Origin of the sequence: Pseudomonas kielensis (assembly GCF_014236655.1) — a bacterium.
GTDB classification, from domain to species: Bacteria; Pseudomonadota; Gammaproteobacteria; order Pseudomonadales; family Pseudomonadaceae; genus Aquipseudomonas; species Aquipseudomonas kielensis.
In genome coordinates, this window is sequence record NZ_JACMYG010000023.1 from 1 (window position 1) to 55257 (window position 55257).

A 55257-nucleotide genomic window follows, 5' to 3' on the forward strand; every position below is an offset into this window, starting at 1 on the left:
GGTCGATATCGAGCCGGACCGGGTGTACATCTTCACCCCCGACGGCCATGCCATCGACCTGCCCAAGGGCGCGACGCCGCTGGATTTTGCCTATCGCGTGCACACCGAGATCGGCCACAACTGCCGTGGCGCAAAGATCAACGGGCGCATCGTACCGCTCAACTACAGCCTGCAGACCGGTGAACAGGTCGAGATCATCACCAGCAAGCACGGCACCCCGAGCCGCGACTGGCTGAACCCGAACCTGGGCTACATCACCACCTCGCGGGCCCGGGCCAAGATTGTCCACTGGTTCAAGTTGCAGGCCCGCGACCAGAACGTCGCAGCGGGCAGGACCTTGCTCGAGCGCGAGCTCAGTCGCCTTGGCTTGCCCCAGGTGGATTTCGAGAAGCTGGCCGACAAGGCCAACATGAAAACCGCCGAGGACATGTTCGCAGCCTTGGGCGCGGGCGATCTGCGCCTGGCCCAACTGGTCAACCTGGCGCAGCAACTGGTGGAGCCGGAACGCGGCAACGAACAGTTGGAACTGATCCCGCGCAAGGCCACCGGCTACAAGCCTGGCAAGCGCGGCGACATTCAGATCCAGGGCGTGGGCAACCTGATGACGCAGATGGCCGGCTGCTGCCAGCCATTGCCGGGCGACGCGATCGTCGGTTACATCACCCAGGGCCGCGGTGTCAGCATTCACCGCCAGGACTGTGCTTCGGTGCTGCAACTGGGTGGGCGCGAACCCGAGCGGATCATCCAGGTCAGCTGGGGCCCGGTGCCGGTGCTGACCTATCCGGTGGACATCATCATCCGTGCCTACGACCGATCCGGTCTGCTGCGTGACGTCTCGCAAGTGCTGCTCAACGAGCGGATCAACGTGCTGGCGGTCAACACCCGCTCGAACAAAGAGGACAACACGGCGTTGATGTCCCTGACCATCGAGATTCCGGGGTTGGACGCTTTGGGGCGGCTGCTGGGGCGGATTTCCCAGTTGCCGAACATCATTGAGACCCGGCGTAACCGCACCCCGTGAAACGGTGGGCGCGAGCCTGCTGGCGATGACGATTTACCAGATACACCGTCATCGCCAGCAGGCTCGCTCCCCCAGGGTCCAGTAGAGTTTGATCAATGTATTCACTTGAAGACCTGCTCCACCTCATGGCCCGTCTGCGCGACCCGCAGTACGGCTGTCCGTGGGATATCAAGCAAACCTACGCCAGCATCGTCCCGCACACCCTGGAGGAGGCCTACGAAGTGGCTGACGCCATCGAGCGCGGCGACTTTGATCACTTGCAGGGTGAGTTGGGCGACTTGCTGTTCCAGGTGGTGTACTACAGCCAGTTGGCCCGGGAGGAGGGGCGTTTCGAATTCGCCGGCGTCATCGACAGCATCACCCGCAAGCTGATTCGCCGGCATCCCCACGTGTTCCCCACCGGCGAGCTGTACGCGCCGCTGGATGTCCCGCGTCTTGACGAGGAACAGGTCAAGCAGCGCTGGGAGCAGATCAAGGCCGAAGAACGGGCCGAGCAGTCTCAGGCGCCCGAGCAGTTGTCCTTGCTCGATGATGTGCCCAGTGCTCTGCCGGCATTGTCCCGTTCGGCCAAGTTGCAAAAACGTGCCGGGCAGGTGGGGTTCGATTGGCCGCACGCGTTGCCCGTGCTCGACAAGGTGCGTGAAGAACTCGATGAAGTGCTTGAGGCCATGGCCGATAACGACAAGGCGGCGATCAGTGACGAGATCGGCGACCTGTTGTTTTCCGTGGTCAATCTGGCGCGGCACCTCAAGGTCGACCCGGAAACCGCGCTGCGCGGGGCCAATGCCAAGTTTGAGCGACGTTTCCGATTTATCGAACAGGCATTGCGCGACACCCACCGACCCATGGAAAATTGCACCCTCGAAGAGTTGGACGCCTTGTGGGGCGAAGCCAAACGTCAGGAAAAGAATTTGCCCAGCTGCGGTTGAGCAGTTGCCTAAGTGAGTAAGCACATGAGCATTTCCCTTCGCGACCAGTTGCTCAAAGCAGGGCTGGTCAACCAAAAGCAGGCCAAGCAGGTCGGCAAAGAAAAACAGAAGCAACAACGCCTGGCCCACAAAGGCCAGATCGAGCTCGACGACAGCCAGCAGCGCCTGGCGCAGGAAGCCATGGCCGAGAAGGTCAAGCGCGACCAGGAGCTCAACCGCCAGCAGCAGGAGAAGGCCGAGCAGAAGGCCCGCGCCGCGCAGATCAAGCAACTGATCGAAGTCTCGCGCCTGCCCAAGCTCAACACCGAGGACTACTACAACTTCGTTGACGACAAGAAGGTTAAGCGCCTGTCGGTCAACACCCTGATGCGCAACAAGCTCAGCAGCGGTTCCCTGGCCATCGTGCACCACGCCGGCGGCTACGAAGTAATCCCGCGTGAGGCGGCACTGAAGATCCAGGAGCGCGATCCGCAGCGCATCGTGCAGATGAACGTGCAGACCGAAGAGGTCAATGCCGAGGACGATCCATACGCGGCCTATCAGATTCCTGATGATCTGATGTGGTAATACGTTGACCGCGTCACCCACGACAAACCCCGCTCATGGCGGGGTTTGTCGTTTTCGAGACTGAGATTACGCGCGACGCACTTCGCGTTGCTGTTCCTGTGTTTCCAGTTCCAGACGATAGCTGTGGGCGTCGCTTTCAGAGTGAAACATCCCCTCCAGCAAGTCTTGTTGATGCACATCCCAGATGCGGATACCGGCGGCTACGCCTTCGTGGGACATGTGTGAGTCGTCGCGTTCTGTCACTTTAACGGTCATCGGCTAGCTCCAATCCTGATTGATCTGCAGCAAGGCGTGTGCAGGCCTTTGTTATAGGGTTTGATAGCTTGCTAAGTAAATCGGCAGAATCGGTAACGGTCTGTTGCAGGAATTGAGAAAATCCTGCAGCCCGTGCAGGGCGTGACATTCAGTCGCAGGCGGGAAAGTTTCATGACAGAAGTTTCATGAGCGAAGTGTCGCCTGGCACAGAGATCCCATGCTGTCAGGCACGGGGTTTTTCTTTATGGGCTTCTTAACGTGAGCATTGATTTATTAAGGCGCCAAGATAAACTGCGCCTTATGAATATTCTTGAAAGTAAGCACCACGTCATGCTCAGCGAGCTTGCGCATGCTGCGCCTGAACAAAGGGACAGCGTAAAACTGTGCTTTGAGCTGCTGTCGGCGGCGACCGCCATCAACCGAGCCTGTGCTGTCAGGCTGGCCCGGCACAGCCTTTCGGAAGGGCGTTTCGTCATCTTGTTGACCCTCAAACAAGCCGGGGGGCGCTTGTCTCCGTTGGAGTTGGCGACTCGGTTGTCGATCACCACTGGAACAGTCACCGGACTGCTCGACGGTTTGCAGCGCGATGGTTTTATCAAGCGCAAGCCGGATCCGGTGGACCGCCGCAAGCTGATCATCCTGCTCACGGCCCCAGGCCGGGAAGTGGTGGATGAGGCGTTTACCGCACACACCGAATGGATCACTGCAATCGTCCAGGGCTTGAGCCAGGAACTGCGCGACACATTGTCTGAAGCGATTCACGCTATTTCGGCAAGCCAGGCTTTGGCTGCCGAAGGGCAGGCTCAAGGATCGTAATCGTTCCTGAAGTCACTCGGTCGATACCCATCTTCCCCGTCAATGCGAAAGGAGCAACACATGTCACTCAAGGAAAAACTGCGAGCCGCCAAGGCGCAAATGGCGCTACAACTGCCAGCCCAGGTCTCACACGTGTTCGCGGCATCGTTGCAGGGGTTGATCGATAAGCAACTGGCTGACAAAGCGCTCACCGTCAATGACAAGGCGCCTTTGGCGGTGCTCAAGGACAGTGACGGGCAGGCCGTGGATCTGCGCCAGTTGCTGGATGCCGGGCCGTTGGTGCTGGTGTTCTATCGAGGGCTGTGGTGTCCCTTCTGCAATCTGGCGCTGAACGCCTATCAACAGATTGCAGGTGATCTGGCCGAGCGCGGAGCGACGCTGGTTGCCGTGTCTGCCCAGACGCCGGAGTATTCCCTGAAGACGCGCGAAGCCTTGGGCATCAAGTACCTGTTGCTGAGCGATCATGAGAATCAGTTGGCCCGCCAATACGGAATCGTATTCACACTGGAAGATGAGCTTGCCCAGGTGTACCGATCATTGGGTGCCGACCTGCAGGACTTCAATGGATCCAGCGCGCTCACGCTGCCCATGGCCAGTGCATTTGTCATCACACAGGATGGCTTGATCAGCCACGCGTTCATCAACGTCGACTATTCCGAGCGCGTAGAACCGCTGGCGTTGCTGGATGCCGTATCGAGCCACAGTGGTGCGTAAAGCGGATCGCCTGTTTCAGCTCGTCAATCTGATTCGTGTTCATCAACCCATTTCAGCGGATCGGTTGGCGAGCCGCATTGGCGTATCCGTTCGTTCAATCTATCGCTACATCGACGACCTCTCTCTCAGTGGTATTCCAATCTATGGAACCGCTGGCGTCGGTTATGCCCTGGATGCCGACTATGAGATGCCCGCGCTGACCTTGACCCGGCTTGAGTTGAACGCACTGATGCTGGGCGTGGAAATGCTGACAGCCAGCGCCGATAACGATCTGGGGGCAGCGGCCAGGACGCTCTTGAGCAAAGTCTCTGCAACTATCGTGCATCACCAGATCGAGCCCGGCCTGGCGAAAGTCAGGGCGCTGGGCGCTGTACCACCTGCAACGCGCCGACATCTCGCAACCTTGCGCAAGGCCATTGAGGGTACGCAGGCGTTGTCGATGACGTACACCCGACTGGATGGAGTGGTATCTCACCGAGTGGTATTTGCGCTCGGCCTGTTCTATTGGGGAGGAAAATGGACGGTTGGCTGTTGGTGTTGTGCTCGGGAGGGTTACCGAGATTTTCGGGTTGATCGCATAACGGCTCTTGCCGCTTCCCAGCAGCCCTTGCCTGACAAGGCTGCCTTTGATTTGCAGGCGTACATGAGGCATCAGGCCAATCAGTGGAAGTTGCTCACGGCAACTGACACGACGCTGTCAGTATGAGGTGCTGATAATCATGGCTCCCTTACATATAGAAGAGCCTATCGATGCTGCCCTTATCTCATGTGCTAGAGCTGGCGATTTTCAAAGTGAAACCGCAGTACGTTGCCCAAGTGCCACGGCTTCGCGCCGCGCTTCGCGAAACATTGAAGAGTTTTCCAGGCTTGATCGAGTACCGTGCCTACTGCCCCATGGGTGATGATCGGGTCTTCGCGGACCTGGCAACCTGGAGCAGTCTTGAACACGCGCAAAAAGTGGCGCTGGCTTTTAGTGGTGGTGATCCGCGGTTTTGCGAGTACATGGAGGCCATTGAAGAGCTCTCGTTCATGAGCCACCTGGCTCCGGAGGCGAACTGACCCTCTAACGTCCTTCGCTGGACTGCTTCCCGGCCGTGACCATTGCATGGGCATGGTTGCATCAGTAATGCGATGAGCAAGAACAATCGACTTGGGTTCAAGTAGGAGAGTTCTTGCTTGGGGCTTTTATGGGGAGGGGCGAGAAATGATGAGGTGGATGGGCGCAGGACAACCCTGCGCGATCCGTGGGGCCCCGTGATTGAGAGGCCATTTTTTGAACGTAAAAAAAGCCCCGCTTTCGCGAGGCTTTTGGGTGTTTCCAGGCTTAGCTGCCCTTGACCGGTTTGCCGTTGACGGTGCCGTCCAGGAGCATGATGTTGTACTCCTTGCCGTCGGTTTCGACCTGTTGCAGGCGAACCAGCAGGTAGTCCCAGTCCTTGGCGAACCACATCACGGTGATGCGTTTGCTTTGTGTCGGGTCGCGTACGCGCTCCACCTTGATCGCGTCGATCTGGCCGGCCTTGGTGTCGACTTTCTCGGAGCCCAGGACGCGGAAGTCGTAGGTATCGACTTCGCCGTCATCGACCACCTGGTAGCTCATGCTCTTCTTGCCGGCGGCAACATCGTGCTGCAGGGCGAGCTGGTAGGTGGATTTGTCGACCATGCCGCGGTTGAGCGGGATCTTGACCGGGTCACCGCGATCGGTGCCGGTGACCATCTTGGTGGTCCAGTCGAAATCCAGGTCAGCCTTCTTGGCCTTGCCCAGGCCGCCACGCTCGAAGTGATACGACTGCGGCAGCAGGGTGTCCTTGTCGAGTGTCAGGGTGCTTTCTTCGGTCAGGCTGGCAATCATCATGGAGGCCTTGAAGCTGAGCTTCCAGGCGCCATTGGCTTGTTTGGCCAGGCTGCGTTCGGCGGTGCCGCTCATCGGCAGCTGTTTCCAGTCGGCGGTGTAGCTGGCGGAGAACGGTTGAAGGTCTGCAGCCTGCGCGAGTGGCAGGGCGAACAGAGCGCAAGCGAAGAGCAGGGCGCGACGCATAATATCTCCTAGTTACGAATCAAGTGACCGCTGGCCTCGAGCAACTGGCCATCCAGTAAAGCACCTTCTTCGCCAAGGCTCAGGCGGCCCTCGGCAAACCAGCGAACAGCCATCGGATAAATCTGGTGCTCGCGCACATGTACGCGTTGCGCCAGACTTTGCGGCGAATCATGCAACTCTACCGGTATTACTGCCTGTACGACCAGTGGGCCGCCGTCGAGTTCCTCGGTAACGAAGTGCACGCTGCATCCGTGTTCAGTGTCGCCGGCCTCCAGCGCTCGCTGATGAGTATGTAACCCTTTGTATTTGGGTAGCAGCGAAGGGTGGATATTGAGCAGGCGGCCCTGATAGTGGCGCACGAAATCCGCGCTGAGAATGCGCATGAAACCGGCCAGTACCACCAGCTTGGGTTGGAATGCATCGATCAGTTCGATCAAGGCGGCATCGAAGGCCTCGCGGCCTTCGAACGCCTTGTGATCCAGGGTGCGGGTGTCGATACCCGCGTCCCTGGCGCGCTGAAGGCCGTAGGCATCGGCGCGGTTCGAGATCACGGCGCGGATGCGGACAGGGTTGTCCGCATGCTGTGCGTCGTCGATCAAGGCCTGCAAGTTACTGCCGGTGCCGGACAACAGCACCACCACATCACAGGTCTTGGACATCAATGAGCCTTGAGGTTCTTCAGTTCAACCTGGGCCGCGCCTTCGGCAGCGGTGGAGATCTGACCGATGACCCAAGGCTGCTCGCCGGCTTCACGCAGCACGTTCAGCGCGGTTTCAACGTGCTCTTGAGCGACGCAGATGACCATGCCCACGCCGCAGTTCAGCACGCGGTGCATTTCGTTTTCGTCGACGTTGCCTTGCTCTTGCAGCCAGTCGAACACGGCAGGACGGGTCCAGCTCGCAACGTCAACCACGGCTTGAGCGCCTTTAGGCAGAACGCGTGGGATGTTGTCCAGCAGGCCACCACCGGTGATGTGGGCCATGGCTTTTACGGCGCCGGTGTCCTTGATCAGCTTGAGCAGCGGCTTGACGTAGATGCGGGTCGGGGCCATCAGCAGGTCGGTCAGCGGCTTGCCGTCGAGCTCGATGTTCTCGATATCGGCACCGGAGACTTCGATGATCTTGCGGATCAGCGAGTAGCCGTTGGAGTGCGGGCCGGACGAAGGCAGGGCGAGCAGGGCGTCGCCGGCGGCCACTTTCGAGCCGTCGATGATCTCGGCTTTCTCGACCACGCCGACGCAGAAGCCAGCCAGGTCGTAGTCTTCGCCTTCGTACATGCCAGGCATTTCAGCGGTTTCGCCGCCGACCAGGGAGCAGCCGGACAGTTCGCAGCCAGCGCCGATGCCAGTGACCACCTGGGTGGCGGTTTCGACGTTGAGCTTGCCGGTGGCGTAGTAGTCCAGGAAGAACAGCGGTTCGGCGCCGCATACCACCAGGTCGTTAACGCACATGGCCACCAGGTCGATGCCGATGCTGTCGTGCTTGTTCAGGTTCAGTGCCAGGCGCAGTTTGGTGCCAACACCGTCGGTGCCGGAAACCAGTACAGGCTGCTTGTAGCCGGCCGGGATTTCGCAGAGGGCGCCGAAACCGCCCAGGCCGCCCATGACTTCCGGGCGCGCAGTGCGCTTGGCGACGCTCTTGATGCGTTCGACCAATGCTTCACCGGCGTCGATGTCTACACCGGCGTCCTTGTAGCTCAGGGAGGGTTGCTTGCTCATGATCCAGGCCTTTAGGGGGGATTCAGGGGTAACGACCGAGTCTGGCGGGAAGGCTGAAAGCGTCCTGGCGGGAGTGCCGCGCAAAACATTTCAGAGCTCCCGGCCATTGCCGGTCTGCGAAGGCGCGCGATTTTATCAGGCTTGAGGGGCAGCGGCCATCCTCGGGCCGACGGGCAGGGGCATATCGGCAAAAAAAAGCAAAAAATGCCGGCGCTGGTGACCTCGCGCGTCGCTGTATAAGGTAGAGCCGTTTACCGTCTATGGTTATGACGGAGTCAAAACTTCCAGTGATCGCGTGAATATTTTGCCGGGGCGTGTGGTCACAGTCCTGTTCAAGTTGATTCATGCGGTGTGTTCCAGCCGCTCTCTGTCGTCGGGAATCTTCCATGCGTCTGTGTAAATTGCTGTTTGCCGGTGTGTTGTCAGTGCTCAGCCTGGCCAGTCAGGCCCAAACCGTCAAAGGTCTCTATCAGGTGCGCGAGCCGGTCAGTAACCAGACCCCGCAAGAGCGCGACCAGGCCACCCAGCGCGCGCTCGATACCCTGGTGTTGCGCCTGACCGGAGATCCCAAGGCCCTGCAAAGCCCCGGCCTGGCCGCCCTGCGCAAGGATCCGCAACAAATCATCAGTCAGTACGGCTACGATGCCGGGCCGCCGGAAAGCCTGCAGGTCGAATTCGACCCGGCGAGCACCGATCGCGCGTTGCGCCAGGCCGGGTTGGCTTTGTGGGGCGCCAATCGGCCATCGATCCTGGGGTGGTGGCTCAACGACTCCACCGAAGGTTCGAACCTGGTGGGCGACGGCCAGTCCAGTGCCGAGCCCTTGCGCCGTGCGGCCCAGCATCGTGGGTTACCCTTGCGCCTGCCACTGGCCGACCTGAGCGAGCAACTGGTCGCCACCGCGCCCAATCTGGAAGGTAACGATTCCACCCCGTTGCGCAGTGCCTCCGAGCGATACGGCGCCGATGGCCTGCTGGCGGTGCATGCGCGTGAAGAGGGCGGTTCATGGCAGGCCAAGTGGCATCTGTGGCTGGGAGACCAGCATGAGCAGGGCAGCGTGCAGGGGGCGGACAGTGCGGCGGTCGCCGACGCGGTGTTGCTGGCCGTGAGTGAGCGCCTGGCGCCGCGCTTTGCTTCCAAGCCGGGGGCGTCCGGCGAGCAGTTGCTTGAGGTGCAGGGCATGAACCTTGAGCGTTATGCCGCGCTGGGGCGCTTGCTGGAGCCCTTTGGTGCTCGCTTGCAGCGGGTGGTGGGTGACCGGATCGTGTATCGGGTCAATGGCAGCAGCGAGCAACTGCGTGCCCAGTTGAGCCTGGCCAAGTTGCAAGAGGTGCCCGTAACGGCGCCCGCGCCACTGCCGCCAGGCGCCGAGGGCACGCCTGCGGCAGTGACGGCGGCACCCAAGGCGCAATTGAGTTTTCGCTGGTAGTTTTTCTTTTCCTATATAGAAGCAGGAGTGGTACATGGCCGATTCGCGGCGTTGGGTTTGGCTGGGTGGGGTCGTCCTGCTGTGTCTGTTCATTTATCTGTTGCACCCGATCCTCACGCCGTTCCTGGTGGCGCTGGGGTTGGCGTACCTGTTCGATCCGATGGTCGACCGTCTGGAAAAGTACGGGCTCTCGCGGACCTGGGGCGTGGTGGCGGTGTTTGCCGTGTTCACCTTGATCGTCATGGCCTTGTTGCTGGTGCTGGTGCCGATGCTCGCCAAGCAGTTGTTTCGCCTGTACGAACTGGCCCCGCAGATGCTCGACTGGCTGCAGCACACCGCAATGCCGTGGGTGCAGGCCAAGTTGGGGCTGGCGGACGGCTTCTGGAAGTTCGACAAGGTCAAGGCCGCCATCAGTGAGCACATGGGGCAGACCACCGACATCGTCGGGGTGGTGCTGAGCCAGGCCACGGCGTCCAGCCTGGCGCTGATCGGGTTGCTGGCCAACCTGGTGTTGATCCCGGTGGTGAGCTTTTACCTGCTGCGCGATTGGGACGTGATGATGGCCAAGATCCGCAGCCTGCTGCCCCGTGACCGTGAGGCGCGGCTGGTGTCGTTGGCCGGCGAATGCCATGAGGTACTGGGCGCGTTTGTGCGCGGGCAGTTGTTGGTGATGCTGGCGTTGGGGGTGATCTATGCGGCGGGCCTGATGCTGATCGGCCTGGAGCTGGGGCTGTTGATCGGCCTGATTGCCGGTCTGGCGGCCATCGTGCCCTACATGGGCTTTGTGATCGGGATCGGCGCGGCGTTGATTGCCGGATTGTTCCAGTTTGGTGGCGACCTGTACCCGATGATCGGCATTGTCGCGGTATTCATGGTCGGCCAGGCCTTGGAAGGCATGGTGTTGACGCCATTGCTGGTGGGTGACCGGATTGGCCTGCACCCGGTGGCGGTGATCTTCGCGATCCTGGCCGGTGGCGAGTTGTTCGGCTTTACCGGGATCCTGCTGGCGTTGCCGGTGGCCGCGGTGATCATGGTGCTGGTGCGTCATGTGCAAGATTTGTACAAGGATTCGGGAATGTACAGTGGGGAACAGGGGCCCGAGGCGTGAGCGTGTCTGGCCCGATACTGGCAAGTTAACGCAAACCTTTGATTTTGCTTATGGTCTGCCGCATTGTGCGGCTGGCTTCACGGGTATAAACTTTGCAAACTTTACACAGAGGCCACTAACGGTTCCTTTGGAACTGTTCAGTCAGCATGAAACCGATTCAGCTGCCCCTAGGTGTGCGTCTGCGTGATGACGCCACCTTTATCAATTACTACCCTGGCGCCAACGCCGCTGCACTCGGCTATGTCGAACGCCTGTGCGAAGCCGACGCCGGCTGGACCGAAAGCCTGATCTATCTGTGGGGCAAGGACGGGGTAGGGCGCACGCACCTGTTGCAGGCGGCGTGCCTGCGTTTCGAGCAGTTGGGCGAGCCGGCGGTGTACCTGCCATTGGCCGAGTTGCTGGACCGAGGTATCGAGATCCTCGACAACCTTGAGCAGTACGAGCTGGTATGCCTGGATGACCTGCAGGCGGTCGCCGGGCGGGCGGACTGGGAAGAGGCGCTGTTCCATCTGTTCAATCGGCTGCGCGACAGTGGCCGGCGTTTGCTGATCGCGGCGTCGACTTCGCCGCGGGAGCTGCCGGTCAAGCTGGCCGACCTCAAATCCCGTTTGACCCTGGCGTTGATTTTCCAGATGCGTCCGTTGTCCGATGAGGACAAATTACGCGCCCTGCAACTGCGTGCCTCGCGCCGCGGTCTGCACCTGACCGACGAAGTCGGGCATTTTATCCTGACTCGCGGTACCCGCAGCATGAGTGCTCTGTTCGAGCTGCTTGAGCGCCTCGACCAGGCGTCCCTGCAGGCTCAGCGCAAGCTGACCATTCCCTTCCTCAAAGAAACCCTGGGCTGGTAAAACCGCGGCCTGTAGCGCGTTTCGGCAAATTTCAGGCGTCAGAAAACCCGCAGGCGAACGGCGTTCGACAGGCGTGCAGATTTAAATTGGGCTTAAGCGCTTAGATGGCCGGGCGAAACCGCAAAGTCACATTTAAATCGATTGAATTTGCAAATGAGGATGATAGAAGGCATAGTCTCGGCTTCTTTACACACATCAGCCACGGTCGTGCCCATGCTAAAGCGCTTCGCACCCCTCGTGCCTCTCGCACTCGTCACCCTGTTGTTTGGTTGCGCTGCACACTCCCCAGTGTCCCAGCAAGAGCCCCAGCAGCAGGTCAAGAACTCTGTTACCGCACAGTCTTCCGCTGTTTACCAGGAAGAACTGGCAACCGAAAAAGAGCTGGCCGCGTTTGCGGGCCGCAAGCCTTACCAGATGCCGGTTCTGGCCGACAGCATCCTCGAACGTGGCATGTCCCTGATCGGTACCCGTTACCGTTTTGGCGGTACCTCTGAAGCCGGTTTCGATTGCAGCGGTTTCATCGGCTACCTGTTTCGCGAAGAAGCCGGCATGAACCTGCCACGCTCCACCCGTGAAATGATCAACGTCGATGCGCCACTGGTTTCCCGTAGCAAGCTGGAGCCAGGCGACTTGCTGTTCTTCGCCACCAATGGTCGTCGCGGACGTGTCAGCCACGCCGGGATCTACCTGGGTGACAACCAGTTCATCCACTCCAGCAGCAGCCGCAGCGGCGGTGTCCGGGTCGATAGCCTGGGCGACAGCTACTGGAGCAAGACCTTCATCGAAGCCAAGCGCGCCCTCGCCATGGCCCCGACCACGGTCACTGCCCGCAAGTAAGCGGGCAGGCTGGCAACGGCGCTCCAGGCGAGCGCCCGCCAGCGAAAAAACTTCCTCCCCGGCAATACCCCTTCTTTTTGTAGTGCAAACTTAAAGTCTTACTTGAAGTTTGGCGCGTAGCAGCTAGAATCCTGATCTATTGTTGATCAACTAACCGCGTAAGCCCTGCTTACGCGGTTTTGTTTTCAGCCTCTCGGCAATGACAGCCGTAGCCAGATCAGGATGTTCGGTAATGACGATGTCGGCCCGCCTTGCACTCATGTTCTGCGTCGCACTGCTCAGTGCCTGCGCCAGCCGTACGCCGCCACCGGCCAAGGTGGTCCGCGCACCGATTTTTGCCCCGACCCAGAATTTCTCCCCGGCTGCCGAAGATGTGCTGTTTCGCGCCCTGGGCCTGGTGGGCACCCCCTATCGCTGGGGCGGCAATACTCCGGATTCGGGATTTGATTGCAGTGGCTTGATTGGCTATGTCTACCGGGATGCGGCGGGTATTTCCCTGCCGCGCACCACCGGTGAAATGATCGGCATGCAGGCCCCCAGCGTCGGCAAAGAGGCCCTGCAGACGGGCGATGTGATCTTCTTTGCCACCAACGGCGGCTCTCGGGTCAGTCACGCCGGCATCTACGTCGGCGAAGGGCGCTTCGTGCATGCGCCGGCCACCGGTGGTACGGTCAAGCTCGACAGCTTGTCCAAAGCCTATTGGCAAAAAGCCTACCTGAGCGCCAAGCGCGTACTGCAACCCGAGCACCTGGCGCGCAATCCCTAGTTCACAACGGGTTGGCAGAGGTGGTGATGACCGCGCGTACGCTGAATCTCGACGATGCCCTTTACCAGTACCTGCTCGACGTCTCGCTGCGCGAAACGCCGCTGCAACGTCGTCTGCGTGACGAGACCCAGGCGCTGCCCATGGCGCGTTGGCAGGTAGCCCCGGAGCAGGGCCAGTTCCTGGCGTTGCTCATCAAGCTCACCGGCGCGCGCCGGGTCATTGAAGTGGGGACGTTCACCGGTTACAGCGCCCTGTGCATGGCCGCGGCCCTGCCGGATGATGGCCAACTGATCTGCTGCGACATCATCGGTGACTACAACGCCACGGCGCGCCGCTACTGGCAGGAAGCTGGCCTCGGCGAGCGCATCGAGCTGCGCCTGGCGCCGGCGTTGCAGACCCTGGCGCAGATAGAGCAGCAGGGGCAGGGTGGCAGTTTTGACCTGATATTCATCGATGCCGACAAGGCCAACTATCCGGCCTACCTGGAAAGCGCCCTGCGCCTGTTACGCAGTGGCGGTCTGGCGGTGTTCGACAACACCCTGTGGAGTGGCCGGGTCCTGGAGCTCCAGCCCGAGAGCGCCGACACCCGCGCCATCCAGGCACTCAACCTGGCCTTGAAGGATGATCCGCGAGTCGACCTGTCGTTATTGCCCCTGGGCGATGGCCTGACGCTGTGCCGCAAACGCTAGGCGCTGAGCTTACTGACGCCTGGACACCCGCCACACCTTGTTGCCCACGTCATCGGCCACCAGCAAGCTACCCTGCCGATCGATCACCACCCCCACCGGCCGGCCCATGGCCTCTTCGTCCTGATTGAGGAAACCACTCAGCACATCCATCGGCTGCCCGCTCGGTTTGCCGCCACTGAAGGGCACGAAGATCACCTTATAGCCGCTGTGGGGGTTGCGGTTCCACGAGCCGTGCTGGCCGATAAACGCGCCTTCGGTGAACGGCGCTGGCAGCGTGCTGCCTTGGGCGAAGGTCAGTCCCAGGGATGCCGTGTGTGGACCCACCGCGTAGTCCGGGGCGATGGCCTGGGCCACCCGATCCGGATCTTGCGGGCTGACGCGAGCATCGACGTGCTGGCCGAAGTAGCTGAAGGGCCAGCCATAAAAACCGCCGTCCTTGACCGACGTGATGTAGTCCGGCACCAGGTCGCTGCCGATCTCGTCTCGCTCGTTGACCGCCGTCCACAGCTTGCCCGAACTCGGCTCCCAGGCCATGCCATTGGGGTTGCGCAGGCCCGAGGCGAAAATCCGCTGATTGCCGGTAGCGCGATCCACCTCCCAGATGGCGGCGCGGCCCTGTTCCTGTTCCAGGCCGTTCTCCCCGACATTGCTGTTGGAGCCCACCGTGACATACAACTTGCTGCCGTCCTGGCTGGCGATGACGTTTTTGGTCCAGTGGTGATTCAGGGTGCCAGCGGGCAGGTCGATCACTTTCATCGGTTTGCTGGTGATCGAGGTTTGCCCCTCGACGTAGGTGAAGCGCAGCAGGCGATCGGTGTCGGCGACGTACAGGTCGTTGCCCACCAGGGTCATGCCAAATGGCGAATTGAGGTTTTCGATAAAACTGCTGCGGGTCTCAGCCACGCCATCGTGGTTGCCGTCGCGCAGCAGGGTGATGCGGTTGGCGCTTGGCACCGCGGCCCCAGCGCGGTCCATGACCTTGCCCATGACCCAGCCACGGATGCCTTTGCTGTCTTCAGGCTTGGGAGGTGCATTGGTTTCTGCGACCAGCACATCGCCGTTGGGCAGCACATAGAGCCAGCGCGGATGATCCAGCCCTTCGGCAAAGGCAGCCACCTGGGTGCCCGGCGCGGCGATCGGCTTGGCACCATTGGCCCAGCCGACTGCGGGGGCGATGTTGACCGTGGGGATCAAGGTTTTGTTTGGTTCAGGCAGCTTGGGCGAGGGCCCGGTGCCATCCTCGACCCTGAGGTTCGAGGTTTCTCCGCAGGCGACCAGGCTTGCGGCCAGGGCGATGACACCGACGAGGCGGGACTTGGACATGCGGCTCTCCGTTTGAATGCACCACTTAATGCATAGAGGAGCCAGCACGACCTTAGGTTCAATCCATCAGGTGCGCGCTTCCTTGAGCAGCACCGCGACACCGGGGTGGTAGTGCCCGGCTTCGTTGCGCAACTTGCGGTAGGCGTAGGGGAAATACCAGGCCACGGCGCAGCAGTGCTGCTTTTGCAGATCGTCGATCAGGTCCTGTAACTCTTCCGGCGTGGCGCTTTGCTGTGGTTTGTGGGGCGCCACGAACAGGCAGCCAAGTTTCAGCTCGTTGGAGTAGGCGATGGGTTTGGCTGCCGCCGTAATGTCGAGCAGCGCCTGGCTGAGGTTGAGGGCGTTGAGGCGCGGCCAGCGCTGGCTCGCTTGCAGGTAGGCGCGCTGTTGCGCGTTGGCAAGCAATAGGTCGGCACGGCCACTGCGATCGCCTTCCTCCACCTGCTTGGGGGTTGGGGTGTGTTGCAGGGTCACCATTTCCGCCATCCAGGCGGCTGCCGAGAGCAGGCTCAGGTTGGCACGCTCATCGAACCAGTAGGGGCTTTCACCGTCGCCGCGCACGGCGTTGAAGCGGTCGATGCAGGTAAACCAGCGTTCCAGTACCGGGCGCAGGAATTCCAGCTTCGGGTTACTGATGATCATGCCTTGCATGTTGCTCACCCTTATTATTGTCGTATTGGTGTATGGCTATTTGATATCACTGCTTTCGACCTCGCACAAGACAGGCAGGGGTTTATCGCGCCGGGCGGTTTTCTCTGTGCCGATAAACCCGGCTTTAATTGACGCTCCACCCCCAACGCACTAACCTTCGCGACTTGTTTCAGGTGCTCGGTGACCCCAGGGTCGATCGAGTGAAACAGGGAAGCCGGTGAGCGCGCGTTCTATGACAGAACGGGCGACGATCCCGGCGCTGCCCCCGCAACGGTAAATGAGTGAAAACGACGCTTTGAGCCACTGTATCGGTGTCCGATATGGGAAGGCGCGTCGTCCGGCCAGCGCGCCACTCATGAGCCCGGAGACCGGCCTGATCCATCCAGCGGCATCACGGTGGGCGATGCCAGGCTTCTTGCCGTCTATTCCTATGCCTGCCCGCCGTTATCCAGCCTCAACGGAGAGCTCCCCCCCATGACTGATTCCCCTGATCGTGACGAACGCCACCTGGCGCGCATGCAGCGCAAAAAAGCCGTGATCGATGAACGTATTGCCAACTCGCCCAACGAATGTGGCCTGCTGCTGGTGCTGACCGGCAACGGCAAAGGCAAGAGCAGCTCGGCGTTCGGCATGCTCGCCCGCGCCATGGGCCATGGCATGCAGTGCGGCGTGGTGCAGTTCATCAAGGGCCGCAACAGCACGGGCGAGGAGCTGTTTTTCCGGCGCTTCCCTGAGCAGGTGCGGTTTCATGTGATGGGCGAAGGGTTCACCTGGGAAACCCAGGATCGCCAGCGCGATATCGCCGCGGCCGAGGCTGCCTGGCAGGTGTCCCGCGAACTGCTGCGCGACCCGGCGATCGGCCTGGTGGTGCTCGATGAGCTGAACATCGCCCTCAAGCATGGCTACCTCGATCTCGATCAGGTGCTCAGCGACCTGCAAGCCCGCCCGCCGATGCAGCACGTGGTGGTCACCGGCCGCGGCGCCAAAGAGCAAATGATCGAGCTGGCTGACACCGTCACCGAAATGGGCGTGATCAAGCATGCGTTCCAGGCCGGGATCAAGGCGCAAAAAGGCGTCGAGCTGTGAGCATCGTTTTATGACCAGCAGTCGTTTTTGCCCGGCGGTACTGATCGCCGCGCCAGCCTCAGGCCAAGGCAAGACTACCGTCACCGCCGCCCTGGCCCGTTTGCACCGCAATCAGGGGCGCAAGGTCCGGGTGTTCAAGTGCGGCCCGGATTTTCTCGACCCGATGATTCTCGAGCGCGCCAGTGGCCAGCCGGTGTATCAGTTGGACATGTGGATGGTCGGCGAGCAGGAAAGTCGCCGGCTATTGTGGGAAGCCGCCGCTGAGGCTGATCTGATCCTGATCGAAGGGGTCATGGGGTTGTTCGACGGCACCCCGTCCAGCGCCGACCTGGCGCGCCACTTCGGGGTGCCGGTGCTGGGAGTGATCGACGGCACCGCCATGGCCCAGACCTTTGGGGCGCTGGCATTGGGCCTGGCGCGGTATCAGCCGGACCTGCCGTTTGCCGGCGTGCTCGCCAACCGGGTGGGGACCCTGCGCCACGCCCAGTTGCTGGAAGGCAGCCTGACCGAAGGCCTGCGCTGGTATGGCGCGCTGTCCCGGGAGACCGGGATTGAATTGCCGAGCCGGCACCTGGGCCTGGTGCAAGCCAGTGAGCTGAACGACTTGGACCTGCGCCTCGATGCCGCCGCCCAAGCGCTGGGCAGCAGTTGCCAGGTGGCCTTGCCGCCAGCCGTGGAATTTGCCGCGCCCGACGTGATCCCGGTCGAGCCGTTGCTTGCGGGAGTCAGCATTGCGGTAGCCCGTGATGAAGCGTTCGCGTTCACCTACGGTGCGAGCCTGGATTTGCTGCGAGCGATGGGCGCCGAGTTGCGCTTCTTCTCGCCGATCCGTGACAGTCAGTTGCCTGAGGCCGATAGCCTGTACCTGCCTGGCGGCTACCCGGAATTGCACCACGTGGCGTTGGCGCGCAACACCGCGATGCTCGACGCCGTCCGCGCCCATCACGCCGCCGGCAAGCCGCTGCTCGCCGAGTGTGGCGGCATGCTGTACCTGCTCGATTCCCTCACCGACGTAGACGGCACGCGTGCCGAACTGGTGGGATTGCTGGCAGGCGCTGCGGTGATGCAAAAACGCCTGGCGGCGTTGGCGCTGCAAGCGGTCGAGCTGCCAGAAGGCACGTTGCGTGGGCACACGTACCACCATTCGCTGACCAGTACGGAACTTGAGCCGATTGCCCGTGGGCTGAGCCCGAACGGCGGGCGGGGCGCGGAGGCGGTTTATCGTGAGGGGCGGATGACGGCCTCTTATGTGCACTTTTATTTCCCGTCCAATCCTGGGGCGATCGCCGCATTGTTTGCGCCGAACCCTGAGGGAGCGAGCGCGCTCGCGAACGGCTCATGACCGACAACGCCTTTACCGACACCGAGCGCCAGGCGGTCTACCGCGCCATCGCCGAGCGGCGCGACATGCGCCACTTCAGCGGTGGCACAGTGGAGCCCGAGCTGCTGCGCCGTTTGCTTGAAGCGGCCCATCAGGCGCCCAGTGTCGGCCTGATGCAGCCATGGCGCTTCATTCGCATCAGCGACCGCGCCTTGCGTGGGCAGCTCCAGGCGTTGGTGGAGGAAGAACGCATCCGCACCGCCCAAGCCCTCGGCGAGCGCAGCGATGAGTTCATGAAACTCAAGGTCGAAGGCATCAGCGATTGCGCCGAAGTGCTGGTGGCCGCGTTGATGGACGATCGCGAGCGGCATATTTTCGGCCGCCGCACCTTGCCGGAAATGGACATGGCGTCGTTGTCCTGCGCGATCCAGAACCTCTGGCTGGCCTCGCGCGCCGAAGGCCTGGGCATGGGCTGGGTTTCGCTGTTCGAGCCCCAGGCACTGGCCGATCTGTTGCAACTGCCGGCCGGGGCCAAGCCTGTGGCGATTCTCTGCCTGGGCCCGGTCAAGGCCTTTTATCCGGCGCCGATGCTGGCCCTTGAAGGCTGGGCGCAAGTGCGTCCGCTGCATGAATTGCTGTATGAAAATGTCTGGGGAGTGAGTCAATGAGTGTGGCGTTGTTGAGTGTCGCTGGCGTTGCGCTGGATGCGCTGCTGGGCGAACCCAAGCGCTGGCATCCGCTGGTGGCGTTCGGTCGATTTGCCGGGCGCATCGAGCAGCGTTTCAATTCTGCCGGCCGTGGCTGGCGCAGCCATGGGGTGACCGCGTGGGTGCTGGCCGTGGTGCCGCTGACCCTGTTGGCCACGGCGTTGTCCTGGCTGCCTTACCTCGGCTGGATCGTCGAGATCCTGGCCCTGTATTGCGCCCTGGGCTTGCGCAGCCTGGGCGAGCACGTCGAGCCGGTGGCCCAGGCGCTGCGCAGCAATGACCTGGACGAAGCACGCACCCGCGTCAGTTACCTGGTCAGCCGCCAGACCAGTGAGCTGGACGCCAACGAAGTGGCCCGCGCGGCCACCGAATCGGTCCTGGAAAATGGCAGCGATGCAGTGTTTGCCGCGTTGTTCTGGTTCGCCGTGGCCGGGGCCCCCGGGGTGGTGCTGTATCGCCTGAGCAATACCCTGGACGCCATGTGGGGCTATCGCAACGAACGGTTCGAGCGGTTCGGCTGGGCGGCGGCGAAAATCGACGACGTGCTCAACTACATTCCCGCACGCCTGGTGGCCTTGACCTATGCGGTGCTCGGCAAGACCCGGCTGGCCCTCAAGTGCTGGCGTACCCAGGGACCGACCTGGGACAGCCCGAATGCCGGCCCGGTGATGGCTGCCGGGGCTGGCGCACTGGGCGTCGAACTGGGTGGGGCGGCCATCTATCATGGCGAACTGCACCAGCGTCCGCCATTGGGCGAGGGCGTACCGGCGGACGCCGACTCCATCGATCGTGGCTGGTTGCTGGTCCAGCGCGGGGTATGGTTATGGCTGTTGATCCTCTGTGTGGGGGCCGAGTTTTATGCTTGAACACGGTGGTCGCCTGCGCAAGGCGGCGTTGCACTATGGAATTGCTGAGGCCGACTGGCTCGACCTCTCCAGCGGGCTGGCACCCTGGCCATGGGCTATCCCGCCGATTCCCGCCAGGGCCTGGGCCCGCTTGCCGGAAACCGAGGACGGCCTGGAGCAGGCTGCCCGGCAATACTATGGCGCGACTCAGGTACTGCCGGTCGCCGGTTCGCAGATGGCCATCCAGTTGCTGCCACGCTTGCGGCGTGCCGGCAAAGTCGGCGTCCTGTCGCCCTGTTATGCCGAGCACGCCGAAGCCTGGCGGCGTAACGGCTACATCGTGCGCGAGGTGCTGGAGCAGGAGGTGGAGCTTTTCATCGACAACCTCGACGTGCTGGTGGTGGTCAACCCCAACAACCCCACAGGCTTGAGCCTGACCCCGGAGCGCCTGCTCGACTGGCATGCCCGCCTGGCCCAGAGAGGCGGCTGGCTGGTGGTGGACGAAGCGTTCATGGACAACACCCCGCACCTGAGCCTGGCGTCTTTTGCCCATCAGGTCGGGCTGATCGTGTTGCGTTCCTTCGGCAAGTTCTTCGGCCTGGCCGGGGTGCGCCTGGGGTTTGTCCTGGCCGAACGGCGGCTGCTCAATCTGCTCGCCGAGCAGGTGGGCCCCTGGGCGGTTGCCGGGCCGACACGGGTGCTGGGGCAAGCCTGCCTGCTCGACAGCGAAGGTCATCGGCGCCAGCGCCAGCGCAGTGAAGAGGCGAGCGAACGTCTGGTCGAACTGCTGGAACGGCATGGTTTCAAGCCTCAGGGCGGCTGCGCGCTGTTCCAGTGGTTGAGCACCGAACGTGCCGAGCACCTGTATGAATTCATGGCACGCCAGGGCATTTTGCTGCGCCTGTTCAGCCACAACAGCAGCCTGCGCTTCGGCCTGCCGGCCGACGAAACCGACTGGTTGCGCCTTGAGCGTGCCTTTGTCGCCTATGCCAAGGAAACCTCATGCCCACGTTGATGGTACAAGGTACCACGTCCGATGCCGGCAAAAGCACCCTGGTGACGGCGCTCTGCCGTTGGGCGACGCGCCAGGGGGTACCGGTGGTGCCGTTCAAGCCGCAGAACATGGCGCTCAACAGCGCTGTCACCGCCGACGGTGGCGAAATCGGTCGGGCCCAGGCAGTGCAGGCCCAGGCCGCGAACCTCGAACCCCACACCGACATGAACCCGGTGCTGCTCAAGCCCAACAGCGATACCGGGGCCCAGGTGATCATTCACGGGCGCGCGGTGACCAGCATGAATGCGGTCGCGTATCACGACTACAAGGCCATCGCCATGCAGGCAGTACTTGCCTCGCACCAACGCCTGAGCGCGGCCTATCCGCTGGTGATGGTGGAAGGGGCGGGGTCGCCGGCCGAGATCAACCTGCGGGCCGGTGACATCGCCAACATGGGCTTTGCCGAGGCCGTCGATTGCCCGGTGGTGTTGATTGCCGACATCAATCGTGGCGGAGTCTTCGCCCATCTGGTGGGCACCCTGGAATTGCTGTCGGCCAGCGAGCAGGCGCGGGTCAAGGGTTTCATCATCAACCGTTTTCGCGGTGACATCGCCTTGCTGCAACCGGGCCTGGACTGGCTGGAGGCGCGGACCGGCAAGCCGGTCATCGGGGTCTTGCCCTATGTCATGGACCTGCACCTGGAAGCCGAGGACGGCATTGACCAGCGCCAGGCCGACAAGGCCGAGCAGGTACTCAAGGTGGTGGTGCCGGTATTGCCGCGCATCAGCAACCACACTGACTTCGATCCGCTGCGCCTGCACCCGCAGGTCGATCTGCAATTCGTCGGGCCGGGCCAGGCGATACCGCCCGCCGACCTGATCATCCTGCCGGGCTCCAAGAGCGTGCGCAGCGACCTTGCGTACCTGCGGGCCAATGGCTGGGACACCGCCATCGCCCGTCACCTGCGCTACGGCGGCAAGCTGCTGGGCATCTGTGGCGGCCTGCAAATGCTCGGCACGCAGTTGCATGATCCGCTGGGCTTGGAAGGGGCCGCGGGCTCCAGTGCCGGGCTGGGCTTGCTGGCCTTCGACACGGTGCTGGAGGCCGAGAAGCAACTGCGCAATGTGCGTGGCCGCCTGGTGCTGGAAAACGCTGCGGTCAGTGGCTATGAAATTCATGCCGGGGTCACCCGTGGGGTGGCGCTGGAGCAGCCCGCCGTGTTGCTCGACGACGGCCGCAGCGATGGCGCGCAGAGTGCCGATGGGCAGGTCCTCGGGACTTACCTGCATGGTCTGTTCGAGTCGCCGGCTGCATGCAGTGCGCTGTTGCGCTGGGCCGGGCTTGCGGATGTGCAGGCGGTCGATTATCACGGGCTGCGCGAGCGCGACATCGAGCGCCTGGCGGACCTGGTGGAGAAGCACCTGGATACCGGGCTGTTGCGCGAGCTCTGTGGTTTGTCGGTTGACCGGCCTGGGCGCCTCGCTGCGCAGAGTCGCCCCTGATACCGCTCATAAAAGGTTATGACCATGCTGCAATTGATCCTTGGCGGTGCCCGTTCCGGCAAAAGCCGCCTGGCTGAAAAGCTCGCCACCGACAGCTCCCTGGCGGTGACCTACATTGCCACCAGCCAGCCGCTGGATGGCGAAATGAACGCCCGGGTCGCCCATCACCGGGCGCGCCGTCCGGCCGAGTGGGGGTTGATCGAGGAGCCCCTGGCGCTGGCGCGGGTTCTGCGCGAAACCGCCAGTGCCGAGCGCTGCCTGCTGGTGGATTGCCTGACCCTGTGGCTGACCAACCTGCTGATGCTCGACAACCCCGAGCGTCTGGCCCAGGAACGTGAAGCCCTGCTGGACTGCCTGGCGGCGTTGCCGGGAGAGGTGATTTTTGTCAGCAACGAGACTGGAATGGGGGTCGTGCCGCTGGGCGAACTGACTCGCCGTTATGTCGATGAAGCCGGTTGGTTGCATCAAGCCCTGGCTGAGCGCTGTCAGCGTGTCGTGTTGACCGTCGCCGGCCTGCCCCTGACTTTGAAAGGTACTGCGTTATGACTCAATCCTGGTGGCTGAACCCGTGCAAGGCCGTTGATCGCCAAGCCGTGCAAGACGCCGAGCAGTTGCAACAGCAACTGACCAAGCCCGCCGGCTCGCTGGGGCAGCTGGAAACGCTGGCGGTGCAGTTGGCGGGGCTGCAAGGTCGACTCAAGCCGAGCGTGAACCAGCTGTGGATCGGGATTTTTGCCGGTGACCACGGGGTGGTGGCCGAAGGGGTCTCGGCCTTTCCCCAGGAAGTCACGGGGCAGATGTTGCGCAACTTCGTCAACGGCGGCGCGGCCATCAGCGTGCTGGCGCGTCAGCTGCAAGCCCGGCTGGAAGTGGTCGACCTCGGCACCGTCACCCCATCGCTGAACCTGCCGGGGGTGCGCCACCTGCACCTGGGGCCTGGCACCGCCAACTTCGCCCATGGCCCGGCCATGACTGCGGCCCAGGGCGCGCAAGCCTTGCAAGCCGGGCGCGGGACCGTGTTGCGAGCCCTGGCCGAAGGCGCGGAGCTGTTCATCGGCGGCGAGATGGGCATTGGCAATACCACCGCGGCCAGTGCCTTGGCCTGTGCCTTGCTGGATTGTCCGGTGGCCCATCTCACCGGCCCGGGCACCGGCTTGGACACGGCGGGCGTCAGCCACAAGACCCAGGTCATCGAACGCGCCCTGGCTTTGCACGCGGCGCAGCGCGGTGACCCGCTGCAAACCCTGTTCAACCTCGGCGGCTTTGAAATCGCCGCGCTGGTCGGCGCTTACCTGGCCTGTGCCCAGGAAGGGCTGGCGGTGCTGGTGGACGGCTTTATCTGCAGCGTCGCAGCCCTGATTGCCGTGCGCCTCAATCCGGCTTGTCGCGAGTGGCTGCTGTTCGGCCACCGCGGGGCCGAGCCGGGTCACCGGCATGTCCTGGAAACCTTGAACGCGCAACCGCTGCTCGACCTCGGCTTGCGCCTGGGCGAGGGCAGCGGTGCGGCGCTGGCGGTGCCCTTGCTGCGCCTGGCCTGCGACCTGCACGGGCAGATGGCGACCTTTGCCGAGGCGGCGGTTGCCGATCGCCCGGCATGACCTTGCACCTGGATCTGCTGCGCCACGGTGAAACCGAACTGGGCGGCGGCCTGCGCGGCAGTCTGGATGACGCGCTCACCCCGCTGGGTTGGCAGCAGATGCGCGACGCCGTGGTGGGGGGCGGCCCCTGGAGCCGACTGGTGAGTTCGCCCCTGCAACGCTGTGCGCGGTTTGCCGAGGAGCTGGGCGCGCAACTGGGCCTGCCGGTGACGCTGGAGCAGGATCTGCAAGAGCTGCATTTTGGCGCCTGGGAAGGGCGCAGCGCGGCGGCGTTGATGGAAACCGACGCCGACGCCCTTGGCCGGTTCTGGTCAGACCCTTATGGTTTCACCCCGCCCGAGGGCGAGCCCGTGAGCGACTTCTCGGCGCGGGTGTTGGCGGTGGTGCAACGCTTGCATCAGGCCTATGCCGGTGAGCGGGTGTTGCTGGTCAGCCATGGCGGGGTCATGCGCCTGCTGCTGGCACGCGCGCGCGGGTTGCCGCGCGAGCAATTGCTGAACGTCGAAGTCGGCCACGGCGGGCTGTTCTCCCTGCAGGTCGAGGCTGACGTCGTGCTTCGGGAAGAGGCGTAGACATGTTGCCATTGTGGATCGCCCTGCAATTTCTCAGCAGCCTGCCGATTCGCCTGCCGGGCATGCCATCCCCCCAGGAGCTGGGACGCTCGCTGCTGTTTTATCCGCTGGTGGGGCTGTTGTTCGGTGGGCTGTTGTGGGGCCTGAACGCCTTGCTGTCGGGGGCTCCGGCGATGTTGCACGCGGCCATCCTGTTGACGGTGTGGGTGGTGCTCAGTGGCGGCTTGCACTTGGATGGCCTGGCCGACAGTGCCGATGCCTGGCTGGGAGGTTTTGGTGATCGCGAACGCACCCTGACCATCATGAAAGACCCACGCAGCGGACCGATTGCGGTGGTCACCCTGGTGCTGGTCCTGCTGCTCAAATTCGCCGCCTTGCTGGCGCTGATCGAACACCAGGCCACGGTCGCGTTGATCCTTGCGCCACTGCTCGGACGCACGGCCTTGCTCGGCTTGTTCCTGACGACGCCTTATGTGCGGGCAGGGGGGCTGGGGCAGGCACTGGCTGACCACTTGCCACGCAGGATCGGCCAGCGGGTGCTGCTGCTCAGTGCGCTGGCCTGCGTGCTGATGGCGGGCTGGAGTGGGGTGATTGCGCTGGTGGCGGCGGCCGGGGTGTTCGCCGGTGTGCGTCATTTGATGATGCGGCGCCTTGGCGGGACCACCGGGGATACGGCGGGGGCATTGCTGGAATTGCTGGAAGTGGCGGTGCTGATGGCTCTGGCGCTGGCTTGAGCTAAACCGGGAAATCGTAAGCAAAGCTTGCATAAAGTCAAACGCGGGTATATACACGCACCATGCTAGCCTCTCAGTGTTTATGCACCAACCTGCGTCGCGCCGCCCGTGGCGTCAGCAGGCATTACGACGGCGCCCTCGATGGCTTCGGGATCAACGTTGCCCAGTATTCTTTGCTGTGCAATCTGCAGCGCCTGGATCAGCCGAGTATTTCCACCCTGGCCGAGGCCATGGGCCTGGATCGCAGCACCCTGGGGCGTAACCTGCGGGTGCTGGAAGGCGAAGGGCTGGTGCGGTTGGTCGAGGGTGAAGACCAGCGCAACCGCATCGTGCAATTGACCGAGGCTGGGCGTGAGCGCCTGGCGGCGGCTTTGCCGGCCTGGGAAGCGGCGCAACAACGCTTGATCGATCGGTTGGGCGCCGAGAAGCGCGCAACGTTGCTGGCCTTGCTGGACGAACTCGCATGAAGCGGGTTTTTTCGAGTTTAAGCGGGTATATACCCGCGAATGGAGAAGAATAATGACATCGATGTGGCGTAGCAGCGGTTGGGTGTTAGTCGGAAGTGCGCTGATTCTGGCGTTGGCCCTCGGCGTGCGGCATGGCTTCGGCCTGTTCCTGCCGCCGATGAGTGAGCAGTTCGGCTGGGGGCGTGAAGTGTTTGCCTTTGCCATCGCCTTGCAGAATCTGATCTGGGGCCTGGCACAGCCCTTTACCGGCGCGCTGGCGGATCGCTTCGGTGCGGCGAAAGTGGTGCTGGTGGGCGGTGTCCTGTATGCGGTGGGCCTGGTGTTCATGGGCTTGGCCGATTCGCCGCTGTCGCTGTCGCTCAGTGCCGGCCTGTTGATCGGTATCGGCCTGTCCGGCACATCGTTTTCGGTGATTCTCGGCGTGGTCGGGCGTGCCTTGCCGGCGGAGAAGCGCAGCATGGGCATGGGGATCGCCAGTGCCGCCGGCTCTTTCGGCCAGTTTGCCATGTTGCCCGGCACCCTGGGCCTGATCGGCTGGCTGGGCTGGTCCAGTGCGTTGCTGGTGCTGGGTGTGCTGGTGGCGTTGATTGTGCCGCTGGTGAGTATGCTCAAGGACAAGCCACTGCCGGTGCTGGGGCATGAGCAGACACTGAAGGAGGCCCTGCACGAGGCCTGTTCGCACTCCGGCTTCTGGCTGCTGGCGTTCGGCTTTTTTGTCTGTGGTTTCCAGGTGGTGTTCATCGGCGTGCACTTGCCGGCCTACCTGGTGGACCAGCATCTGCCGGCCACTGTCGGCACCACGGTGCTGGCCTTGATTGGTCTGTTCAATATCTTCGGCACCTACACCGCCGGCTGGCTTGGCGGGCGCATGTCCAAGCCGCGCCTGCTCACCGGCCTGTACCTGCTGCGTGCGGTGGTGATCGGGCTGTTTCTGTGGATGCCGGTGACCCAGACCAGCGCCTACCTGTTCGGCATGGCGATGGGTTTCCTATGGCTGTCGACGGTGCCTTTGACCAACGGTACGGTGGCGACCCTGTTCGGTGTGCGAAATCTCTCTATGCTGGGAGGTATCGTCTTCCTCTTTCACCAGTTGGGTTCGTTCCTCGGTGGCTGGTTGGGCGGGGTGGTGTATGACCGAACAGGAAACTATGACTTGATCTGGCAAGTAGCGATTCTCCTCAGCCTGCTGGCTGCGGCCTTGAACTGGCCGGTGCGTGAGCGTCCGGTGGCGCGCTTGCAAGCCCAGGCAAGTGCGGCATGAGCCGGATCGCCCTCAAGCTGGTGGCGGCGGCCGCTGTCGCGCTGCTGTTGGCGCTGGCCTGGTGGGGCTGGCACCAGGGTGGCCTGGCCATGATGCAGTTGGGACTGGGAGCCTGCTAAATAGCCACTTGCTATCATTTGTGCAGGGCGAGTAACGTCGCCCTCTGACGATTTCTCGAGGACACCCGATATGCCGATGCGCTGGCTAGCTGTTCCCGCTCTGCTGTTGCTGGTCGCTGTCCCGGCGTTGGGCGCCGAGTGCCCGGCATTGCTGTCGGGCTCATTGCCCAAGCTGCATGCCAAGGAGTCCATTGAGCTGTGCCAGCGTTACGCCGGCAAACCGCTGGTGGTAGTCAACACTGCCAGCTTCTGTGGTTTCGCTCCGCAGTTCAAAGGCCTCGAGGCGCTCTACCAGCGCTACAAGGACCAAGGCCTGGAAGTGCTTGGCGTGCCGTCCAATGACTTCAAGCAGGAGTCCGGGGATGGTGCCGAGACGGCCAAGGTCTGCTACGTCAATTATGGCGTGACCTTCACCATGACCGAGCCGCAGAAAGTCCGCGGCGCCAGCGCTACCCATCTGTTCAAGGTGCTGGCCGAGCAGAGCAGTTCGCCGAAGTGGAATTTCTATAAGTATGTGGTGGATCGCCAGGGCAACGTGATCGCCAACTTTTCCAGCTTGACCAAGCCCGAAAGCCCGGAATTCATCGCGGCAGTGGAGCAGGCGCTGGCGTCGAAACCCTGAATGCCAGCCAGCAAAAAGCCCCGCCTCTGAACCCGAGAGCGGGGCTTTTTGCTGTTCAGCCTGCGCGCCGTTCAGGCACGCGGTGAATCAGAAGCGGTAGGTCGCGCCCACACCAAAGCCGTTTGCCCAGTTTTCATACTTGGCGTTGTAGGTCTGGCCACGGTCGTTTTTATTGTTGACCTTGACGGCTTCTTCCTTGAGGTAGGAGTAGGCCACGTCGATGGTCAGGTCTTCCGTTGGGCTCCAGCCGGCGCCCAGGCTGAAGATGGTACGGTCGCCAGTCGGGATGCGTGGGGAGCGATCGACGTTGTTGGTCGGGGCCTGGTCAAACGACAGGCCGGTACGCAGTACCCACTGTTTGTTCAGCTTGTACGAAGCACCGATGGCGTGCGCCCAGGTGTCGTGCCAGTTCTGCTCTTCGGTGATTTCGCCGAACTGCGAACCCAGCACGCCAGGTACGCCCTTGTTCTCCACGGTGATTTCTTTCAGGCGGCTCCAGCGAGTCCAGGTGCTGCCTGCGTAGAGGGTCCACTGGTCGTCCAGGGCGTGGGTCACCGAGAAGTCCACCGACTCAGGGGTGGTCAGGTCCAGGGACGCGTCGTACTTCTGGTCCTTGCTCTGGCCAACCAGCGGCAGCAGGCCGTAGTTGACCTTGGTGTTGCCTTCGAGCTTGTACTTCACTTTCGAGTGGTAGGTCAGGCCGACGCGGGTGCTGTCGGTCAACTGGGCCAGGACCCCGATGTTGTAGCCCAGGGCAGTATCGTCACCCTTGATGCGCACGTGGCCATCGGGGGCTGCCTGGGTAATCGACAGGTCGGATTCCAGCTTGCCTTCGATACGGTTGATGGTCGGACCAAAACCGATGGAGACCTTGTCATTGAATGCGTAGGAAACAGTTGGCTGCAGGGTCACGACTTTTACGTCGCTCTTGCTGCCGAAGTATTTGCCGGCAAAACCGTTCTCGTAGTCGGTGACCAGGCCAAACGGCGCGTACATGCCAACGCCGACGGCCCACTGGTCATCGATCGGCTTGACGTAGTAGCCCATTGGGACGGCAATGAACGGAACCATGTCGCCCTGGTTGGTGCCATTGTTAGGGCTGGAGCTGGCTTTGCTGATGTCGGTGTGGGCATCGAGCATGGCGACCCCGCCGGTGACTTGTTCGCGCTTGAGGCGCGACATGCCGGCCGGGTTACCGAAAATTGTGCTTGCATCTTCAGCGACAGAAGAACGCCCGGCGAAACCAGTACCCATCCCACTGATGCTTTGTTCGTTGATGGCAAAGCCAGCTGCGAAGATCTGGGTGGATGCCAAGGTAACGGCGAGGCTAAGGGTGGTTTTGAGCATGACTTTTTTCATTATTAGAACTCCGGGTGATCACCGGGGCGAAAATTACCAACATTTTCGACTCAGCGCTATAGCCGGTAATGCTTGAGATAGAGCAGTTTTGTAGGACAATCCGACCAAAATCGTAGCTTTTTCGCCGATCTTGCAAAATGCCCGGTCAGCAGGCGACCTGATTCATCGGTGAAACACAGGCGCGCCATGCGCACGTGAAGTCGCGCAGGCGTCCTTGGGGTTGGAAGGTCTGGCGCCAGATTCGGGCCATGCCCAACAGATCGTCGGGTTCGGGCAGCGGGGTGTTTTGCTCTTCGATCAGCAGCCAGGCAATGGCCGTGGCGTAGCGCAGGTTGACCGTCAGTTCCAGGTGCGGGCCGCTGAGGAAAGCATGCTGGCTGGCGAGGCCGCGTACCAGGCTGGCACGCTCCGGATCCAGGGCCAGGTAGTCATCCCACAGGGCCTGGTGGCGAAGCTCGGCAATCCGGTACAGGCCGTGGCCACGGCGGTCATGCAGGGCGGAGCCTAAGGCTGACTGGCTGGCGGCGACACCCAGCAGCAGGGATTCGGCGGTCGTGCTGTGTCGTCCCAGGTAAATCAAGGTAGGACGGATCACAAAACGGCTCAGTTCGCTGGCAGCGATACCCATAAGGCCCTCGAAACGTTAAGTGAGCGGCGATACCTGAATGGGGGGCTTGGCAGCGGTAGGTCGACTCAGGCTCGCCGGAAGCGGATCATGCCGCTTGAGTTGAAGTGTAGTGTCATATTCTTGCTGTAAAGGACTGTTTTTAAAATATTTCCAGCTCGCAGTTATAACCCTTATATCGGTTGGTGCTTAAGCCAGGGCACGGCAGGGGGAAATATCAGGCAATAAAAAGCCCCGCATTTTCAGCGAGGCTTTTGGGGTGTTCAGCCTTTTCGACGTCTCAGGCAACCAGTGCCTGGCGAGTACGCTCAATCACGGCCTGCAGCGGCTCGGCGCTGGAGTACTGGTCGGGGTACAGGCGTTCGCTGTGACGAGCGATGCCGTGTTCGTTAACCAGCGTGAAGCTGAAGCAGCCTTTGCGAGCGGCCATGATCAGGCAGTTCATTGGGGCAAAAGCGTTGGTTAGGGTGCGAATGGCATCCTGAGTATGGATTTGAGTCGACATAATTATTAGTGTTCCTGCAAATGACACGGAATCTGATCCGTGCAGCGTTAAAACGTTCCAGTAACGTCGATCACCATTGATCGAACGAAGAACCCGACTGGAACAAAGCAGCCAGTTGAAGCGCTATTAAATGTGCGCGCTTGGGCCGGCAGGTAGGTACTTAGGAGGGCAGGCAACACATCAAGGGCAAAGGTTCTGGGCCCGGGGTGAAGATCCTGATCAATCTGCAGGTTGGTTCGGTCAGAGTAAGTGAGCTTCGCAACACCCTTTGCATTCGATTCAAAGGCTGTGTTGTCGCAAGCGTTACCTGGAAACCATCGAGGTGGTCGATCCCGTGATGTCGGTAGAGGCTTCTCTTTAGGGAAGGTTTACCGCGGGAGGTGTTCGACCAGAATTGACTTTCAGCTTGGTACTAACGCTGCGGATACTAACGGATTGAATTGCTTAAGGGAAGTGTGATAGGCAAAAAAACATTTGCTTACGTTTGCCGGGTTGTTACCTCTGCCAGGCAAAACGCACACAAAAAGTGCGGCGATATAACCAGTGCACAGGTACTTGTGCACAACAGGCGGGCAGGGTGTCCCCCCACCGGCATTTCCCCGCTGGGCACAGTGGGTGCCTGTAGTGAAAATTTAAGTCAATGAAAAACATCGCTTTTTTTTACTGGTGAAAAAATCGTCAGTTTGAGCGGGAGCCCCATTCCACAGGGCTTCTGGCGAGTTCGGGGCGGGTTGTCCACTGAGTTATCCACAGCTTCTGTGGATTGTCCCGAGCGCTTGCTCTAGGACGGGCGTGCCGGGTTTTTTTCGGCTTTACCCGTACGAAAAAAGGAGTAAAGTGGCGCGCCTTCCGATCTGTCCCGCAGTGCTTTATGAAGTTTCGCTCAGTATCAACTTCTGTTACCTCCCCACCCCCAGGTGTTACCGCCCCCAAGCGCATGTCGATGCGAGTGGCCGAGTGGTTGCTTGACAGTCCCCGCCTGGGCGAAAACCCGAACGTCAAACATTTTGCCGGGCGTTTGCTCAAGGCGCCTGCCCGTGAAGGGGTGGTGGCCGCACAAAGTCGCCTGGGCCAGTTGATGTGCCGCGAGTGTGGCAATGCCCGCGACCGCCGCATTGGCCAGGACCTGCTGCGCCAGGCCGCACGTGCCGGTGACCGGCGGGCCCTGCGCGAGCTCGGGCAGATCGAAGACTGAGCTGTCCAAGCCCCGGCGGCTTGGTTAACCTTCGGGCTTTAATTCTTCGGCAGGAGTCGTCATGGCTATGGACTTGACCAGTGTGTTGCTCGGTCTGGCGGGCGCTGGGTTGCCGTTGTTGTTTCTGGCGTGGCAACTGCAGCGCCGGCTGAGCCTGGCGCAGGCCGACCGGGCGCTGCTGGAGGAGCGTCTGGGTACCGCCCAGTTGGCCCAGGACGGCCTGAGTGCGCAACTGGATGCCTGCCGCGATGAAATCAGCGACCTGGGGCAAGCCAACGCCAGCAAGCAAGCCGAGCTGGCGGCCGTGCGCCGGGAAGTCGAGCTGCTGCAGATCGAGCGCGACAACGCCCGTGACGCGGCCCACGCCTGGAACCTCGAGCGCAACAGCAAAGAGACCGAGCTGCGGCGCCTGGATGCCCAGGCCGCTTCGCTGAATGCCGAATTACGCGAGCAACAGGACAGCCATCAACAGCGCCTCAACGACCTGCAAGGTTCACGCGATGAGCTGCGCGCGCAGTTCGCCGAGCTGGCGGGGAAGATCTTTGATGAGCGTGAGCAGCGGTTTGCCGAGACCAGCCAGCAGCGCCTGGGCCAGTTGCTCGACCCGCTGAAGGAGCGCATTCAATCCTTCGAAAAACGCGTCGAGGAAAGTTATCAGGCCGAGGCGCGCGAGCGTTTCTCCCTGGGCAAGGAGCTGGAGCGCCTGCAGCAACTGAACCTGCGCCTGAGTGACGAGGCAACCAATCTCACCCGTGCCCTCAAGGGCCAGAAAACCCAAGGCAACTGGGGCGAGTTGATTCTGGAGCGGGTGCTGGAGCATGCGGGCCTGGAGAAGGGTCGCGAGTACCAGACCCAGGTCAACCTCAAGGGCCCGGATGGCGAGCGTTTCCAGCCGGACGTGTTGATTTACCTGCCGGGCGACAGGCAAGTGGTGGTCGACTCCAAGGTCAGCCTCACGGCCTATCAACAGTACGTGGCGGCCGAGGATGCGGCGCTTGGCCAGGCGGCTCTCAAACAGCATGTGCAATCCTTGCGCAACCATGTCAAAGGCTTGTCCGACAAGGATTACAAGCGCCTTGAAGGCCTGCACAGCCTCGACTTCGTGTTGCTGTTCGTGCCCATCGAAGCGGCGTTTTCCGCAGCGCTGCAGGCCGAACCGAACCTTTTTCAAGAGGCCTTCGATCGGCATATCGTGATCGTCAGCCCGACCACCTTGCTCGCAACCCTGCGGGTGATCGACAGCCTGTGGAAGCAGGAGCGCCAGAGCCAGAACGCCCGGGAAATCGCCGAGCGTGCGGGTTGGCTGTACGACAAGTTCGTGTTGTTCATCCAGGACCTGGACGAAGTCGGCAATCGCTTGCAGCAGTTGGATAAAGCCTACAGCGCGGCCCGCAACAAGCTGACTGAGGGCCGTGGCAACCTGGTCAGCCGCAGCGAGCAGCTCAAACTGCTCGGCGCACGGGCCAGCAAGAGCCTGCCAGCGGACTTGCTGGAGCGGGCGATGACCGATGTCGACGGCCTGGCCGAACTGCCCGAGTAACCCCGAGCGCTCGCCTAGCCCATCGACCCGGTGTCCGATCTGGCGCCGGCTGCGCCGTCGGACGCAGCCTCGCGTTGCCCGACAGCTGCGACGGGGAGCGTCGCCTGGGTGATGGTCACAGTGGCAAATGCCGACTCAACAAGGCGCGCAAGGCCGCTGGCTTCACCGGCTTGGCCAAGTAATCCAGCCCCGCGGCGTGCACTTGGGCGACCATCTCGGGGCGGCCGTCGGCGCTGATCACCACGCCCGGCACCGGCTCACCGAGGCGGGTGCGCAGCCAGGCCATCAATTGAGTCCCGGTTTCGCCGTCATCGAGGTGGTAGTCCACCAGCGCCAGTTGCGGGCGCATGCCCTGGTCGAGCAGCGTCGCGCATTCCTCGCGGTTGCGTGCGGTAAACACCTGGCAGCCCCAGCGCGTGAGCAGGCTGTTCATGCCGATCAGGATGCTGTCTTCGTTATCCACGCACAGCACCTGCGCGCCCGTGGGCAGGCGGCCATTGAGCTCGGCGACTTTGCCAGGGGCGCTGGCCTGGGCGCGAGCCAGCGGCACGCTGACGCTGAACACGCTGCCTTTGCCCGGCCATGAACGCACTTGCAGTTGATGGCCGAGTACCCGGCACAAGCCGTCGGCAATCGCCAGGCCCAGCCCCAGGCCTTTCTCGGCGCGGGTCTGGTGGCTGTCCAGGCGCTTGAATTCTTCGAAGATCACCTGGCGCTTGTCTTCCGGGATCCCCGGGCCACGGTCCCAGACTTCCAGGCACAGTTGGTCGCCCTTGCGGCGTACCCCCAGCAGCACCGGGCCCTTGGCGTAGCGGAAGGCATTGGTGAGGAAATTCTGCAGCACCCGGCGCAGCAGTTTGCTGTCGCTGTCGACCCGCAGGCGGCTGCCGCGCAGGCGGAACTTCAAGCCTTGTTCGCGGGCCAGGGCCTTGAATTCAGCGCCCAGGGTGTCGAACAGTTCGTTGAGCACAAAGGGCTGGCGATCCGGGTTGATCTTGCCGTTTTCCAGGCGCGAGATGTCCAGCAGATCGCTGATCAGGTCCTCGGCCGAGCGCAGCGAACTGTCCAGGTGCTGCACCAGTTGCTGGGTTTCCGGGCTCAGGTCTTCGTCACGGTGGGACAGGGCCGCAGAGAACAGGCGCGCCGCATTCAAGGGCTGCATCAGGTCATGGCTGACCGCCGCGAGGAAGCGGGTTTTCGACTGGTTGGCCGACTCGGCCGTGCCTTTGGCTTCGGTCAGGGCGACGTTCAGTTGCGACAGTTCGTGGGTCCGCTCGGTGACGCGGCGCTCCAGGCCTTCGTTGGCCTCGGTCAGCGCCTGCTCGGCTTCGCGGAACGCGGTGATGTCGGTGAAACTCATGACAAAACCACCGCCCGGCATCGGGTTGCCGATCAGCTCGATCACCCGGCCGTTGGGGAACAGCCGCTCGGAGGTGTGGGCACGCCCCTGGCGCATCCAGTGCAGGCGGCGGGCCACGTGCACTTGCGCCTCGCCAGGGCCGCACAGGCCGCGCTCGGCATTGTGGCGGATGATGTCGGCAATCGGCCGCCCGACACTGATCAACCCGTCGGGGTAGTTGAACAGTTCCAGGTAACGGCGGTTCCAGGCCACCAGCTTGAGCGACTGGTCGACCACGCTGATGCCCTGGGTGATGTTCTCGATTGCGCCTTGCAGCAGTGCGCGGTTGAACTGCAGCACCTCCGAGGCTTCGTCGGCGATGCGCACCACGTCTTCGAGCTGCATTTCCCGGCCTTCAATCGCGGCTTTCACCACGGCACGGGTCGATGAAGCCCCCAGGACGCCGGCGAGCAGGCGCTCGGTGTGGGCGATCCATTCACCATCGGCATTCTGGTTCGGGTTGAAGCCTTTGCCCTGGCGATAGGCGAAGCGGATGAAGCTCTGCCGCGCTCGTTCTTCGCCCACGAAACGGGCCGCCAGTTGCAGCAGGTCGTCGATCTGCACCGCGAGCAGTGAGCGGGCATTGGGCCGCGCGCTGATCTCCTGGCCGATGAAGCGCCCGGCCTGCCAGTGTTCCGAGACCCGGGTGCGGGACAGCACCGAGACCCAGGCGAACAGGGTGAAGTTGCCCGCGAGGGAAAGCACCACGCCCTGGGTCAGCGGGGTGATCGGCAGGTTCAGCGGGTTGCTGTGCAGCCAGCCGAGGCCGGGGAAACTGCTCAGCGACCAGCCCATGCTGTGGGCGGCAATCGGCAGGATCAGCGTGTAGAACCACAGGAAGGTACCGGCGGCGAGGCCGGCGAATACGCCGCGGCGGTTGGCCTGTTTCCAGTACAGCGCGCCAAGCATCGCAGGCGCCAGCTGGGTGACCGCGGCAAAGGCGATCTGGCCAATGGTGGCCAGGCTGGCGGTGGAGCCGAGCAGGCGATAGGCGACATAGGCCAACAGCAGAATCACCACGATGCTCACGCGGCGGACCGAGAGCATCCAGTGGCGGAACACTTCGAACGGGCGCTCGGCGTTTTTGCGCCGCAGCAGCCACGGCAGCAGCATGTCGTTGGACACCATGGTCGACAGCGCGACACTGGCAACGATCACCATGCCGGTGGCGGCCGAGGCACCGCCGATAAACGCCAGCAGCGCCAGGGCCGGATGGGCCTGGGCCAGTGGCAGGCTGATGACGAAGGAGTCGGGCAGCACCGAGCTGGGCAGCAGCATTTGCCCGGCCAGGGCAATCGGCACCACGAACAGCGCGGCCAGGGCCAGGTAGGCGGGGAATACCCATTTCGCCAGGCGCAGGTCCTGGGGTTCGATGTTCTCCACCACCGTGACGTGAAACTGCCGGGGCAGGCAGATGATCGCCATCATCGCCACACCGGTCTGCACCACCATCGACGGCCAGTTGATGGTTTCCTTCCAGTATTGCTCCAGGCGCGGGGCGAGCATGGCCTGGTCGAACAGGTCGTCGAAGCCGTCGTACAGGCCGTAGGTGACAAATGCGCCGACAGCAAGAAAAGCGAACAGCTTGACCAGCGACTCAAAGGCGATTGCCAGCACCATGCCCCGGTGGTGCTCGGTGGCATCCAGGTTGCGGGTGCCGAAGACGATGGTGAACAACGCCAGGATCAGCGACACGATCAGCGCCGTGTCCTGGGCGCGGGTGCCCATGGCGTCGGCGCCGGCGCCGATCAGCAGGTTGACCCCCAGGACGATACCTTTGAGCTGCAAGGCAATGTAAGGCAGCACCCCGACCAAGCAGATCAGCGCCACCACCACCGCCAGCGACTGGGATTTGCCGTAGCGGGCGGCGATGAAGTCGGCAATCGAGGTGATGTTCTCCTGCTTGCTGATCATCACCATTTTTTGCAGGACCCAAGGCGCGAACACCAGCAGCAGGATCGGCCCCAGGTAAATCGGCAGGAACGACCAGAGCTGTTCGGCGGCCTGGCCCACCGCCCCAAAGAAGGTCCAACTGGTGCAATAGACAGCCAACGACAGGCTGTACACCCAGGCGCGCATGCGCGGCGGCAGCGGCGTGCTGCGGCGGTCGCCATAAAAGGCGATGGCGAACATGATGGCCATATAGGCCAGGGCGACGGCGGCGATCAGCCCGCTGGACAACGACATGGAAACTCCTGGCAAAAGACGCCCGGGATTGCAGCCCGGTCGGACAGTCTCGCACGATGTTCAGGCGGCGTCAGTGTCGACCAAGGTCTCAGCGTGGCGGGGTGTCGCAGGGCGATCGTGTGCCAGCCGAGCCTGAGCATCGCATTTGCGTTAGCCTTGGTCATCCATCAGTACCGTGCCCAAGGATTACTCCCACCCATGAAGATCATCCGCAGCAAAGCGTTTACCGGCGAACGTGCCTGGGCGGCGCTGGAGATTGCCAACATGAATGGCATCACCACCCGCCTGCACTGGACGGACCAGCCATACAAATGGCACGTCAACGATGGCCAGGAAGTGTTTGTGGTGCTCGATGGACAGGTGCAGATGCGCTACCGCGAGAACGGTGTCGAGCAGGCCGTTTTGCTGGAGGTCGGGGATATTTTCTACGCGGCGGTGGGCACCGAGCACGTGGCGCACCCACAAGGGCCGGCGCGGGTGTTGGTGGTCGAATCCGAGGGCAGTGTGTAAGCGCATATCTGCAAAATAGATAACAGTTAGAGATATTACCCGTTATATAGATATTCGATCCGGTTCTATCATGGGCTCTACCTCATCAGGGGACAGGAGCTCAGTATGCAATGCGCCACTCGCCACAAAATTCTCAACCGACCCTTGAGCCAGTTGCAGCATCCGCGCGAAGTGATTCGCCAGTTCACACCTAACTGGTTCGCCGCCACCATGGGCACCGGGGTGCTGGCATTGGCCCTGGCCCAGTTGCCGCTCGCGATCCCCGGACTGCGGGTGTTCGCCGAGGGCCTGTGGCTGTTCAACATAGGTCTGTTTGTGTTGTTCAGCGTGTTGTATGCCGCGCGCTGGGTGTTGTTCTTTGATGAGGCGCGGCGGATTTTCGCCCACTCCACGGTGTCGATGTTTTTCGGCACCATTCCCATGGGCCTGGCCACCATCATTAATGGTTTCCTGGTGTTTGGTGTGCCGCGCTGGGGCCAGGAGGTGGTCCAGGTGGCCGAGGTGCTGTGGTGGATTGACGTAGCCATGTCGCTGGCCTGCGGCGTGCTGATTCCCTACATGATGTTCACCCGTCAGGAGCACAGCATCGACCAGATGACGGCCGTGTGGTTGTTGCCGGTGGTGGCGGCGGAAGTCGCGGCAGCCAGCGGTGGCCTGCTGGCCCCGCACCTGGCGGACGCCCATGGGCAACTGGTGATGCTGTGCACCAGCTACGTGCTGTGGGCCTTTTCGCTGCCGGTGGCGTTCAGCATCCTGACCATCCTGTTGTTGCGCATGGCCTTGCACAAATTGCCCCACGAGAACATGGCGGCGTCGAGCTGGCTGGCGTTGGGGCCGATCGGCACCGGGGCGCTGGGCATGTTGCTGCTGGGCGGTGACGGGCCGGCGATCTTCGCGGCCAATGGCATGCCGGGAGTGGGAGAGGTGGCAGCGGGGTTGGGGCTGATCGGCGGCATCACCCTGTGGGGGTTTGGCCTGTGGTGGATGCTGATGGCCGTGCTGATTACCCTGCGCTACCTGCGCGACGGCATTCCCTTCAACCTTGGATGGTGGGGCTTTACCTTCCCGCTGGGGGTCTATTCGCTGGCCACCCTGAAACTGGCGAGCACCTTGAATCTGCTCTTCTTCAGCGTGTTCGGCTCGGTGCTGGTGATGCTGCTGGCGAGCCTGTGGCTGATCGTCGCCAAGCGTACGGTGCAAGGTGCCTGGCGCGGTGAGTTGTTTGTCTCGCCGTGCATCGCCGGATTGAAAAAATAGTCCTAAGGTTGTGGCCTGGATCGCTCAGCGACATTCCAATAAGAGCATCCAAGCCATTCAGGGACATGGAAGATGAGTCAACCTTCGCAGTTCACCTTGCTTCGCAAGCGGCGTTTCCTGCCGTTTTTTCTTACGCAATCGCTCGGGGCGTTCAACGACAACATCTTCAAGCAGTCGTTGATCCTCGCCATTCTGTACAAGCTGGCCATTGAGGGCGACCGCTCGATCTGGGTCAACCTGTGCGCGCTACTGTTTATCCTGCCGTTCTTTCTGTTTTCGGCGCTGGCCGGGCAGTTCGGGGAAAAGTTCGCCAAGGACGCGTTGATCCGTCTGATCAAGCTGGGAGAAATCGCCATTATGGCGGTGGGCGCGGTCGGCTTCATGTTCGATCACCTGTGGCTGATGCTGCTGGCGTTGTTTGCCATGGGCACCCACTCGGCGCTGTTCGGTCCGGTGAAGTATTCGATATTGCCCCAGGCGCTGCGGGAAGAAGAATTGGTCGGCGGCAATGGCCTGGTGGAAATGGGCACCTTTCTGGCAATACTCGCCGGGACCATCGGTGCCGGGATCATGATGTCCTCCAGTCACTACGCCCCCATCGTTTCCACGGCGATCATCGCCATCGCGGTGCTCGGTTACCTGGCCAGTCGTGGTATCCCCCGTGCGGCGGCCTCCACGCCTGAGCTGCGGCTGAACTGGAATATCTTCAGTGAGTCCTGGGCCACCTTGCGCCTGGGCCTGGGGCAGACGCCAGCGGTGTCGCGCTCGATTGTCGGCAACTCATGGTTCTGGTTCGTCGGGGCGATTTACCTGACGCAGATCCCGGCGTACGCCAAGGAGTGGATGCACGGCGACGAAACCGTGGTGACCCTGATCCTGACGGTGTTTTCGGTGGGGATTGCCCTGGGCTCGATGCTCTGCGAGAAACTCTCCGGGCGCAAAGTCGAGATTGGCCTGGTGCCCTTTGGCTCCTTTGGCCTGACGGTGTTTGGCCTGTTGCTGTGGTGGCACTCCGGCGGTATTCCGGACAGCGTCCAGGGCCATGGCTGGCTCGACGTGCTCGGCTTTGCCCATACCTGGCTGGTGCTCCTGGATATTCTCGGGCTGGGGGTGTTTGGTGGTTTCTACATCGTGCCGCTGTATGCATTGATCCAGTCGCGCACGGCCGAACACGAGCGGGCGCGGGTGATTGCCGCCAACAACATTCTCAACGCGCTGTTCATGGTGGTCTCGGCGATCGTTTCGATTGTCCTGCTGAGCCTGGCCAAGCTGACGATTCCCCAGTTGTTCCTGGTGGTGTCGCTGCTCAATATCGGCGTGAACACCTACATCTTCCGGATCGTCCCCGAGTTCAGCATGCGCTTCATGATCTGGCTGCTCAGCCACTCCATGTACCGCGTGCAGCACCGTAACCTCGAGTTGATCCCAGACGAGGGCGCGGCGTTGCTGGTGTGCAACCACGTGTCCTTCGTTGATGCACTGTTGATTGGCGGCGCGGTGCGTCGGCCGATTCGCTTCGTGATGTACTACAAGATCTACAACCTGCCAGTCCTGAACTTCATCTTCCGCACCGCGGGGACGATTCCCATCGCCGGGCGCCACGAAGACATTCAGATCTACGAAAAGGCCTTCAGCCGCATCGCCCAGTACCTGAAGGATGGCGAGCTGGTGTGCATCTTCCCGGAAGGCAAACTGACCGCTGACGGCGAGATCGATGAGTTCAAGGGCGGGCTGACGCGGATTCTCGAGCAGACCCCGGTGCCGGTGATTCCATTGGCCCTGCAAGGGTTGTGGGGCAGCTTTTTCAGCCGCGACCCGAACAAGGGTTTCTTCCATCGGCTCTGGTCGCGGGTGACCCTGGTGGCAGGCCCGCCGGTGGCCGTGGAGGCGGCCGCGCCGGCGCAGTTGCAGGCGCGGGTGAGCGAGTTGCGGGGGACGGTGCGTTAGACGTGCGCCGATAAAAAAAACGCCCGCGTTATGCGGGCGTTTTTTATCCAGCGGATCAGGCCGCGCTGATCTTCAGCCCGACCAGCCCGGCGATGATCAGCGCAACGCTGGCCAGGCGGAACAGCGCCATGGATTCACCAAACAGGATGATCCCGGCGATGACCGTGCCCACTGCGCCTACGCCCGTCCAGATCGCGTAGGCAGTGCCCAGTGGCAATTCCTTCATCGCCAGCCCCAGCAAGCCGAGGCTGATGACCATGGCGGCGATGGTCAGGGCGGTGGGCAGAGGGCGGCTGAAGCCGTCGGTGTACTTCAGGCCAACGGCCCAGCCGACTTCAAACAGACCGGCGAAAAACAGAATGATCCAGGACATGCAAACCTCCATCGATTGACGGGGTCGTCCCCAGATTAATGACTCGATCGAGCCGCGAGGTCGTCCTCGCGTTGCGCAGTATAGTGCCCATCATTAAACCGGGGATCAAGTGCCCGCGTCAGTCAGCCGCTTGTTGTGCCGCAAGCTCCCGGTCCTGTTTCTCACTCATGCGCCGGAAATAGGTCGAGAGCAGGGCGCCGGAAATGTTGTGCCAGACGCTGAACAGGGCGCTGGGTACCGCTGCCAGCGGCGAGAAGTGGGCGCTGGCCAGGGCGGCACCGAGGCCGGAGTTCTGCATGCCGACTTCCAGTGCCAGGGTTTTACGTTGCGCCAGTGGCAATTTGAACAGGTGGCCGGTGAGGTAGCCCAGCAGGTAGCCGAAGCTGTTATGCAACATCACTACCGCCATGATCAGCAGGCCGGATTCGGCAATTTTCGCCTGGCTGGCGGCGACCACTGCGGCCACGATGATGACGATGCTTACCACCGAAATCAGTGGCAAGACCTCGACCGCATAACGCGCCCTTGCGCCGAGCACGCGCTGTGCGATCACGCCGAGCACGATAGGCAGCAGGACGATTTGCAGGATCGACCAGAACAAGTCCATGAACGAGACGGGCAGCCAGGCCGAAGCCAGCAACCAGATCAGCGTCGGGGTGAGCAGTGGGGCCAGCAGCGTGGTGATGGCGGAGATGGCTACCGCGAGTGCGAGGTCGCCCCGGGCCAGCCAGGTCATGACATTGGAGGAGGTACCGCTTGGGCAGCAACCCACCAGGATCACCCCGACGGCGATTTCCGGTGGCAGGCTGAACACCTGGCACAGCAACCAGGCCATGCCCGGCATGATCACGAACTGTGCGACCACACCCAACGCCACGCGCCACGGATGACGGGCGACTTCGGCGAAGTCTTCGAGCTTGAGGGTCAGGCCCATGCCGAACATCACCAGGCCCAGCAGTGGCACGATGGCGCTTTTCAGGTCGATGAACCACGTCGGTTGCAGGAATGCCACGACTGCAAAAATCAGTACCCAGTAAGCAAAGGTGTTGCCGACAAAACGACTCAATGCTGCCAATGCGCGCATGACCTGCTCCTTATTATTAGTTACACCATAAAACACTTGTAGGAGCGAGCTGGCTCGCGATGGTGTATCAGGCGTCACTCATTTGCCTGGCACACCATCGCGAGCAAGTTCGCTCCTACAGGAGAGATCGCCAGGCTTTAGATGCCTTGCGGAGTCTCTTCGCCGCCCAGCGCTTCTACCAGTGCCGGGATGAATTCGCCGAAGGTCAGCATCATCAGGGTGAAGCTGGCATCCAGTTGACCCAGGGCTTCGTCGCCGCCGTCCTGTTCCGCCTGGTCTTGCAGCAGGTCTTCGAACTTCAGGCGCTTGACCACCATCTTGTCGTCGAGGACAAACGACAGTTTGTCTTGCCAGGCCAGGGACAGTTGGGTCACCACTTTACCGGTGCTCAGGTGCAGCTGGATTTCTTCGCTGGTCAGGTCCTGACGTTTGCAGCGCACGATGCCGCCGTCTTCGTGGGTGTCGCGCAGTTCACACTCGTCCAGCACAAAGAAGTCGTCCGCGGCTTTCTGGGTGGTGACCCATTCGGTCATGGTTGCGGTCGGCGACATTTTCACCGTCAGCGGACGCACCGGCAGGGTGCCGATCACTTCGCGCAGGGTGGACAGCAGGTCTTCGGCACGTTTCGGGCTGGCCGAGTTGACGAGGATCAGGCCCTGCTTCGGCGCGATGGCGGCGAAGGTCGACGAGCGGCGGATAAAGGCACGCGGCAGGAACGCCTGGATGATTTCATCCTTGAGCTGATCGCGTTCCTTCTTATAGACCTTGCGCATTTGCTCGGCTTCGATCTCTTCGACTTTTTCCTTGAGTGCGTCACGCACGACGCTGCCTGGCAGGATGCGTTCTTCCTTGCGTGCGCTGATCAGCAGGAAATCACCGCTGACATGCACCAATGGGGCATCTTCGCCTTTGCCGAACGGCGCGACGAAACCGTAGGTGGTCAACTCCTGGCTTGCACATGGACGCGCCAGCTTGGTGGCCAGTGCAGTTTCCAACGCCTCGGCATCAACAGGCAGATCTTGGGTCAGGCGATAGATAAGCAGGTTTTTGAACCACATGGGGTGAGTCTCTCCTTTATACAAAGGGGGGCATTATTCTCCGCGCAGCTCAATAGGCCAACCCTTCGCTAAGCCTTTGGAAGGCCTGAAAAAATTATTTAAAAAAGTGCTTGCCAGAGGTGGGGTCGCTCCGTAGAATGCGCGCCACACCGAAGCGAAGGGTGATTAGCTCAGCTGGGAGAGCGTCTGCCTTACAAGCAGAATGTCGGCGGTTCGATCCCGTCATCACCCACCATTCGTTTCAAGTGTTACGCGCAGCGGTAGTTCAGTCGGTTAGAATACCGGCCTGTCACGCCGGGGGTCGCGGGTTCGAGTCCCGTCCGCTGCGCCATATTCGGTAACCTGGAACGCTGAACGCCAGGTCACCACGGAAAAGCCCGCCTAGGCGGGTTTTTTTCTGTCCGAAGTTCCTGCAGGAAGCATGTTTCACCGGTTTTTAGATTTATTTGAAAAATACTTCAATTAAATCAACACTTTATAAAAACCTGTGGCATAATGTGTCCCGCAACGAAGGTAAAGGGTGATTAGCTCAGCTGGGAGAGCGTCTGCCTTACAAGCAGAATGTCGGCGGTTCGATCCCGTCATCACCCACCATTTACTTTCAACGCTTAGCGCAGCGGTAGTTCAGTCGGTTAGAATACCGGCCTGTCACGCCGGGGGTCGCGGGTTCGAGTCCCGTCCGCTGCGCCATATTCGGTAACCTGGACCACTGAACGCCAGGTCACCACAGAAAGCCCGCCCAGTGCGGGCTTTTTGCTGTCTGGGGTTTAGCAAACTTGCGTTCGCGCCCTCGGAACACCTTGGCCTTGCGGGCCAAACCCCATTCGCCGCCGTCCATTCGGACTGCGCCTGATACATGTCAACGGCCACCCCGGCCAATTCCTATAGAAAGTACTTGGGCGCTGCACATCGCGGTTGCCGTTTGCTGAACCTATAAAAAAGCAGTGGCACCTGGCCAACGGGAAAACCCGACGCCGATGCCATAAGGGGTGTTTTCAATGGATCTGAATTTGCCGCGACTGGCCGTGCTGGTTTCGTCGTTAGTGTTTGTGCACCACCTCCACGCCAGCGAGCCGTCGTCGGCAGCGGCTACCCAGGCCGACCCGTTGATCGCCCAAGGCAAGTATGTGGCCCAACTCGGCGACTGCATTGCCTGCCACACCGCCAAGGACGGCGCGGTGATGGCCGGCGGCCTGGAACTGACAACGCCCATGGGCACCCTGTATTCCAGCAACATCACCCCCGATCCAGAGACGGGCATTGGCCGCTACACCTTCGAGCAGTTTGACCGGGCCATGCGTCAGGGGGTGACGCCGGCGGGCGACAACCTCTATCCGGCGATGCCGTACCCGTCCTACGCCAAGATGAGCGAATCGGATATGCGGGCCCTGTATGCCTACCTGATGCAGGGGGTCAGCCCGGTCAAGCAGGCCAATCTGCAGGCGGACATGAGCTGGCCGTTCAACCAGCGTTGGGGGCTGTGGTTCTGGAACAAGCTGTTCGTCGATGACGCTCCTTTTGTCGCGGACCCGGCCAAGGACCCACAGGTGAGCCGTGGTGCCTATCTGGTGCAGGGCCTGGGACACTGCGGTGCTTGTCATACCCCACGGGGTATCGCCTTCCAGGAAAAGGCCATGAGTGACGCCGGTACCAGCGGCAAGCACTACCTGGCCGGGGAGACCGTCGAGCACTGGCGCGCACTCAGCTTGCGCAACCTGTGGACGGTGGAAGACACCGTGCAGTTGCTCAAGACCGGGCAGAACCGATTTGCCACGGTGTCCGGCAACATGGCGCAAGTGATCCATCACAGCACCCAGCACTTTACCGATGATGACCTGACCGCCATCGCGACCTACCTCAAGTCGCTGCCGGCCGGCCCGGATGACCTGCCGCCACCGTCCTTGCCGCTGGCCCCGGCAGCTCCTCCGGCGACGCTGTACAGCAGCCGTGGCGGCCTGGGCTACACGCAGTTCTGTGCCGACTGCCACCGCGCGGATGGCGGCGGTGTGCCGGCGATGTTCCCGCCACTGGCAGGCAACCCGAGCGTGGCCTCGGCCGATCCGACGTCGTTGCTGCACATTACCCTGACGGGCTGGAAAACCGCCGAGACCCAGACCCACCCGCGGGTCTACACCATGCCTGGGTTTGCCCGGCTGGCCGATGACGAGATCGCTGAGATCCTCAACTTCGTGCGCACCAGTTGGGGCAATGAGGGCTCAACGATCACTGCCGCCCAGGTCAAACAGCTGCGCGGCCAGCTCAAGCCGGTGGACGGCCCCGTCACCTTCGAAACCCCACGCCTGGCCGATATGCTGGTGGCGCCCAATGCCCTGCAGGTCGTGCGGGGCATGCGCCTGCACCTGCAGACCAAGGCCCTGTTGCCGGACAACGTCGGCAACGCCTTGAACTGCACCAGTTGCCACCTCAATGCCGGCACCGTGGCCGATGGCTCGCCGTTTGTCGGGGTCTCGGCGTTCTTCCCGAGCTATGCGCCGCGTGTGGGACGGGAAATCACTCTGGCCGAGCGCATCAATGGGTGTTTCCGTCGTTCGATGGATGGCAAGCCGCTGCCCGTCTAGTCGGCGGACATGCAGGCGATGATTGCCTATTTCGACTGGATGAAGCGCAACACCCAGGCCGGGGACAAAGTGGCCGGGCGTGGCGTCGGCAAGATCGATCCGGCGATCAAGCCTGACCGCGCCAACGGCGAGCGGGTCTACGCCAAGCAATGCGCGGTGTGCCATGGCACTGAGGGCGAAGGGCTGAAGAGTGCCAAGGGCGAGTGGGTGTTCCCGCCGCTGTGGGGCGAGGAGTCGTTCAACATCGGCGCTGGCATGGCGCGCACCTATACCGCTGCGGCGTTCGTCAAACGCAACATGCCGATCGGCTTTCACGAACAGTTCCCGCTGGGGCAGGGTGGGCTTTCCGATCAGGAGGCGGTAGACGTCGCCGAGTACTTCTCCCACCAACCCCGTCCGGACTTCCCGGACAAGCACAAGGACTGGCCAAAAGGCGGCAAGCCACAGGATGCCCGGTACTGAGCCCTGATGGGCCGCACGCCAGTCACCTGACGCGCGTGCGGCTGGGGCCTACTGTTCGGCGTTACGGGCGTGTCGGTAATCGCTGACCGCTTCGTACACCGCTTTGCGCAGCCGATTGATCCCGCCGATGGGGCGATGGGCCTCCAACCCGAACCAGGGATTGAACGACTGGTTGTCGCATTGCAGGTTCAGTGCCGGGGTGTCGAAGTCCTGGGCGGGAATCCGGATGCGCGCCACGGTTTCGAACGGCGCGTCGCTTTCCTGCCATTCAATACTGGTGTCTTCGATCGGCATGTATGCGCGCGGATCCTGACGCTGGATCTGCAGGACAAAGCAGGCCGGGACCCGGTCCGTCGACAGTTGCTGGTTCAATGCGCTGCGCAGGAAGTTCGGCAATGCCTGGTTCTGCGCGGGCAGGGTGTAGCTCGGGCAACTGTCGGGGTCGGGGGCCACGCGGAATTTGGCGTTGGCGTTGCCGAACTTATAGGGCGAGACGGAAAAGTAAGTGCTCTGGGTCGGGCTTGTCGGCGCCGGCGCCAGCGTCGCCAGGGCGATGAACAGGTGGCGCACCTGCCAGCTGCGCGGGTCCCAGCCGGGAAAGAACGCCAGGACCTTTTTGCCGTCAGCCTGGGCCGCGACGTTCTGTCGGTACTCGGCGACGTCACTGACGAAAAAGTTCGGGTGGTTGAACATGACAAAGTCCTGTTCGCCACGGCCTTGGCGGTCCTTGAGCAACTGCGTTCCGGGTACATCGAGCAACTTCAGGGCCATGCCCCGGGCGTCGCGCATGCTGTCGAACTGCGGGTAGGCATTGCCGTTGGACAGTCGCAGGGTGGCTTGCCAGGTCTTGCCGGCTTCGCTGAATACGCCCTGGCGCAGGTCGGGAGCCAGGTCGGTCAGCACCTGGACCTCGGCCTTCAGGCAGCCGTGCGCCTTGGCGTGGGCATCACGCAGGTAACGGGTGTTGTCGCGGTGCTGGTCGACGATGCGCACGGCGGTCTGGATCACCTCCTGGGTCATCGCGGTTTCGCCGGCGGGTATCTGCTCCTGGGCGGACACCGGCCCGCTGTGTTGCCAGGCCCACCAGGCGCTGGCCAGGGCCCAGCCGAGCAGGCCGAGCCCGAGCAGCCACAGCAGGGATTTAGCCAAGAACGCCGCGAGGCGCAGCCATAAGCTCATCAACATGTAAAACTCCTTCCTGGCTGTCCGTGGCTCATGGCAATTGCGCCTCCAGGGGGCCGCCCAGTACCTTCAGGTACTCCAGCAGCGCCCAGCGCTCCTGGGGCAGCAACAAGCGCCCGATGACCCCGTTACCCCGTTCGCCGGCGCGGAATTCGTGGCCGCTGTTATGGTTGCCGGTCACCCGCGTATCGAACACAAACCCGTTGTCGAAGGCTTCGGTGCGATAGCCCAGGTGTTTGGGGTCGTACTCGAAGGTGCCTTTATAGAAGGTGCTCGCTCGTTCACTTTGCGGTGACAGCAGTTGGTAGAGGCTCGGCACCGAACCGTTATGCAGGAAAGGCGCCGTGGCCCAGACGCCGGCCAGCGGCCGGGCTTTGTAGGCCACGCGCTCGCGCACGCCGATCGGCAGGGCGAATCCATCCATGTCCGGCCGCTCTTCTGGGGTGACGTTGGCCTCGCGGTAGGCGCGGCTCTCGACGAAGGCGGTAACGTAGGCCAGGCCCTTGGCGACTGACAGCTGGCTCAGGTCCAGAGGCTCGGTGGGCGTGGGTTGCAGCTTGACGTCGAGGTTGGCCAATTCCGCCGGGTCCCATTGCAGAGGGGTGACGTCGAAGCGGTGCTGCGCGATGTTGTGGGCGCTGGAGGGATCGGTGCCGATCACTGCCACCGGCAGCATCTTCAACTGCTGCTCGGGGCGACCGTTGGCCTGGATCACCTTGGGCACGTGGCAACCGGCGCAGTTCTCGGCGAACAGCGCACGGCCCTGGGCGGCCAGGGGCTTGTCGATGGGGCCCAGCAGTGCTTCGGGCCAGGCCGGCGGCTTGAGGCGCTTGAGGGTTTCTTCGATCAGGTGCAAGTCCCGCACGCGCACGCTGGAGGGGTAGCGCGCATCGCCCTTGAGCGGTTGGCCATTGGCATCGAAGAAATTCAGGGTGGCACCCACCCCCAACGCCTCGCCGACATTGCGCGCCATGGGCTGCTGGGCGGAACCGTTCCACTGCACCCAGTCGAAGGTCCAGATGTCCCACAGTTGTGGATAGTCCACTGGCGCATTGGCTACCCGGTAATTGTCCGGGGAGATGGCGTCGCCGAAGGTGGCATTGGCGATACGGCCGAAGGCGTCGGTGCGCCCGGGACCTTCCTCGGTGGGGTAGAGGCCGCGATGGGTGTCGTTCCAGGCCACCCGCAGGAAGGTGTCCAGCGAGGCCTTGAAATCCTTGCGCAGTTGTTCGTGCCCGGTGTCGTAGTCCTGACCCAGCACGTTGCGGGCGAAACGTTCGAATTTCCACGGGTTGTAATAGGTCGAGGCAAGACTGGCCACCAGCGCCTGGCCGAAGCTGCCGCCGCGCAAGGTGGGTACGCTGGAGGGCAGCACGTGCTGCGCCGTACCGCCATCGATGCGCAGGGCCTGGCCCTGGTAGCGCAGCTCACCGGTGTGGCAGGCGGCGCAGGTAATATCCAGATACTCTTCTTTACTGCCAGGATTCTGGTGCCTGGCGAAGCCCACCGGCAGGTTGCCCGGGTTGCTGGGGGTGGCCGTTTGCGTCGGGTCCACCAGAAAGCCGAAGCGCGCCAGGTACTGCGGCGCGGCAAAGCGCTGCTCGGAAAACGGCAGCTCAAGGGCCTTGAACCAGTCGTACCGCAAACCCTTTACCTGGGTGCCCTGGGGGGTGAAGTAATAGGTCTGGCGATCGGCGTCGCTCCACTGGTCGAGGTAATTCACCTGGGTGACAGGCGTATAGACCGGCAGCTTGGGGTTGGCCACGTAATACAGCACAACGGCCAGCGCGACCCCCAGCAGGAGCAGAATCAGCAGTAGAAAACGGAGCAGCAGGCGCACGATAAACGTCCTTGTAGAGTGATCGGGGTGTTATGCCTGAGCTCAAGTTTGGCAGCAAGAGGCCATTACGCCATAGCCTGTGAGAACAGGCTGCATCTGCCCTCGGCCGAAGCTGACAGAAACTTCACCCGGTTCCTGGGCAAAACGCGTTAAAAGACCTGAACTTATCGGAGCTTTCCTGCTCTCATGCCGGTAGCCATTGGTCGTGGCGGCCTGATAAGCTCGCGGCTTTATTCGATTGCCCTTTAGGCGCATGAACAAGGAAATAGCATGAAACAGCATCGGTTGGCGGCGGCGGTGGCCCTGGTTAGCCTGGTACTTGCGGGTTGTGACTCGCAGACCAGCGTAGAGCTGAAAACCCCGGCGCAAAAAGCTTCCTACGGTATCGGCCTGAACATGGGCAAGAGCCTGGCTCAGGAAGGCATGGATGACCTGGACTCCAAAGCCGTAGCCCAAGGCATCGAAGATGCTGTCGGCAAGAAAGAACAGAAGCTCAAGGATGAAGAGTTGGTCGAAGCCTTCGCAGCGCTGCAAAAGCGTGCTGAAGAGCGCATGGCCAAGATGAGCGAAGAGTCGGCCGCAGCCGGCAAGAAATTCCTCGAAGACAACGCCAAGAAAGCCGGTGTGACCACCACGGCTTCCGGCCTGCAGTACGAAGTCGTGAAGAAGGCCGACGGCGCCCAGCCTAAGCCTACCGACGTCGTGACTGTGCACTATACCGGCACCCTGACCAACGGCACCGTGTTCGACAGTTCGGTCGAGCGTGGCAGCCCGATCGATCTGCCAGTCAGCGGCGTGATCCCGGGTTGGGTCGAAGGCCTGCAACTGATGCACGTAGGCGAGAAGTACAAGCTGTACATTCCTAGCGAACTGGCCTACGGCGCACAAAGCCCTAGCCCGGCAATTCCGGCCAACTCGGTGCTGGTATTCGACCTGGAGCTGCTGGCGATCAAAGATCCAGCCAAGCAAGACGACGCCAAGTAAGCTGCGTCGGATTGAAATACAACGCCCCGTTTATCCGGGGCGTTGTTGCATCTGGCGGCCGGTGGTGGAAAATCCAGTCGAACCGACACCGGTCGTAGCAGTCATAGCATTGAAGGCGCCGCCGTTAGCCGCACCAGGCCGCCAAGTCAATGAAATGTTGGGGTTTTTTCATGTGAGTAAAAAACGCCCGATCTGACTTGAGCCCTTGTAAAACGGGGCTTTGAGGCCTGAAAAGCGGCTCTGTTCACAAGGTTATCCACAATTTGTGTGGATAACATTTCAGTGGAGGCATGATGAAAACACCCTGGAATTTTGCTCGGTTCCTGCCCTTGGCCGGTCGCTTGATCAGTCGAGGCCGTTTGCCGACCCTGCTTTTCGCAGTGGCCAGCAAGGGCGCCAGTCAGGGTTTCCGCCTGGGCAAGCTCAAGGACGACCTGCGCTTGCTGCAGGCGCTGTGCCTGGCTTACTGGCGCGGCGAGTACCGGGCCATCAGTCCCAAGGCACTGGTATCGGTGGTGGCCGGCCTGATGTACTTCCTCAGCCCCTTGGATGCCGTTCCCGATTTCATCCCGATGTTTGGCATGCTGGATGACATCGCTGTGCTGGCGTGGCTGATGAAAACCCTGGATGACGAGCTGACGGCTTTCCGTCTCTGGCGCAACCGCCAGCACCCGGAAAAACTGGTGAGTCTCGAGCGCCTGCCTGATTCGCCCGAGCAGTTGTTGCTTCAGGGCCCGAAAAAAACCTGAATCGAATCAGATTCATCCAGAGATTGATACGCCCCAGCGACCTTGGCGACTGTTAGGATTACACTTCAAGGGAAAAGTGCCGACTCGCTAAGTGTTGTTGTCCTACGGGGTAGTCATGGATATTCAGATAATCACACGTGATGGTGAGCCCGAATACGCGGTGTTGCCATGGGCGCAGTATCAAGCATTGTTGAAAGCTGCAGGCGTCAAGGAACAACCACCGCGTGCAGCCACAGTCCCGCACGCGGCCACCTCGGACCCGGTTCTTCCGGGCCTCGATCAACTGCGTCATCTACGTGAAGAACAGGGCATTGCCATTGAGGCGCTGGCCCGCACCGTAGGCATCAGCCCTTCCTACCTGGCCTTGATCGAAAGTGGCGAGCGCCAGCCCGACGCCGCGATTCGCCGCAGCCTGGCCTGGGAGTTGAAGGTGCAGGGTTGGAGGGATGAATCGTGAGTGTACGGATCAGTCGTCAACATTGGGACGGTTTGCTCGGTGAGCTGGATCAGGCGCGCCGCCAGCGCCACTTGCTGACTTATCGTGCGCTGCTGGAGCGGCTGCAGTTGCCGAGCCCGGCCATGCAAACCCTGACGGCCGCCCTCGAGCACTTGGCGGCACTGGACGCCCGGGCCGAACAACCGCTGCGCAGTTCGCTGGTGATCAGCCAGGGCGCGAGCCGATTGCCGCGCACTGGGTTCTTCGAGTGTGTGGAGCGTCTGGGGCGTTTCTCCGGGCCCTCCGACGGCGTGGCAGCGGCGTCCTGGCATGCTTCGGAAGTGGTTCGTGTGTTCGAGTACCAATACCCTGAATCTGCGGAGGCCTGAGTGTTGCTACGACTCAAGGCGCATGTCAGCTACTGGCTGGCCCGCCGGCTGTTTCACTGGTCCTGGTTTGTCCGTCAGCCGCGAGGCTGGGCTTGGCTGGAGGGGCAGTTTGCGCGGATGGCCAACCTGGGGGACGTGGGGGCCCAGAGCTTCTATGGTCACATCCTGGCGTTTCGCGGGGTTGGCCTGGGGGCTCGCGAGGAGGGGGTGCGTTTGCTGCGCCTGGCAGCGTTGGCGGGCGATGGCAAGGCGGCCTATCAAGTTGGCGTGATCAGTCTGGCCGGGACTCCGAGCAAGGCTCCGGATCCGGTGGAGGCGGCTCGCTGGTGGGGGTTGGCGGAAAAGGCTGGGCATCCGTTGGCGGCGATCAAGTTGCGGGAATTGGCTGTGCGGTCTGGTTGATCTTGGATTTTGTGGGCATATCCATTGCAGCGGTCACGGCGGCTGAGGGTTTCGCCCTTACGGCCAGGCACTTTTGGCAAACGCCCCAAAAGGACTTGCCGGGGTATGACTCACCCACATGGGTTACAAATTGGTTCACGCACATAGGTAACAGTTTTTAACTGGCAGGGTCGATTTCGCGAGGATCTGACCATGCCCTGATGCGGCAAGAATCTCGTGGGCAAAAAAAGACCGGGCAAGCCCGGTCTTTTCTGGTCAGCGTGTTGCTGGGATGGCCATTACTTCTTGTTGCTGGCGACCGCGGTGTTGAGTTTCAGGTAGTCCAGCAGGATCCGCCCGGTTTCGCTCAGGTAGGCGTCGTCTTCCGGCTTGGTCTTGTCTGGCTCGGCCGCGATGGCGTCTTCGTCTTCTTTTTTCAGTTCCTTGAGCGGCTCTTCGCCTTTGGCTTTGCGGCGGATGTTTTCCATCGCCAGCTGTTGGGCTTCGATATCGGTGTGTTGCGCGCGGCGTTCGGCTTCGTTGAGGCTGACGGTTTTTTCTGCCATCAGCTTCTGGGCCAGGGCCAGTTTGTCGCGGATGAAGACAAACTCGGCGTCCCTGGCGGTACGCTCGTCATGCTCGGACTTGAGCTGGGCGATGAAGGGTTTGAATGGGTCGACGGCCGGTTTGATGGCCGGGCGGATGGTGTCCCACGGCATGGCTTCAGGCAGTGCGCTTTCGCCGATTTCCTTGGTGTCGATGATCGACGGGTAATCGATGTCCGGCAGTACGCCCTGGTGTTGGGTGCTCTGCCCGGAAACCCGGTAGAACTTGGCCAGGGTCAGTTTCAGTTCGCCATGGTTGAGCGGCTGAATGGTCTGTACCGTGCCTTTGCCGAAGGTCTGGCCGCCGATGATCAGCGCGCGGTGGTAGTCCTGCATGGCGCCGGCAAAAATCTCCGAGGCCGAGGCCGACAGGCGATTGACCAGCAACGCCATCGGGCCTTTGTAGAACGCCCCTGGGTTTTCGTCTTCGAGTACATCGACCCGGCCATCGGCATTGCGCACCAGGACGGTCGGGCCCTTGTCGATGAACAGGCTGGTCAGTTCGGTGGCTTCCTGCAGGGAGCCGCCGCCGTTGTTGCGCAGGTCGATGACCACGCCGTCGACTTTTTCCTTCTGCAGTTCGGTCAGCAGTTTCTTGACGTCGCGGGTGGTGCTCTTGTAGTCCGGATCACCGGCACGGAACGCCTTGAAGTCGAGGTAGAAGGCCGGGATCTCGATGACGCCGAGTTTGTAGTCCTTGCCATCCTGCTTGAGGTTGAGCACGGACTTTTTCACCGCCTGGTCTTCAAGCTTCACCGCTTCGCGGGTGATCGGCACGATCTTGCTGGTCTGGTCGTTGGGTGCATTGCTGGCCGGAATCACTTCCAGGCGGACCACGGTGCCTTTCGGTCCGCGGATCAGCTTGACCACTTCGTCCAGGCGCCAGCCGACCACGTCGACCATTTCCTTGTTGCCCTGGGCGACACCGATGATCTTGTCGGCCGGCGCGACCATCTTGGTCTTGTCGGCTGGACCTGCAGGCACCAGGCGCACGACCTTGACCTGGTCGTTATCGCTCTGCAACACGGCGCCGATGCCCTCCAGGGACAGGCTCATGTTGATGTCGAAGTTTTCCGCGTTATCCGGTGACAGATAGTTGGTATGCGGATCGTAGGACATGGCGAAGGTGTTGATGTACGCCTGGAAGATGTCCTCGGCGCGGGTCTGGTCCAGGCGCGACAATTGGTTCTTGTAGCGCTTGGTCAGGGTTTCCTGAATCTGCTTGGAGTCCTTGCCGGCGATTTTCATGCGCAGCACTTCGTCCTTGACGCGTTTGCGCCACAGGTCGTCGAGTTCGGCATTGGACTTGAGCCACGGGGCGTCCTTGCGATCGATCAGCAAGGTTTCCTTGGCGTTGAAGTCGATCTTGTCCACGCCTTTGTCGAGTTCTGCCAGGGCGAACTCCAGGCGGGATTTGACCCGGTCCAGGTAGCGTTTGTAGATGGTGAACCCGGGTTTCAGGTCGCCACTCTTGAGGAAGTCGTCAAACTGGGTTTTCCATTTGTCGAATTCTGCAATGTCGCTGGCCATGAAGTAGCTGCGCGATGGATCCAGCAGCTTGAGGTAGCTGTCGTAGATGATCACCGAGCGCGCATCATCGAGGGGCGGCTTACTGTAGTGGTGGCGCTTGAGCAGCTCGACGACGTTCAGGCTGGCGATCACCTCGTCACGGTCGGGCTGAAGCTTGTCCCAGCTATTGGCTGCGAACGTATCGGGCGCGAGCGACAAGCTGCCCAGGCCGATGAGGAGGGCGAGTGCGGTGCTGGGGAACAAATGCTTCATGCCGATTCGACGCGGGGACAATTGATAACGCATATTAGGCCGTCTTTGAAGTCGCCGGTTCCACAAGGACCGGTCGCATAATGCAAAAAGCCCGGCGCTATAGCATCGGGCTCAGTCCAGACTCACTATGGAGGCACTGTGAAGGCATTGCAAGGCGTTGAAGGACATGTGGAGTGGGTTGAAGAGCCGGCTCCGGTCTGTGATGTGGGGCAAGTTCGCATCCGTGTCGCGGCCGCGGGGTTGAATCGGGCCGATCTGCTGCAGCGAGCGGGGCTCTATCCTGCGCCTCCGGGTGCCAGCCAGGTGCTGGGGCTGGAGTGCTCTGGGGTCATCAGCGAGGTCGGCCCGGGCTCATCCTGGCAGATCGGTGACCGGGTGTGTGCGCTGCTGGCCGGAGGAGGGATGGCCGAGGAGGTGGTGGTCGATGGTCGCCACGTCCTGCCGGTGCCGGAGGGCCTGTCGTTGGCCGAAGCGGCGGCGCTTCCGGAGGTGTACAGCACCGCCTGGCTGAACCTGTTTCAACTGGCGGCGCTCAAACCCGGGGAAAAAGTCTTGCTGCATGCCGGTGCCAGTGGCGTGGGTTCGGCGGCCATCCAGCTGTGCAAGGCCTTTGGCAACCCGTGCTGGGTCAGTGTCGGCTCGGCCGATCGGCTGGCCTATTGCGAAGCGCTGGGCGCCCAGGGCGGGGTGGTGCGCACCGAGGGTCTGGAGGGGTTGAGCGACCTGGGGCCGTTCGATGTGATCCTCGACCCGGTCGGCGCCAACTACGCGGCGTTGAACCTGAAGGTGTTGGCCCGGGACGGACGCTGGGTGTTGATTGGCCTGATGGGCGGGCGTGATGCCAAGCTCGACCTGGCGCAGGTGCTGGCCAAGCGTATCCAATTGTTGGGGTCGACCCTGCGCAGTCGAGACGAGCAGTTCAAGGCCGATCTGTTCAGCGATCTCAGCCAGCACGTCTGGCCATTGTTCGCCGAAGGCCGCTTGAGCCCGCAACTGGCCAAGACCTTCCCGATCAAGGATGCCGAGGCGGCGTTTGCCGAACTGGCGACCAATCAGGTGTCGGGCAAGCTGGTGTTGGTGATTGACGAGAGCCTGACCTGAGGCGATTGCATCGAACCTGTGGGAGCTGCCGGGCGGCGCTCCCACACAGTTTCTCGATTACTTCCAGTGATGAATCGGCCAGCCGGCCTGTTGCGCGTGCGCGTGCAACACTGGGTCCGGGTTGACCACGCGGGGGAAGTCGACCTTGAGCAGCAAGGGCAGGTCGTTGCGGGAGTCGGAATAGAAACTCG

General features: G+C 62.0%; 55 protein-coding genes, 4 tRNA genes, 1 pseudogene and 1 riboswitch (1 of these 61 only partly in view). Of the genes and pseudogenes, 43 read left to right on the forward strand and 17 right to left on the reverse strand.

Annotation, left to right across the window (positions count from 1 at the left end; all coding sequences use genetic code 11):
• The 3 genes from H7995_RS19515 to H7995_RS19525 all read left to right on the forward strand — a co-directional run.
• On the forward strand, positions 1-1021 hold a 1021-nt coding region (locus H7995_RS19515), incomplete at its 5' end, for a TGS domain-containing protein (RefSeq protein WP_185818751.1).
• A 95-nt stretch (positions 1022-1116) separates the two neighbouring features.
• Positions 1117-1950: a nucleoside triphosphate pyrophosphohydrolase gene (gene mazG / locus H7995_RS19520; RefSeq protein ID WP_166589112.1), complete on the forward strand. Its 834-nt coding sequence runs from the start codon at positions 1117-1119 to the stop codon at positions 1948-1950.
• A 24-nt stretch (positions 1951-1974) separates the two neighbouring features.
• The gene (locus tag H7995_RS19525) at positions 1975-2517 is read left to right on the forward strand and encodes a DUF2058 domain-containing protein (protein WP_166589111.1); all 543 of its coding nucleotides are present in this window, start codon (positions 1975-1977) and stop codon (positions 2515-2517) included.
• Positions 2518-2583: 66 nt separating this feature from the next.
• On the opposite strand, the gene H7995_RS19530 is transcribed toward H7995_RS19525, so the two are convergent.
• Positions 2584-2772: a hypothetical protein gene (locus tag H7995_RS19530; protein WP_185818752.1), complete on the reverse strand. Its 189-nt coding sequence runs from the start codon at positions 2770-2772 to the stop codon at positions 2584-2586.
• Positions 2773-3030: 258 nt separating this feature from the next.
• Here H7995_RS19530 and H7995_RS19535 point away from each other — a divergent pair, with 258 nt between their 5' ends.
• Genes H7995_RS19535 through H7995_RS19550 form a run of 4 tightly spaced genes read left to right on the forward strand, consistent with a single transcriptional unit; the run spans position 3031 to position 5361 of the window.
• On the forward strand, positions 3031-3588 hold the full coding sequence (locus H7995_RS19535) for a MarR family winged helix-turn-helix transcriptional regulator (protein WP_178117360.1): 558 nt from the start codon (positions 3031-3033) through the stop codon (positions 3586-3588).
• Between the two features lie 60 nt (positions 3589-3648).
• Positions 3649-4302, forward strand: a complete 654-nt coding sequence (locus H7995_RS19540) for a peroxiredoxin-like family protein (RefSeq protein ID WP_185818753.1) — start codon at positions 3649-3651, stop codon at positions 4300-4302.
• Complete coding sequence (locus tag H7995_RS19545; RefSeq protein ID WP_206684665.1) at positions 4274-5008, forward strand: helix-turn-helix transcriptional regulator; 735 nt, start codon at positions 4274-4276, stop codon at positions 5006-5008. The genes H7995_RS19540 and H7995_RS19545 overlap by 29 nt, the downstream gene beginning before the upstream one ends.
• Before the next feature lie 44 nt (positions 5009-5052).
• Positions 5053-5361, forward strand: a complete 309-nt coding sequence (locus tag H7995_RS19550) for an antibiotic biosynthesis monooxygenase family protein (RefSeq protein ID WP_166589108.1) — start codon at positions 5053-5055, stop codon at positions 5359-5361.
• 265 nt (positions 5362-5626) lie between these two features.
• On the opposite strand, the gene H7995_RS19555 is transcribed toward H7995_RS19550, so the two are convergent.
• From H7995_RS19555 to purM, 3 genes are read right to left on the reverse strand one after another with little or no spacing between them, the layout of a single operon-like run.
• Positions 5627-6340 (reverse strand): DUF3108 domain-containing protein, encoded by a 714-nt coding sequence (locus H7995_RS19555; protein WP_166589107.1) that lies wholly within the window; start codon positions 6338-6340, stop codon positions 5627-5629.
• Between the two features lie 8 nt (positions 6341-6348).
• Positions 6349-6999, reverse strand: a complete 651-nt coding sequence (gene purN, locus H7995_RS19560) for a phosphoribosylglycinamide formyltransferase (RefSeq protein ID WP_182341863.1) — start codon at positions 6997-6999, stop codon at positions 6349-6351.
• Positions 6999-8057 carry a phosphoribosylformylglycinamidine cyclo-ligase gene (gene purM / locus H7995_RS19565; protein ID WP_095170344.1) on the reverse strand — a complete coding sequence of 353 codons (1059 nt, stop codon included), beginning with the start codon at positions 8055-8057 and terminating at the stop codon, positions 6999-7001. Before purM ends, purN begins: the two co-directional genes overlap by 1 nt.
• A 386-nt stretch (positions 8058-8443) precedes the next feature.
• On the opposite strand from purM, the gene H7995_RS19570 reads away from it, so the two are divergent.
• From H7995_RS19570 to H7995_RS19595, 6 genes are all read left to right on the forward strand, one after another.
• Positions 8444-9484 (forward strand): DUF2066 domain-containing protein, encoded by a 1041-nt coding sequence (locus H7995_RS19570; protein WP_182341860.1) that lies wholly within the window; start codon positions 8444-8446, stop codon positions 9482-9484.
• Positions 9485-9518: 34 nt separating this feature from the next.
• Positions 9519-10592 (forward strand): AI-2E family transporter, encoded by a 1074-nt coding sequence (locus tag H7995_RS19575; protein WP_166589104.1) that lies wholly within the window; start codon positions 9519-9521, stop codon positions 10590-10592.
• A 146-nt stretch (positions 10593-10738) separates the two neighbouring features.
• Complete coding sequence (hda, locus tag H7995_RS19580; RefSeq protein WP_008033543.1) at positions 10739-11443, forward strand: DnaA regulatory inactivator Hda; 705 nt, start codon at positions 10739-10741, stop codon at positions 11441-11443.
• Between the two features lie 213 nt (positions 11444-11656).
• The gene (locus H7995_RS19585) at positions 11657-12280 is read left to right on the forward strand and encodes a C40 family peptidase (RefSeq protein WP_095170341.1); all 624 of its coding nucleotides are present in this window, start codon (positions 11657-11659) and stop codon (positions 12278-12280) included.
• Between the two features lie 232 nt (positions 12281-12512).
• Positions 12513-13046, forward strand: a complete 534-nt coding sequence (locus tag H7995_RS19590) for a C40 family peptidase (RefSeq protein WP_166589103.1) — start codon at positions 12513-12515, stop codon at positions 13044-13046.
• A gap of 26 nt (positions 13047-13072) precedes the next feature.
• On the forward strand, positions 13073-13735 hold the full coding sequence (locus H7995_RS19595; RefSeq protein WP_166589102.1) for a class I SAM-dependent methyltransferase: 663 nt from the start codon (positions 13073-13075) through the stop codon (positions 13733-13735).
• 9 nt (positions 13736-13744) lie between these two features.
• Here H7995_RS19595 and H7995_RS19600 read toward each other — a convergent pair whose 3' ends face one another.
• Entirely contained in the window at positions 13745-15058 is a 1314-nt protein-coding gene (locus H7995_RS19600; protein ID WP_185818754.1) for a PQQ-dependent sugar dehydrogenase, read from the reverse strand.
• Between the two features lie 66 nt (positions 15059-15124).
• Positions 15125-15709 carry a hypothetical protein gene (locus H7995_RS19605; RefSeq protein WP_182341854.1) on the reverse strand — a complete coding sequence of 195 codons (585 nt, stop codon included), beginning with the start codon at positions 15707-15709 and terminating at the stop codon, positions 15125-15127.
• 154 nt (positions 15710-15863) lie between these two features.
• Positions 15864-16100, forward strand: a riboswitch (cobalamin riboswitch).
• 83 nt (positions 16101-16183) lie between these two features.
• Between H7995_RS19605 and cobO the strand changes: the two genes are divergently transcribed.
• The 14 genes from cobO to H7995_RS19670 all read left to right on the forward strand — a co-directional run bounded on the left by cobO (position 16184) and on the right by H7995_RS19670 (position 27537).
• Entirely contained in the window at positions 16184-16795 is a 612-nt protein-coding gene (gene cobO, locus H7995_RS19610; RefSeq protein WP_166589099.1) for a cob(I)yrinic acid a,c-diamide adenosyltransferase, read from the forward strand.
• Positions 16796-16805: 10 nt separating this feature from the next.
• Positions 16806-18137 (forward strand): cobyrinic acid a,c-diamide synthase CobB, encoded by a 1332-nt coding sequence (locus H7995_RS19615; protein WP_185818755.1) that lies wholly within the window; start codon positions 16806-16808, stop codon positions 18135-18137.
• Positions 18134-18784: a 5,6-dimethylbenzimidazole synthase gene (bluB, locus tag H7995_RS19620; RefSeq protein WP_166589097.1), complete on the forward strand. Its 651-nt coding sequence runs from the start codon at positions 18134-18136 to the stop codon at positions 18782-18784. The genes H7995_RS19615 and bluB overlap by 4 nt, the downstream gene beginning before the upstream one ends.
• A complete protein-coding gene (gene cbiB / locus H7995_RS19625) occupies positions 18781-19689 on the forward strand; it encodes an adenosylcobinamide-phosphate synthase CbiB (RefSeq protein ID WP_182341851.1) in 909 nt (302 codons plus the stop codon). Before bluB ends, cbiB begins: the two co-directional genes overlap by 4 nt.
• Positions 19682-20683 carry a threonine-phosphate decarboxylase CobD gene (gene cobD / locus H7995_RS19630; protein WP_185818756.1) on the forward strand — a complete coding sequence of 334 codons (1002 nt, stop codon included), beginning with the start codon at positions 19682-19684 and terminating at the stop codon, positions 20681-20683. Before cbiB ends, cobD begins: the two co-directional genes overlap by 8 nt.
• Entirely contained in the window at positions 20671-22164 is a 1494-nt protein-coding gene (locus tag H7995_RS19635; protein ID WP_185818757.1) for a cobyric acid synthase, read from the forward strand. The genes cobD and H7995_RS19635 overlap by 13 nt, the downstream gene beginning before the upstream one ends.
• Before the next feature lie 24 nt (positions 22165-22188).
• Positions 22189-22710 (forward strand): bifunctional adenosylcobinamide kinase/adenosylcobinamide-phosphate guanylyltransferase, encoded by a 522-nt coding sequence (cobU, locus tag H7995_RS19640; RefSeq protein ID WP_182341841.1) that lies wholly within the window; start codon positions 22189-22191, stop codon positions 22708-22710.
• Positions 22707-23762 carry a nicotinate-nucleotide--dimethylbenzimidazole phosphoribosyltransferase gene (cobT, locus tag H7995_RS19645; RefSeq protein WP_166589092.1) on the forward strand — a complete coding sequence of 352 codons (1056 nt, stop codon included), beginning with the start codon at positions 22707-22709 and terminating at the stop codon, positions 23760-23762. The genes cobU and cobT overlap by 4 nt, the downstream gene beginning before the upstream one ends.
• Positions 23759-24334: an alpha-ribazole phosphatase family protein gene (gene cobC / locus H7995_RS19650; RefSeq protein WP_185818758.1), complete on the forward strand. Its 576-nt coding sequence runs from the start codon at positions 23759-23761 to the stop codon at positions 24332-24334. The genes cobT and cobC overlap by 4 nt, the downstream gene beginning before the upstream one ends.
• A gap of 2 nt (positions 24335-24336) precedes the next feature.
• Positions 24337-25068 (forward strand): adenosylcobinamide-GDP ribazoletransferase, encoded by a 732-nt coding sequence (locus H7995_RS19655; protein ID WP_185818759.1) that lies wholly within the window; start codon positions 24337-24339, stop codon positions 25066-25068.
• Positions 25069-25130: 62 nt separating this feature from the next.
• Entirely contained in the window at positions 25131-25535 is a 405-nt protein-coding gene (locus H7995_RS19660; protein WP_166589089.1) for a MarR family winged helix-turn-helix transcriptional regulator, read from the forward strand.
• Between the two features lie 52 nt (positions 25536-25587).
• Positions 25588-26796 carry an MFS transporter gene (locus tag H7995_RS19665; protein WP_371927795.1) on the forward strand — a complete coding sequence of 403 codons (1209 nt, stop codon included), beginning with the start codon at positions 25588-25590 and terminating at the stop codon, positions 26794-26796.
• Entirely contained in the window at positions 26793-26915 is a 123-nt protein-coding gene (locus H7995_RS28645; protein ID WP_256669755.1) for a hypothetical protein, read from the forward strand. The genes H7995_RS19665 and H7995_RS28645 overlap by 4 nt, the downstream gene beginning before the upstream one ends.
• 70 nt (positions 26916-26985) lie before the next feature.
• On the forward strand, positions 26986-27537 hold the full coding sequence (locus H7995_RS19670; protein WP_166589088.1) for a glutathione peroxidase: 552 nt from the start codon (positions 26986-26988) through the stop codon (positions 27535-27537).
• Positions 27538-27624: 87 nt separating this feature from the next.
• On the opposite strand, the gene H7995_RS19675 is transcribed toward H7995_RS19670, so the two are convergent.
• The 3 genes from H7995_RS19675 to H7995_RS19685 form a co-directional block, all read right to left on the reverse strand.
• The gene (locus H7995_RS19675) at positions 27625-28896 is read right to left on the reverse strand and encodes an OmpP1/FadL family transporter (RefSeq protein WP_185818760.1); all 1272 of its coding nucleotides are present in this window, start codon (positions 28894-28896) and stop codon (positions 27625-27627) included.
• Positions 28897-29041: 145 nt separating this feature from the next.
• Complete coding sequence (locus tag H7995_RS19680; RefSeq protein ID WP_166589086.1) at positions 29042-29524, reverse strand: hypothetical protein; 483 nt, start codon at positions 29522-29524, stop codon at positions 29042-29044.
• A gap of 277 nt (positions 29525-29801) precedes the next feature.
• Positions 29802-30026, reverse strand: coding sequence for a hypothetical protein (locus H7995_RS19685; protein WP_007898912.1), 225 nt, complete (start codon positions 30024-30026; stop codon positions 29802-29804).
• 871 nt (positions 30027-30897) lie between these two features.
• Here H7995_RS19685 and H7995_RS19690 point away from each other — a divergent pair.
• On the forward strand, positions 30898-31221 hold the full coding sequence (locus tag H7995_RS19690; RefSeq protein ID WP_166589085.1) for a sel1 repeat family protein: 324 nt from the start codon (positions 30898-30900) through the stop codon (positions 31219-31221).
• Positions 31222-31396: 175 nt separating this feature from the next.
• Positions 31397-32761, forward strand: coding sequence for a DNA recombination protein RmuC (locus H7995_RS19695; protein ID WP_162530235.1), 1365 nt, complete (start codon positions 31397-31399; stop codon positions 32759-32761).
• A 115-nt stretch (positions 32762-32876) separates the two neighbouring features.
• Here H7995_RS19695 and H7995_RS19700 read toward each other — a convergent pair whose 3' ends face one another.
• Positions 32877-36347 (reverse strand): hybrid sensor histidine kinase/response regulator, encoded by a 3471-nt coding sequence (locus H7995_RS19700; protein WP_166589084.1) that lies wholly within the window; start codon positions 36345-36347, stop codon positions 32877-32879.
• Between the two features lie 198 nt (positions 36348-36545).
• Here H7995_RS19700 and H7995_RS19705 point away from each other — a divergent pair, with 198 nt between their 5' ends.
• The 3 genes from H7995_RS19705 (at position 36546) to H7995_RS19715 (ending at position 40061) form a co-directional block, all read left to right on the forward strand.
• Positions 36546-36857, forward strand: coding sequence for a cupin domain-containing protein (locus tag H7995_RS19705; RefSeq protein WP_182341829.1), 312 nt, complete (start codon positions 36546-36548; stop codon positions 36855-36857).
• Positions 36858-36962: 105 nt separating this feature from the next.
• Positions 36963-38114 (forward strand): TDT family transporter, encoded by a 1152-nt coding sequence (locus H7995_RS19710; protein WP_166589082.1) that lies wholly within the window; start codon positions 36963-36965, stop codon positions 38112-38114.
• Between the two features lie 72 nt (positions 38115-38186).
• Positions 38187-40061: an MFS transporter gene (locus H7995_RS19715; protein WP_166589081.1), complete on the forward strand. Its 1875-nt coding sequence runs from the start codon at positions 38187-38189 to the stop codon at positions 40059-40061.
• Positions 40062-40116: 55 nt separating this feature from the next.
• Here H7995_RS19715 and sugE read toward each other — a convergent pair whose 3' ends face one another.
• The 3 genes from sugE to rdgC all read right to left on the reverse strand — a co-directional run bounded on the left by sugE (position 40117) and on the right by rdgC (position 42576).
• A complete protein-coding gene (gene sugE / locus H7995_RS19720) occupies positions 40117-40434 on the reverse strand; it encodes a quaternary ammonium compound efflux SMR transporter SugE (protein WP_166589080.1) in 318 nt (105 codons plus the stop codon).
• A gap of 118 nt (positions 40435-40552) precedes the next feature.
• Complete coding sequence (locus H7995_RS19725; protein WP_166589079.1) at positions 40553-41518, reverse strand: bile acid:sodium symporter family protein; 966 nt, start codon at positions 41516-41518, stop codon at positions 40553-40555.
• A 137-nt stretch (positions 41519-41655) separates the two neighbouring features.
• Positions 41656-42576, reverse strand: coding sequence for a recombination-associated protein RdgC (gene rdgC / locus H7995_RS19730; protein WP_166589078.1), 921 nt, complete (start codon positions 42574-42576; stop codon positions 41656-41658).
• Positions 42577-42735: 159 nt separating this feature from the next.
• On the opposite strand from rdgC, the gene H7995_RS19735 reads away from it, so the two are divergent.
• The 5 genes and pseudogenes from H7995_RS19735 to H7995_RS19755 all read left to right on the forward strand — a co-directional run bounded on the left by H7995_RS19735 (position 42736) and on the right by H7995_RS19755 (position 45617).
• A tRNA-Val gene (locus H7995_RS19735) sits at positions 42736-42811 on the forward strand.
• 19 nt (positions 42812-42830) lie between these two features.
• Positions 42831-42907, forward strand: a tRNA-Asp gene (locus H7995_RS19740).
• A 187-nt stretch (positions 42908-43094) separates the two neighbouring features.
• Positions 43095-43170, forward strand: a tRNA-Val gene (locus tag H7995_RS19745).
• Between the two features lie 19 nt (positions 43171-43189).
• Positions 43190-43266, forward strand: a tRNA-Asp gene (locus H7995_RS19750).
• Between the two features lie 308 nt (positions 43267-43574).
• Positions 43575-45617: pseudogene (locus H7995_RS19755) on the forward strand (c-type cytochrome).
• A gap of 48 nt (positions 45618-45665) precedes the next feature.
• Here H7995_RS19755 and H7995_RS19760 read toward each other — a convergent pair.
• Positions 45666-46802, reverse strand: a complete 1137-nt coding sequence (locus H7995_RS19760) for a catalase family protein (protein ID WP_166591658.1) — start codon at positions 46800-46802, stop codon at positions 45666-45668.
• Between the two features lie 28 nt (positions 46803-46830).
• Entirely contained in the window at positions 46831-48639 is a 1809-nt protein-coding gene (locus tag H7995_RS19765) for a di-heme-cytochrome C peroxidase (RefSeq protein WP_166591657.1), read from the reverse strand.
• Positions 48640-48909: 270 nt separating this feature from the next.
• Between H7995_RS19765 and bamJ the strand changes: the two genes are divergently transcribed.
• From bamJ to H7995_RS19790, 5 genes are all read left to right on the forward strand, one after another.
• Positions 48910-49623 (forward strand): BamJ family beta-barrel-assembly machinery protein, encoded by a 714-nt coding sequence (gene bamJ, locus H7995_RS19770; protein ID WP_095170311.1) that lies wholly within the window; start codon positions 48910-48912, stop codon positions 49621-49623.
• 293 nt (positions 49624-49916) lie between these two features.
• Positions 49917-50372 carry a YkvA family protein gene (locus H7995_RS19775; protein ID WP_166591656.1) on the forward strand — a complete coding sequence of 152 codons (456 nt, stop codon included), beginning with the start codon at positions 49917-49919 and terminating at the stop codon, positions 50370-50372.
• 115 nt (positions 50373-50487) lie between these two features.
• On the forward strand, positions 50488-50829 hold the full coding sequence (locus H7995_RS19780) for a helix-turn-helix domain-containing protein (protein ID WP_166591655.1): 342 nt from the start codon (positions 50488-50490) through the stop codon (positions 50827-50829).
• A complete protein-coding gene (locus tag H7995_RS19785; protein WP_166591654.1) occupies positions 50826-51197 on the forward strand; it encodes a hypothetical protein in 372 nt (123 codons plus the stop codon). The genes H7995_RS19780 and H7995_RS19785 overlap by 4 nt, the downstream gene beginning before the upstream one ends.
• Entirely contained in the window at positions 51198-51599 is a 402-nt protein-coding gene (locus H7995_RS19790; protein ID WP_166591653.1) for an SEL1-like repeat protein, read from the forward strand. It begins immediately after the preceding gene.
• 278 nt (positions 51600-51877) lie between these two features.
• Here the strand turns inward: H7995_RS19790 and H7995_RS19795 are convergent, their stop codons facing one another.
• Positions 51878-53965: a carboxy terminal-processing peptidase gene (locus H7995_RS19795; protein ID WP_166591652.1), complete on the reverse strand. Its 2088-nt coding sequence runs from the start codon at positions 53963-53965 to the stop codon at positions 51878-51880.
• Between the two features lie 138 nt (positions 53966-54103).
• Between H7995_RS19795 and H7995_RS19800 the strand changes: the two genes are divergently transcribed.
• The gene (locus tag H7995_RS19800) at positions 54104-55066 is read left to right on the forward strand and encodes a zinc-binding dehydrogenase (protein WP_166591651.1); all 963 of its coding nucleotides are present in this window, start codon (positions 54104-54106) and stop codon (positions 55064-55066) included.
• A 57-nt stretch (positions 55067-55123) separates the two neighbouring features.
• Here the strand turns inward: H7995_RS19800 and H7995_RS19805 are convergent, their stop codons facing one another.
• Positions 55124-55257 carry the end of an HAD family hydrolase gene (locus tag H7995_RS19805; protein ID WP_166591650.1) on the reverse strand. 520 nt of this gene lie beyond the right edge of the window, so the window shows 134 of its 654 coding nt (coding positions 521-654); its start codon lies beyond the right edge, outside the window; the stop codon is at positions 55124-55126.

Bases quoted from the DNA above. Each gene is read 5' to 3' on its own strand.
- mazG (WP_166589112.1), top strand. From the start codon at position 1,117: ATGTATTCACTTGAAGACCTGCTCCACCTCATGGCCCGTCTGCGCGAC.
- H7995_RS19525 (WP_166589111.1), top strand. From the start codon at position 1,975: ATGAGCATTTCCCTTCGCGACCAGTTGCTCAAAGCAGGGCTGGTCAAC.
- H7995_RS19530 (WP_185818752.1), bottom strand. From the start codon at position 2,772: ATGACCGTTAAAGTGACAGAACGCGACGACTCACACATGTCCCACGAA.
- H7995_RS19540 (WP_185818753.1), top strand. From the start codon at position 3,649: ATGTCACTCAAGGAAAAACTGCGAGCCGCCAAGGCGCAAATGGCGCTA.
- H7995_RS19545 (WP_206684665.1), top strand. From the start codon at position 4,274: ATGCCGTATCGAGCCACAGTGGTGCGTAAAGCGGATCGCCTGTTTCAG.
- H7995_RS19550 (WP_166589108.1), top strand. From the start codon at position 5,053: ATGCTGCCCTTATCTCATGTGCTAGAGCTGGCGATTTTCAAAGTGAAA.
- H7995_RS19555 (WP_166589107.1), bottom strand. From the start codon at position 6,340: ATGCGTCGCGCCCTGCTCTTCGCTTGCGCTCTGTTCGCCCTGCCACTC.
- purN (WP_182341863.1), bottom strand. From the start codon at position 6,999: ATGTCCAAGACCTGTGATGTGGTGGTGCTGTTGTCCGGCACCGGCAGT.
- purM (WP_095170344.1), bottom strand. From the start codon at position 8,057: ATGAGCAAGCAACCCTCCCTGAGCTACAAGGACGCCGGTGTAGACATC.
- H7995_RS19570 (WP_182341860.1), top strand. From the start codon at position 8,444: ATGCGTCTGTGTAAATTGCTGTTTGCCGGTGTGTTGTCAGTGCTCAGC.
- H7995_RS19575 (WP_166589104.1), top strand. From the start codon at position 9,519: ATGGCCGATTCGCGGCGTTGGGTTTGGCTGGGTGGGGTCGTCCTGCTG.
- hda (WP_008033543.1), top strand. From the start codon at position 10,739: ATGAAACCGATTCAGCTGCCCCTAGGTGTGCGTCTGCGTGATGACGCC.
- H7995_RS19585 (WP_095170341.1), top strand. From the start codon at position 11,657: ATGCTAAAGCGCTTCGCACCCCTCGTGCCTCTCGCACTCGTCACCCTG.
- H7995_RS19590 (WP_166589103.1), top strand. From the start codon at position 12,513: ATGACGATGTCGGCCCGCCTTGCACTCATGTTCTGCGTCGCACTGCTC.
- H7995_RS19595 (WP_166589102.1), top strand. From the start codon at position 13,073: ATGACCGCGCGTACGCTGAATCTCGACGATGCCCTTTACCAGTACCTG.
- H7995_RS19600 (WP_185818754.1), bottom strand. From the start codon at position 15,058: ATGTCCAAGTCCCGCCTCGTCGGTGTCATCGCCCTGGCCGCAAGCCTG.
- H7995_RS19605 (WP_182341854.1), bottom strand. From the start codon at position 15,709: ATGCAAGGCATGATCATCAGTAACCCGAAGCTGGAATTCCTGCGCCCG.
- cobO (WP_166589099.1), top strand. From the start codon at position 16,184: ATGACTGATTCCCCTGATCGTGACGAACGCCACCTGGCGCGCATGCAG.
- H7995_RS19615 (WP_185818755.1), top strand. From the start codon at position 16,806: ATGACCAGCAGTCGTTTTTGCCCGGCGGTACTGATCGCCGCGCCAGCC.
- bluB (WP_166589097.1), top strand. From the start codon at position 18,134: ATGACCGACAACGCCTTTACCGACACCGAGCGCCAGGCGGTCTACCGC.
- cbiB (WP_182341851.1), top strand. From the start codon at position 18,781: ATGAGTGTGGCGTTGTTGAGTGTCGCTGGCGTTGCGCTGGATGCGCTG.
- cobD (WP_185818756.1), top strand. From the start codon at position 19,682: ATGCTTGAACACGGTGGTCGCCTGCGCAAGGCGGCGTTGCACTATGGA.
- H7995_RS19635 (WP_185818757.1), top strand. From the start codon at position 20,671: ATGCCCACGTTGATGGTACAAGGTACCACGTCCGATGCCGGCAAAAGC.
- cobU (WP_182341841.1), top strand. From the start codon at position 22,189: ATGCTGCAATTGATCCTTGGCGGTGCCCGTTCCGGCAAAAGCCGCCTG.
- cobT (WP_166589092.1), top strand. From the start codon at position 22,707: ATGACTCAATCCTGGTGGCTGAACCCGTGCAAGGCCGTTGATCGCCAA.
- cobC (WP_185818758.1), top strand. From the start codon at position 23,759: ATGACCTTGCACCTGGATCTGCTGCGCCACGGTGAAACCGAACTGGGC.
- H7995_RS19655 (WP_185818759.1), top strand. From the start codon at position 24,337: ATGTTGCCATTGTGGATCGCCCTGCAATTTCTCAGCAGCCTGCCGATT.
- H7995_RS19660 (WP_166589089.1), top strand. From the start codon at position 25,131: ATGCTAGCCTCTCAGTGTTTATGCACCAACCTGCGTCGCGCCGCCCGT.
- H7995_RS19665 (WP_371927795.1), top strand. From the start codon at position 25,588: ATGACATCGATGTGGCGTAGCAGCGGTTGGGTGTTAGTCGGAAGTGCG.
- H7995_RS28645 (WP_256669755.1), top strand. From the start codon at position 26,793: ATGAGCCGGATCGCCCTCAAGCTGGTGGCGGCGGCCGCTGTCGCGCTG.
- H7995_RS19670 (WP_166589088.1), top strand. From the start codon at position 26,986: ATGCCGATGCGCTGGCTAGCTGTTCCCGCTCTGCTGTTGCTGGTCGCT.
- H7995_RS19675 (WP_185818760.1), bottom strand. From the start codon at position 28,896: ATGAAAAAAGTCATGCTCAAAACCACCCTTAGCCTCGCCGTTACCTTG.
- H7995_RS19680 (WP_166589086.1), bottom strand. From the start codon at position 29,524: ATGGGTATCGCTGCCAGCGAACTGAGCCGTTTTGTGATCCGTCCTACC.
- H7995_RS19685 (WP_007898912.1), bottom strand. From the start codon at position 30,026: ATGTCGACTCAAATCCATACTCAGGATGCCATTCGCACCCTAACCAAC.
- H7995_RS19690 (WP_166589085.1), top strand. From the start codon at position 30,898: ATGAAGTTTCGCTCAGTATCAACTTCTGTTACCTCCCCACCCCCAGGT.
- H7995_RS19700 (WP_166589084.1), bottom strand. From the start codon at position 36,347: ATGTCGTTGTCCAGCGGGCTGATCGCCGCCGTCGCCCTGGCCTATATG.
- H7995_RS19705 (WP_182341829.1), top strand. From the start codon at position 36,546: ATGAAGATCATCCGCAGCAAAGCGTTTACCGGCGAACGTGCCTGGGCG.
- H7995_RS19710 (WP_166589082.1), top strand. From the start codon at position 36,963: ATGCAATGCGCCACTCGCCACAAAATTCTCAACCGACCCTTGAGCCAG.
- H7995_RS19715 (WP_166589081.1), top strand. From the start codon at position 38,187: ATGAGTCAACCTTCGCAGTTCACCTTGCTTCGCAAGCGGCGTTTCCTG.
- sugE (WP_166589080.1), bottom strand. From the start codon at position 40,434: ATGTCCTGGATCATTCTGTTTTTCGCCGGTCTGTTTGAAGTCGGCTGG.
- H7995_RS19725 (WP_166589079.1), bottom strand. From the start codon at position 41,518: ATGCGCGCATTGGCAGCATTGAGTCGTTTTGTCGGCAACACCTTTGCT.
- rdgC (WP_166589078.1), bottom strand. From the start codon at position 42,576: ATGTGGTTCAAAAACCTGCTTATCTATCGCCTGACCCAAGATCTGCCT.
- H7995_RS19760 (WP_166591658.1), bottom strand. From the start codon at position 46,802: ATGTTGATGAGCTTATGGCTGCGCCTCGCGGCGTTCTTGGCTAAATCC.
- bamJ (WP_095170311.1), top strand. From the start codon at position 48,910: ATGAAACAGCATCGGTTGGCGGCGGCGGTGGCCCTGGTTAGCCTGGTA.
- H7995_RS19775 (WP_166591656.1), top strand. From the start codon at position 49,917: ATGAAAACACCCTGGAATTTTGCTCGGTTCCTGCCCTTGGCCGGTCGC.
- H7995_RS19780 (WP_166591655.1), top strand. From the start codon at position 50,488: ATGGATATTCAGATAATCACACGTGATGGTGAGCCCGAATACGCGGTG.
- H7995_RS19795 (WP_166591652.1), bottom strand. From the start codon at position 53,965: ATGAAGCATTTGTTCCCCAGCACCGCACTCGCCCTCCTCATCGGCCTG.